Origin of the sequence: Asticcacaulis aquaticus (assembly GCF_028550415.1) — a bacterium.
GTDB lineage: Bacteria > Pseudomonadota > Alphaproteobacteria > Caulobacterales > Caulobacteraceae > Asticcacaulis > Asticcacaulis aquaticus.
In genome coordinates this window covers 55809-111193 of record NZ_JAQQKX010000008.1, presented here as the reverse complement: position 1 = coordinate 111193, position 55385 = coordinate 55809, and the positions used below count along the sequence as shown (strand labels likewise).

At 61.9% G+C, this 55385-nt stretch carries 58 protein-coding genes and 1 riboswitch (2 of these 59 cut by a window edge); of the genes, 31 read left to right on the top strand and 27 right to left on the bottom strand.

Translation table 11 applies throughout. From position 1 onward, the window contains the following. From proC to PQU92_RS11155, 3 genes are all read right to left on the bottom strand, one after another. Window positions 1-708 carry the 5' portion of a pyrroline-5-carboxylate reductase gene (gene proC, locus PQU92_RS11165; protein ID WP_272748301.1) on the bottom strand. It extends 93 nt beyond the left edge of the window, so the window shows 708 of its 801 coding nt (coding positions 1-708); it begins with the start codon at window positions 706-708; its stop codon lies off the left edge, out of view. Window positions 709-892: 184 nt separating this feature from the next. Further along, window positions 893-1426, bottom strand: coding sequence for a type III secretion system chaperone family protein (locus PQU92_RS11160; protein WP_272748300.1), 534 nt, complete (start codon window positions 1424-1426; stop codon window positions 893-895). A gap of 1 nt (window position 1427) precedes the next feature. Then, window positions 1428-1652 carry an accessory factor UbiK family protein gene (locus tag PQU92_RS11155; RefSeq protein ID WP_272748299.1) on the bottom strand — a complete coding sequence of 75 codons (225 nt, stop codon included), beginning with the start codon at window positions 1650-1652 and terminating at the stop codon, window positions 1428-1430. A 142-nt stretch (window positions 1653-1794) separates the two neighbouring features. Here PQU92_RS11155 and lgt point away from each other — a divergent pair, with 142 nt between their 5' ends. The 8 genes from lgt to PQU92_RS11115 all read left to right on the top strand — a co-directional run bounded on the left by lgt (window position 1795) and on the right by PQU92_RS11115 (window position 10556). Beyond that, the gene (gene lgt, locus PQU92_RS11150; RefSeq protein WP_272748298.1) at window positions 1795-2712 is read left to right on the top strand and encodes a prolipoprotein diacylglyceryl transferase; all 918 of its coding nucleotides are present in this window, start codon (window positions 1795-1797) and stop codon (window positions 2710-2712) included. After that, a complete protein-coding gene (locus PQU92_RS11145; RefSeq protein ID WP_272748297.1) occupies window positions 2699-3784 on the top strand; it encodes a class I SAM-dependent methyltransferase in 1086 nt (361 codons plus the stop codon). Before lgt ends, PQU92_RS11145 begins: the two co-directional genes overlap by 14 nt. Before the next feature lie 160 nt (window positions 3785-3944). Further along, complete coding sequence (pgeF, locus tag PQU92_RS11140) at window positions 3945-4724, top strand: peptidoglycan editing factor PgeF (RefSeq protein WP_272748296.1); 780 nt, start codon at window positions 3945-3947, stop codon at window positions 4722-4724. Window positions 4725-4847: 123 nt separating this feature from the next. Then, window positions 4848-5783 carry a ribose-phosphate pyrophosphokinase gene (locus PQU92_RS11135; protein WP_272748295.1) on the top strand — a complete coding sequence of 312 codons (936 nt, stop codon included), beginning with the start codon at window positions 4848-4850 and terminating at the stop codon, window positions 5781-5783. Window positions 5784-6259: 476 nt separating this feature from the next. Then, on the top strand, window positions 6260-7549 hold the full coding sequence (locus tag PQU92_RS11130; protein ID WP_272748294.1) for a hypothetical protein: 1290 nt from the start codon (window positions 6260-6262) through the stop codon (window positions 7547-7549). Between the two features lie 299 nt (window positions 7550-7848). Beyond that, window positions 7849-8442 (top strand): 50S ribosomal protein L25/general stress protein Ctc, encoded by a 594-nt coding sequence (locus tag PQU92_RS11125; RefSeq protein WP_272748293.1) that lies wholly within the window; start codon window positions 7849-7851, stop codon window positions 8440-8442. Between the two features lie 200 nt (window positions 8443-8642). Further along, on the top strand, window positions 8643-9251 hold the full coding sequence (pth, locus tag PQU92_RS11120) for an aminoacyl-tRNA hydrolase (RefSeq protein WP_272748292.1): 609 nt from the start codon (window positions 8643-8645) through the stop codon (window positions 9249-9251). A 9-nt stretch (window positions 9252-9260) separates the two neighbouring features. After that, window positions 9261-10556, top strand: a complete 1296-nt coding sequence (locus tag PQU92_RS11115; RefSeq protein ID WP_272748291.1) for a glycosyltransferase — start codon at window positions 9261-9263, stop codon at window positions 10554-10556. On the opposite strand, the gene PQU92_RS11110 is transcribed toward PQU92_RS11115, so the two are convergent. Beyond that, window positions 10553-12124, bottom strand: coding sequence for a serine hydrolase (locus PQU92_RS11110; protein WP_272748290.1), 1572 nt, complete (start codon window positions 12122-12124; stop codon window positions 10553-10555). The two genes, PQU92_RS11115 and PQU92_RS11110, sit on opposite strands and share 4 nt — an antisense overlap. An 80-nt stretch (window positions 12125-12204) precedes the next feature. Continuing rightward, window positions 12205-12663: a hypothetical protein gene (locus PQU92_RS11105; protein WP_272748289.1), complete on the bottom strand. Its 459-nt coding sequence runs from the start codon at window positions 12661-12663 to the stop codon at window positions 12205-12207. A gap of 121 nt (window positions 12664-12784) precedes the next feature. Here PQU92_RS11105 and ychF point away from each other — a divergent pair, with 121 nt between their 5' ends. Further along, window positions 12785-13897: a redox-regulated ATPase YchF gene (gene ychF, locus PQU92_RS11100; RefSeq protein ID WP_272748288.1), complete on the top strand. Its 1113-nt coding sequence runs from the start codon at window positions 12785-12787 to the stop codon at window positions 13895-13897. A gap of 111 nt (window positions 13898-14008) precedes the next feature. Here the strand turns inward: ychF and PQU92_RS11095 are convergent, their stop codons facing one another. The 5 genes from PQU92_RS11095 to petA all read right to left on the bottom strand — a co-directional run bounded on the left by PQU92_RS11095 (window position 14009) and on the right by petA (window position 18217). After that, entirely contained in the window at window positions 14009-14464 is a 456-nt protein-coding gene (locus PQU92_RS11095; RefSeq protein ID WP_272748287.1) for a hypothetical protein, read from the bottom strand. A 96-nt stretch (window positions 14465-14560) separates the two neighbouring features. Then, window positions 14561-15238 (bottom strand): HD domain-containing protein, encoded by a 678-nt coding sequence (locus PQU92_RS11090; protein ID WP_272748286.1) that lies wholly within the window; start codon window positions 15236-15238, stop codon window positions 14561-14563. 257 nt (window positions 15239-15495) lie between these two features. Beyond that, on the bottom strand, window positions 15496-16365 hold the full coding sequence (locus PQU92_RS11085) for a cytochrome c1 (protein ID WP_272748285.1): 870 nt from the start codon (window positions 16363-16365) through the stop codon (window positions 15496-15498). A gap of 5 nt (window positions 16366-16370) precedes the next feature. Beyond that, window positions 16371-17660, bottom strand: a complete 1290-nt coding sequence (locus tag PQU92_RS11080) for a cytochrome b (protein WP_272748284.1) — start codon at window positions 17658-17660, stop codon at window positions 16371-16373. A gap of 11 nt (window positions 17661-17671) precedes the next feature. Then, window positions 17672-18217 (bottom strand): ubiquinol-cytochrome c reductase iron-sulfur subunit, encoded by a 546-nt coding sequence (petA, locus tag PQU92_RS11075; protein WP_272748283.1) that lies wholly within the window; start codon window positions 18215-18217, stop codon window positions 17672-17674. 259 nt (window positions 18218-18476) lie between these two features. Between petA and PQU92_RS11070 the strand changes: the two genes are divergently transcribed. Then, window positions 18477-18971, top strand: coding sequence for a tRNA (cytidine(34)-2'-O)-methyltransferase (locus PQU92_RS11070; RefSeq protein WP_272748282.1), 495 nt, complete (start codon window positions 18477-18479; stop codon window positions 18969-18971). Between the two features lie 9 nt (window positions 18972-18980). Then, on the top strand, window positions 18981-19871 hold the full coding sequence (hemF, locus tag PQU92_RS11065; protein ID WP_272748281.1) for an oxygen-dependent coproporphyrinogen oxidase: 891 nt from the start codon (window positions 18981-18983) through the stop codon (window positions 19869-19871). Here hemF and PQU92_RS11060 read toward each other — a convergent pair. From PQU92_RS11060 to PQU92_RS11035, 6 genes are all read right to left on the bottom strand, one after another. Beyond that, window positions 19868-20278 (bottom strand): VOC family protein, encoded by a 411-nt coding sequence (locus tag PQU92_RS11060; protein ID WP_272748280.1) that lies wholly within the window; start codon window positions 20276-20278, stop codon window positions 19868-19870. The genes hemF and PQU92_RS11060 overlap by 4 nt on opposite strands. Before the next feature lie 372 nt (window positions 20279-20650). After that, window positions 20651-21361 (bottom strand): type 1 glutamine amidotransferase, encoded by a 711-nt coding sequence (locus PQU92_RS11055; RefSeq protein WP_272748279.1) that lies wholly within the window; start codon window positions 21359-21361, stop codon window positions 20651-20653. A gap of 30 nt (window positions 21362-21391) precedes the next feature. Next, entirely contained in the window at window positions 21392-22591 is a 1200-nt protein-coding gene (locus PQU92_RS11050; protein ID WP_272748278.1) for a CCA tRNA nucleotidyltransferase, read from the bottom strand. Between the two features lie 167 nt (window positions 22592-22758). Beyond that, window positions 22759-23277, bottom strand: a complete 519-nt coding sequence (locus tag PQU92_RS11045) for a DUF1285 domain-containing protein (RefSeq protein ID WP_272748277.1) — start codon at window positions 23275-23277, stop codon at window positions 22759-22761. After that, on the bottom strand, window positions 23274-23807 hold the full coding sequence (locus PQU92_RS11040; RefSeq protein ID WP_272748276.1) for a GNAT family N-acetyltransferase: 534 nt from the start codon (window positions 23805-23807) through the stop codon (window positions 23274-23276). The genes PQU92_RS11045 and PQU92_RS11040 overlap by 4 nt, the downstream gene beginning before the upstream one ends. 143 nt (window positions 23808-23950) lie before the next feature. Then, the gene (locus PQU92_RS11035) at window positions 23951-24697 is read right to left on the bottom strand and encodes an enoyl-CoA hydratase-related protein (protein ID WP_272748275.1); all 747 of its coding nucleotides are present in this window, start codon (window positions 24695-24697) and stop codon (window positions 23951-23953) included. Between the two features lie 221 nt (window positions 24698-24918). Between PQU92_RS11035 and PQU92_RS11030 the strand changes: the two genes are divergently transcribed. After that, window positions 24919-26304 carry a hypothetical protein gene (locus PQU92_RS11030; protein WP_272748274.1) on the top strand — a complete coding sequence of 462 codons (1386 nt, stop codon included), beginning with the start codon at window positions 24919-24921 and terminating at the stop codon, window positions 26302-26304. Window positions 26305-26480: 176 nt separating this feature from the next. On the opposite strand, the gene PQU92_RS11025 is transcribed toward PQU92_RS11030, so the two are convergent. Together PQU92_RS11025 and PQU92_RS11020 are read right to left on the bottom strand one after the other, a co-directional pair. Then, on the bottom strand, window positions 26481-27806 hold the full coding sequence (locus PQU92_RS11025) for a dihydroorotase (RefSeq protein WP_272748273.1): 1326 nt from the start codon (window positions 27804-27806) through the stop codon (window positions 26481-26483). Between the two features lie 133 nt (window positions 27807-27939). Further along, window positions 27940-28902: a glycosyltransferase family 9 protein gene (locus PQU92_RS11020; RefSeq protein WP_272748272.1), complete on the bottom strand. Its 963-nt coding sequence runs from the start codon at window positions 28900-28902 to the stop codon at window positions 27940-27942. A 36-nt stretch (window positions 28903-28938) separates the two neighbouring features. Here PQU92_RS11020 and ygfZ point away from each other — a divergent pair, with 36 nt between their 5' ends. The 6 genes from ygfZ (at window position 28939) to PQU92_RS10990 (ending at window position 34727) form a co-directional block, all read left to right on the top strand. Further along, a complete protein-coding gene (ygfZ, locus tag PQU92_RS11015) occupies window positions 28939-29763 on the top strand; it encodes a CAF17-like 4Fe-4S cluster assembly/insertion protein YgfZ (RefSeq protein ID WP_272748271.1) in 825 nt (274 codons plus the stop codon). Between the two features lie 24 nt (window positions 29764-29787). After that, window positions 29788-30312, top strand: coding sequence for a DUF805 domain-containing protein (locus tag PQU92_RS11010; protein ID WP_272748270.1), 525 nt, complete (start codon window positions 29788-29790; stop codon window positions 30310-30312). A gap of 100 nt (window positions 30313-30412) precedes the next feature. Beyond that, complete coding sequence (locus PQU92_RS11005; RefSeq protein ID WP_272748269.1) at window positions 30413-31189, top strand: DUF805 domain-containing protein; 777 nt, start codon at window positions 30413-30415, stop codon at window positions 31187-31189. 31 nt (window positions 31190-31220) lie between these two features. Then, entirely contained in the window at window positions 31221-31835 is a 615-nt protein-coding gene (rnhB, locus tag PQU92_RS11000) for a ribonuclease HII (RefSeq protein ID WP_272748378.1), read from the top strand. A gap of 168 nt (window positions 31836-32003) precedes the next feature. Further along, window positions 32004-33119: a site-specific DNA-methyltransferase gene (locus tag PQU92_RS10995; protein ID WP_272748268.1), complete on the top strand. Its 1116-nt coding sequence runs from the start codon at window positions 32004-32006 to the stop codon at window positions 33117-33119. Between the two features lie 195 nt (window positions 33120-33314). After that, the gene (locus tag PQU92_RS10990; RefSeq protein WP_272748267.1) at window positions 33315-34727 is read left to right on the top strand and encodes a hypothetical protein; all 1413 of its coding nucleotides are present in this window, start codon (window positions 33315-33317) and stop codon (window positions 34725-34727) included. A gap of 109 nt (window positions 34728-34836) precedes the next feature. Here the strand turns inward: PQU92_RS10990 and PQU92_RS10985 are convergent, their stop codons facing one another. Then, entirely contained in the window at window positions 34837-35181 is a 345-nt protein-coding gene (locus PQU92_RS10985; RefSeq protein WP_272748266.1) for a hypothetical protein, read from the bottom strand. 7 nt (window positions 35182-35188) lie between these two features. Further along, the gene (mutY, locus tag PQU92_RS10980) at window positions 35189-36280 is read right to left on the bottom strand and encodes an A/G-specific adenine glycosylase (protein WP_272748265.1); all 1092 of its coding nucleotides are present in this window, start codon (window positions 36278-36280) and stop codon (window positions 35189-35191) included. Between mutY and PQU92_RS10975 the strand changes: the two genes are divergently transcribed. From PQU92_RS10975 to PQU92_RS10965, 3 genes are all read left to right on the top strand, one after another. Beyond that, on the top strand, window positions 36281-36838 hold the full coding sequence (locus PQU92_RS10975) for a DUF721 domain-containing protein (RefSeq protein WP_272748264.1): 558 nt from the start codon (window positions 36281-36283) through the stop codon (window positions 36836-36838). It abuts the gene before it with no gap. Window positions 36839-36931: 93 nt separating this feature from the next. Beyond that, a complete protein-coding gene (locus tag PQU92_RS10970) occupies window positions 36932-37573 on the top strand; it encodes a DsbA family protein (RefSeq protein ID WP_272748263.1) in 642 nt (213 codons plus the stop codon). Window positions 37574-37577: 4 nt separating this feature from the next. After that, on the top strand, window positions 37578-38285 hold the full coding sequence (locus tag PQU92_RS10965) for a thioredoxin domain-containing protein (protein WP_272748262.1): 708 nt from the start codon (window positions 37578-37580) through the stop codon (window positions 38283-38285). Between the two features lie 198 nt (window positions 38286-38483). On the opposite strand, the gene PQU92_RS10960 is transcribed toward PQU92_RS10965, so the two are convergent. Next, entirely contained in the window at window positions 38484-39413 is a 930-nt protein-coding gene (locus PQU92_RS10960; RefSeq protein ID WP_272748261.1) for a TraB/GumN family protein, read from the bottom strand. Between the two features lie 155 nt (window positions 39414-39568). Between PQU92_RS10960 and smc the strand changes: the two genes are divergently transcribed. The 6 genes from smc to PQU92_RS10930 all read left to right on the top strand — a co-directional run bounded on the left by smc (window position 39569) and on the right by PQU92_RS10930 (window position 46023). Further along, window positions 39569-43036, top strand: coding sequence for a chromosome segregation protein SMC (smc, locus tag PQU92_RS10955; RefSeq protein WP_272748260.1), 3468 nt, complete (start codon window positions 39569-39571; stop codon window positions 43034-43036). A gap of 236 nt (window positions 43037-43272) precedes the next feature. Beyond that, on the top strand, window positions 43273-43566 hold the full coding sequence (locus tag PQU92_RS10950; protein WP_272748259.1) for an AtpZ/AtpI family protein: 294 nt from the start codon (window positions 43273-43275) through the stop codon (window positions 43564-43566). A 72-nt stretch (window positions 43567-43638) separates the two neighbouring features. Continuing rightward, window positions 43639-44400, top strand: coding sequence for a F0F1 ATP synthase subunit A (locus tag PQU92_RS10945; RefSeq protein WP_272748258.1), 762 nt, complete (start codon window positions 43639-43641; stop codon window positions 44398-44400). Window positions 44401-44451: 51 nt separating this feature from the next. Then, on the top strand, window positions 44452-44676 hold the full coding sequence (locus tag PQU92_RS10940; RefSeq protein ID WP_013478623.1) for a F0F1 ATP synthase subunit C: 225 nt from the start codon (window positions 44452-44454) through the stop codon (window positions 44674-44676). 179 nt (window positions 44677-44855) lie between these two features. Further along, window positions 44856-45506: a F0F1 ATP synthase subunit B family protein gene (locus tag PQU92_RS10935; RefSeq protein ID WP_272748257.1), complete on the top strand. Its 651-nt coding sequence runs from the start codon at window positions 44856-44858 to the stop codon at window positions 45504-45506. Window positions 45507-45516: 10 nt separating this feature from the next. Further along, complete coding sequence (locus PQU92_RS10930; protein ID WP_272748256.1) at window positions 45517-46023, top strand: F0F1 ATP synthase subunit B family protein; 507 nt, start codon at window positions 45517-45519, stop codon at window positions 46021-46023. A 295-nt stretch (window positions 46024-46318) separates the two neighbouring features. Here PQU92_RS10930 and PQU92_RS10925 read toward each other — a convergent pair whose 3' ends face one another. The 4 genes from PQU92_RS10925 to gcvT form a co-directional block, all read right to left on the bottom strand. After that, window positions 46319-46807, bottom strand: coding sequence for a hypothetical protein (locus PQU92_RS10925; RefSeq protein WP_272748255.1), 489 nt, complete (start codon window positions 46805-46807; stop codon window positions 46319-46321). A 260-nt stretch (window positions 46808-47067) separates the two neighbouring features. After that, a complete protein-coding gene (gcvP, locus tag PQU92_RS10920) occupies window positions 47068-49905 on the bottom strand; it encodes an aminomethyl-transferring glycine dehydrogenase (protein ID WP_272748254.1) in 2838 nt (945 codons plus the stop codon). A 140-nt stretch (window positions 49906-50045) separates the two neighbouring features. Continuing rightward, a complete protein-coding gene (gene gcvH / locus PQU92_RS10915) occupies window positions 50046-50414 on the bottom strand; it encodes a glycine cleavage system protein GcvH (protein WP_272748253.1) in 369 nt (122 codons plus the stop codon). A 9-nt stretch (window positions 50415-50423) separates the two neighbouring features. Further along, window positions 50424-51536 carry a glycine cleavage system aminomethyltransferase GcvT gene (gene gcvT / locus PQU92_RS10910; RefSeq protein WP_272748252.1) on the bottom strand — a complete coding sequence of 371 codons (1113 nt, stop codon included), beginning with the start codon at window positions 51534-51536 and terminating at the stop codon, window positions 50424-50426. Between the two features lie 169 nt (window positions 51537-51705). After that, window positions 51706-51796: riboswitch (glycine riboswitch) on the bottom strand. Between the two features lie 120 nt (window positions 51797-51916). On the opposite strand from gcvT, the gene PQU92_RS10905 reads away from it, so the two are divergent. From PQU92_RS10905 to PQU92_RS10895, 3 genes are read left to right on the top strand one after another with little or no spacing between them, the layout of a single operon-like run. Beyond that, window positions 51917-52579 (top strand): hypothetical protein, encoded by a 663-nt coding sequence (locus tag PQU92_RS10905; protein WP_272748251.1) that lies wholly within the window; start codon window positions 51917-51919, stop codon window positions 52577-52579. Window positions 52580-52581: 2 nt separating this feature from the next. Continuing rightward, the gene (locus tag PQU92_RS10900; RefSeq protein WP_272748250.1) at window positions 52582-53157 is read left to right on the top strand and encodes a DUF488 domain-containing protein; all 576 of its coding nucleotides are present in this window, start codon (window positions 52582-52584) and stop codon (window positions 53155-53157) included. Continuing rightward, window positions 53157-53600 (top strand): DUF488 domain-containing protein, encoded by a 444-nt coding sequence (locus PQU92_RS10895; RefSeq protein ID WP_272748249.1) that lies wholly within the window; start codon window positions 53157-53159, stop codon window positions 53598-53600. Before PQU92_RS10900 ends, PQU92_RS10895 begins: the two co-directional genes overlap by 1 nt. On the opposite strand, the gene PQU92_RS10890 is transcribed toward PQU92_RS10895, so the two are convergent. Next, entirely contained in the window at window positions 53597-54361 is a 765-nt protein-coding gene (locus PQU92_RS10890) for an NYN domain-containing protein (protein WP_272748248.1), read from the bottom strand. The genes PQU92_RS10895 and PQU92_RS10890 overlap by 4 nt on opposite strands. A gap of 113 nt (window positions 54362-54474) precedes the next feature. Further along, a complete protein-coding gene (locus PQU92_RS10885) occupies window positions 54475-55140 on the bottom strand; it encodes a Tat pathway signal sequence domain protein (RefSeq protein WP_272748247.1) in 666 nt (221 codons plus the stop codon). A 183-nt stretch (window positions 55141-55323) separates the two neighbouring features. Between PQU92_RS10885 and ispH the strand changes: the two genes are divergently transcribed. Further along, window positions 55324-55385 carry the 5' end (the start) of a 4-hydroxy-3-methylbut-2-enyl diphosphate reductase gene (gene ispH, locus PQU92_RS10880; RefSeq protein WP_272748246.1) on the top strand. Its footprint extends 892 nt past the window's final position, so the window shows 62 of its 954 coding nt (coding positions 1-62); the start codon lies at window positions 55324-55326; its stop codon lies beyond the right edge, outside the window.

The window sequence follows — 55385 nt, the reverse complement described above, 5'->3', positions numbered from 1 at the left end:
CGCTGCCTCGGTCGTGCCGCCGGGCGAGGCCACCTTCCGGATCAGGTCTTCGGGTTCTTCGCCGGTCGCATCAAGCAGATTGACCGCCGAAATCAGCGTCGCCCGCGCCAGAGTCTTCGCATCGGCAGGCGTCAGACCCGTCGCCAGGCCCGCGCTTTCCAGCGCCGAGGCAAAGGCATAGACATAGGCCGGGCCTGAGCCCGACACCGCCGTCGCCGCATCGATCAGCCCTTCGTGATCGAGCACCACCGTCGAGGCCATGGGCGCAAACAGGTCGGACGCCGCTTGCAGCGCCTTGCCGTCGCCTGAGAACAGGCTGGCCACGCCCTTGCCGGTGGCCACGCCCGTCGTCGGCATGACCCGCGCCACGCTCAGGGGCGCAAAGACAGCGGACAGGTCGTCCGTGCGCACCCCGGCCATGACCGACACCAGGGTCGCGCCTGTATTCAGATTACCGCTGAGAATTTGCGCCGCGCCACGCCAGCTTTGCGGCTTGACCGCTAGAATGACGGTCCACGCCTCGGACCACACCTCGGGACCCGGATTAAGCCGCGCGCCGAGACCGGCATACTTTTGCGCTTCTTCGCCCGGTGTCAGATCCAGGATGATCACATCCTGCGGCGCGACGTGTCCCGCCACACGCATCCCCTTGAGGATCGCCGAGCCCAGCGCCCCCGCACCGACCAGAAGAATGGGTTTCGCCAGCATGGGTATCTCCTCGAACATCCTCCCCTGCGTTAGTGGGGGAGGTGGCTGCGAATGAAATGAGCAGACGGAGGGGGCATCTTTCTTTGCGTGGCTTGCCCCACTCACCGCCCTTAGAAGCGTGCTAACGCTTCGCTTTTTGAGCACAATATGGTCCCCCCTCCCCGGTTCGCAGGGAGGGATTTAATCAGGCCTCGCCGACCGTCTCGAACAGACAGGCCGCCATGGCATCAGACGGTGTTTTAGCGCCGCGCAGCATGAAATCAAAGGCCGGATAGAAGCGATCGACGGCTTCGGCCGCCGAATTGATCATATGGGCGGTCTGAATCTGCCCGGGGCGCTCCATCGGCGTCGACACCAGGGTGTGCCGAAAGACGATATCGGCGACCGGCTGACCGTCGTCGGTATTGAGCAGTTCGTCCTGATAGACCTCGAAATGACCGAACCAGACGCGCTGATTGACCAGCGACAGCAACTCGTAAATGCCCGGCACCTTCGGCGGATCGAAGCGGATGTCGAGCGCCGTGCACAGTTGCAGGCAATCGCCTTCCGGCCGCCACGAAAACCACATGTCGTAGGTCTTCCAGTCGCCGGCCAGCGCAAACACCACCTCACCGTCCGGCGTGCGTTCGAAGGTCAGGCCTTCGTCACCCAAAATGGTCTCGACCATGTCTAGCGGGTCGGACATGTGGTCGCTGAAATCAGCGTGCGGCAAGTCCATCTTACTGATTGCCGCCTTTCAATGCGGCAATTTCGGCCCGCAGTTCGGCGATCTCGGCCTTCAGCGCGTCCAGTTCGTCGCGACGCACGAGGTCCATATCGGCGACAAAACGGTCGCCCTGCGCGCGGAACGCGGCCTTGGCTTCATCACCGGCGGCCTGAGCGAGCGACATGGCGCTGGTCGACAGCTTGGCGAATTCGTCGAGGAACGGATTTTTCGACTGCATGGGAAGAACCCCTGTCTTAATAAGGATGTCACAGCCGCGTCCTATAGACCCTGTGACCGATGAAATAAAGTTTTTCACGATTCTTGCGGCCCTTCGATGATTCCTTTAGGTCTGGACCGAGAGTTCACAGGTTTATACGCGCATGACTTTGCCTGATATCAATCCCGTCATCTTCCAGATCGGGCCCGTGGCGCTGCGCTGGTACGCGCTGGCCTATGTGGCGGGGATCGCGCTCGGCTGGTACTATCTAACTAAGTTGATTAAGCGCGAAACCCTGTGGCCCGGCAACCGTGCGCCGGTGACGAACGAGAACCTCGAAGACCTGATTATCTGGATGGCGCTGGGGGTCATTCTGGGCGGGCGGATCGGCTATGTGCTGTTCTACGATCTGGCGCCGATCCTGCGTAATCCCCTACAATTCTTCAAGGTCTGGGAAGGCGGCATGTCCTTCCACGGCGGCTTTATCGGGGTTTGTATCGCGGGTGTGCTTTATGCCCGAAAGCATAAGATCAGCCCGTGGACGCTGGGCGACATGCTGTCGATCGCCGCACCGATCGGCCTGTTTTTCGGCCGCCTCGCCAACTTCGTGAATGGTGAACTGTGGGGCCGGACGACCGACGTACCGTGGGGCATGGTCTTCTGTAACAAATATACCGCCGTCGATGCCTATGGCCGCTGCTACGCCGGCTATCTGCCGCGCCACCCCAGCCAGCTTTATGAGGCCGCGCTCGAAGGCCTGCTGCTGTTCGGGGTCATCTTCGCCCTGACGCACGTCTATAAGAAGCTGAAACAGCCCGGCCTGATCATGGGCACGTTCATCGCCGGGTATGGCCTCAGCCGCATCGTGGTCGAGACCGTGCGTAATCCCGACGCCCAGATGTACGAATGGCTGAAAGGCCCGATCACCATGGGCATGATCCTGTCCCTGCCGATGGTCATTGCCGGCGGCTGGTTCATCTGGCGGGCGCTCAAGGGCAAGACCCAGCCGACCGGCGTGTGGGTCGAACCGGAACCCGTTGCTGAAAAGCCGGAAACGAAAGCGCCCGATGGACTTGCCTAAGGTGGTGGGGCTTAAAGATAGACTGATCGAGCAGATCCGGCTCGACGGCCCGCTGACCATTCCCGACTATATGTGGGCCTGTCTGTTCGATCCGCAGGCCGGCTACTATTCGACGCGTCCGGCGCTGGGCGAAGGCGGCGATTTCATCACCGCGCCGATGGTGTCGCAGATGTTCGGTGAACTCATCGGCCTGTGGGTCATGCAGGTCTGGCAGGACATGGGCGCGCCCGCGAAAGTTCGTGTGGTCGAAATCGGCCCCGGCGACGGCACGCTGATGAGCGATCTTTTGCGCAGTTTCCGTTTGATGCCTGCCTTTCAGGCCGCCGCCGAGATTGCCTTGGTCGAACCGTCCCTACCCTTGCGCGCCGTGCAGTCACAGAAGCTGGGCGACATCCTCTATCATGACCATCTGCACGACCTGCCGACCGACGCGCCGTTGATCGTCGTCGCCAATGAGGTGCTGGATTGCCTGCCCGCGCGGCAGTTTCAACTGACCGACGATGGCTGGTTCGAGCGCTGCGTCGGCCTGCACGACGGTAATCTGATCATCGGCCTTGTCCCCGCGCCGGAGGATTTCAAAGCCCCGTTTGCGGCCGAGATCGGTCAGGTGTGTGAAGTCTCGCCCGCGCAGAACCGCTTCGTCGAATCTCTGGGCGCGCTCCTTCAGGAAGCCTCCGGCGCAGCCTTGCTGATCGATTATGGCCGCGACCGTCCGGAACCCGGCGATACGCTTCAGGCGCTGCATAAACACGAAAAGACCGACCCGCTGGCCAAGCCCGGTGCGCACGACCTGACGCAGTGGGCGGATTTCCCGGCGCTGGCGGTGACGGCGCTGAATATGGGCTTGACGGTGAGCCAGATCACGCCGCAGGGCGTTTTCCTGCAACGACTGGGGATTATCGAGCGCTTCGAGGCCCTGCGCGCAAAGAACCCGGCGCAGACGGACAAGCTGGCCCGTCAGGTCCACCGGTTGATTGCGGCGGATGAAATGGGTGACTTGTTCAAGGTGATGGCGATGTCGTCACCGGATTTGGTCCTGCCCGGACTTGAAGCGATTCAACTGAGCGAATAGATTTTGCCCCCTCCGTCAGCTACGCTGACACCTCCCCCGCTATCGCAGGGGAGGATGAAAACGCACCCATTCTTTACCTCCCCAGCTTGCTGGGGAGGGGGACCGCACGAATTTGCGAAGCAAAGAGATGCGGTGGTGGGGGCCTAACCAACGAGTTCCTATGTCCCTCCCCCCGCGCCTTCTGCACCCTCTGCTTGACCTGCCCACGATCCAGCACGGCTTCTTCACCCGGCACGGCGGGGTGTCGCCCTTCCCCTACGAGTCGCTGAACGTCGGGCAGGGCTCGAAAGACACGCGCGAGAACATCTTCGAGAACCGCCGTCGCGTCGCCGCGGCCTTCGACCAACCCGAAGACCGTCTGCTCAATTGCTATCAGGTCCATTCGAAGATCGCCGTCACCGTCGACGGACCGTGGCCCGACGATACACGCCCCGAAGCCGACGGCCTGGTTACCACCACACCCGGCCTCGTCATCGGCGCCCTGTCCGCCGATTGCGCACCGCTGCTATGGGCCGATCCGGTCAATAGTGTCATCGGTGCCTGCCACGCGGGCTGGAAAGGCGCACTCGGCGGCATGATCGAAGCCGAATTTGACGCCCTGCTCGCCAGGGGCGCAGACCCCAGACACCTGCGCGTCGTCGTCGGCCCGTGCATCGCGCAGGCCTCTTACGAAGTTTCCGCCGACTACGAAGAGACCTTCCGCGCGCAGGACCCCGACAGCACCGCCTTCTTCATTGCCGGCAAGACCGCCGACAAACGCTGGTTCGACCTGCCCGGCTTTTGCCTGATGCGACTGAAGCGCCTTGGCCTGACGCAGATCGCGGCGACCGGCCACGACACCTGCGCCGAAGAGGCCCTGTTCCATTCCAACCGCCGCGGATTCCTGCGGCAGGAACCGGATTACGGTCGCCTTATCAGCGCCATCATGTTGCGCCCATAACGCCGTCCGGCCTTTTTTACGAATTTACGACGAATCGGGGTTGCCCCTGAGGCCGCACCTGTTAAAAGCGCCGCAAATTAAGACGCCTCATGTCTTTTCCCCTGCCGCCCACACAGGTTCCCCATGAAATTGCTGTCCGCAAACTCCAATCGCCTTCTCGCTCAGGCCATTGGCAATTATCTCGACGTGCCCCTGACCAAAGCCCGCATCGAGCGCTTTGCCGACAAGGAAATCTTCGTCACCATCGACGAAAACGTGCGCGGCGAGGACGTCTTCGTCATTCAGTCGACCAGCTATCCCGCCAACGACAACCTGATGGAACTGCTGATCTGCATCGACGCGCTCACCCGCGCCTCGGCCAAGCGCATCACCGCCGTCATCCCCTATTTCGGCTATGCCCGTCAGGACCGCAAGACCGGCGGCCGCACCCCGATCTCGGCCAAGCTGGTCGCCAACCTGATCACCCGCGCCGGCGCCCACCGCGTCCTGACCATGGACCTGCATGCCGGTCAGATTCAGGGCTTCTTCGACATCCCGACCGACAATCTGGTCGCCATCCCGTTTATGGCCCGCGATATCAAGGACCATTACGACAATGCGCGTCAGATCATGGTCGTGTCGCCCGACGTCGGCGGCGTGGTTCGCGCCCGGGCCCTGGCCGACCGCCTCGGCGGCGACCTGGCTATCGTCGACAAGCGCCGCCCGCGCGCCGGTGAATCCGAAGTGATGAACATCATCGGCGACGTCACCGACCGCGACTGCATCCTGTTCGACGATATCGTCGATTCCGGCGGCACGCTGGTCAACGCCGCCAAGGCCCTGATCGATCGCGGCGCGAAGTCAGTGTCGGCCTATATCAGCCACGGCGTCCTCTCGGGCGAAGCCATCAACCGCGTGGCAGGCTCGGTGCTCAAGGAACTGGTCATCACCGACTCGATCGAGGTGCCGGAAAACATCCGCAACCACCCCAAGATTCGCATCGTCGGCGTCGCGCCCCTGATCGGCGAAGCGATCCGCCGCATCGCCAATGAAGAGTCCGTATCCAAACTTTTCGATTAGCGGCGGATCGCTTTCTCAAACGTTTTGGCCGCCGCATCGCCAACGAAGAGTCCGTGTCGAAGCTGTTCGATTGATGTGAAGCGCCTTTGAGCGCGCAATCATTGACCTATGAAGACGCCCTGAAAAGGGCGTCTTTTTTATTTGTTTTTAAGGTTAATTTAACCCTCTTCGGCAGGCTAAAACGCCGCCCGATATCACGAAGATGTTATTTCCACATTCCCCCGACTCACGCAGCCTCCTCATGAAAAAAGCCATATTTTTGGCGCTTTTATGGGGATTTCTAGCGTAAGGTGAATTTGGACAAACGGCCTTGTGAAGGTCCGGTTTGCGGTTATCATGCCCTCCGGACGGGGTTTGGTTCACACCATTGCCATACGATATTTTTATGGATGCCTTATGCGCTTTCAGAGCGCGGCCTCCACATCCCATTGCGACGCGACCATATAAGCTTCGACAGCTTGAGGAGTACACAGAGTATGACCGCTAAACCGAAAGCCGCCCTCAAGCCGTGGCTGATGACCTTTACCGCCTCGATCATGGCCCTGAGTCTGGCCGCCTGTCAGACCGAAGCGCCCCCACCGCCGCCCGCTCCGCCACCGCCCGCCCCCGCCGGCCCGCCGGTCTCGCTGGCTCCGGGCATCTCCGATGCGGCCTCGATCTATGTCGCCTATATCGACAGCGCGCGCAAAATGGGTACGGATTTCGCCGACGGCGCCATGGTTCAGACCAAGCTGCAACAGGGGGCCTCTTATGAGCCCAAGCAACTGGGTCGTGGCGCCATCGCCTATGCCGCCATCGTCGCCATGCAGGAACCGGCCTTCCGCTCGCAGTTGCGCGGCTATGCCGCCGATGAGACCGCCCGCCGCGATCTGGTCAACAAGATCCTCGCCAATCCGGCCTACGCCGCCACCATTCCCGGCGCCAATATCGCTGCCCGCCGCGTGATCCTCGCCCTCTCGTCCGATGGCGAAATGCTCTATGCCCGCGGCTCGGCCGTGAAGCAGAACGCCTATACGATCCAGAAGCAGGCCTGGTCGAAGGGCGTCGTCACCGATCCCGCCGCCCGCCTGACCGCGACCAAGATGTCGTCCACGACGACGCGCGGCGTGGTCAGCGACGAAAGCTCGCGTCTTCTGGTCGCGGCCCTGACCGGTGAAGGCCTGATCACCAAGGCCTCGACCGGCGGTGCGACCGGCGAAACCGCCATCGGGGTCAATGTCGTCCCGTCCAGCGACGCCAGCTCTGCGCAGGGGGCGTCATCGGGTGCGGGCCTGACGCTCGACGAAAAGGCGATCATGCCCGCCAATTTCGATCGTGAAACCCTGTTCAACCAGCCCTATACGCCCGGCGTCAACCGCGCTTTGGCCATCGCCGCCATCTCGATCCTCGGCGAAGGCACCGGCGCCAACGAAGAGGCCGTCACCGCCATGCTGAACGACGGCGCCAGCCCGCGCTGCCTCGGCGAATCGAAACTGATGCTGAACCAGTGTCTGGCGGCGTCGCGCTTCCATTTCGACGACGTCTTCTGCATCGGTCAGCATATTCTGATGGATACCGGCAACTGCATCGGCGAACTGTCGTCCAATGCGCTGGACCTTACGCCCAAGCGTCAGGTGGCCTATAATGCCGACGGTACCGAGCAGATGAAGTACGTCAATGCCAAGCCGTACATCACGCCGCCCCCGGTCAAGAAGACCTCGGCCAAGGCCAGCACGAAAACCGCCACCAAGACTCCGGCCAAGGCCCCCGCCAAGAAAAAGAGCTAAGCGCCCCCTCGGGGCTCACATCTCAGTAAAGCTTGAAAATCCCTCAGGACGGCCCATGAAACGCCCTGAGGGATTTTTTGGCTTTTTGGCCCGAATGATGCCAAATGACGGCGAAAAAACCGCGAAATTCCCCGTTTTCGACGGTTGCCTATTCAGGCTTTAGCGTGTATCTACGCGCCTCTTGAGATTTTCGGGGTTACCCACGCCGCGATAATTGCGTTTGCCCGCACCTCCAATCCCGGAGGATCACAGGGCGGGGCATGTGTTTCGCGGCGCTATATTGTTTGAGGAACTGGCTGATGGCCGAGATCGTTTTAGACGTTGAAGTTCGTGAGCGCACCGGTACCGGTGGCGCGCGTGCTGCCCGCAATGAAGGCAAGGTGCCCGGCATCCTGTACGGCGGCGACAAGGCCCCCGTGCCGATCGCCGTTAGCCTGAACGCGTTCAAGAAGGCCCTCTATACGGGCAAGCTGGCCGGTCACCTGGTCACGCTGAAGTACGGCGAAGAGACCCAGAAGGTCATCGCCAAGGCCATCGACTTCCACCCGGTCACCGACGTGCCTCTGCACTTCGACCTGTACCGCGTCGATGAGCACCAGTCGATCAAGATCAACGTGCCGGTCCACTTCAAGAACCACGAAGCCTCGCCGGGCCTCAAGAAGGGCGGCGCCCTGACGGTTGCCTTCCACGAGCTGGAAATCTCGGTGCCCGCCGACCACATCCCGGAAGACGTCGTGATCGACCTGTCGGGTCTGGAAATCGGTGCCTCGGTCCACGTCGGCGACCTGAGCCTGCCGTCGGACGTCACCGCCGTTCAGGGCAAGGACGTCGTGATCGCTTCGATCACCGCCTCGGGCGCCAGCCAGAGCGAAGAAGCTTCGGCCGAAGCCTAATCGGTTCTTTGCGAATGCAAAAAGCCCTGTCCTTTCCGTAAGGACAGGGCTTTTTTCTGTGCGAATTTATGGATTTCTGCCGCTCATACCCCGTTTTCACATGTCCGTTCGGCCATTTTTTTGATTAGATCGCGCCTCATGCTCTGATTCCCGCCTTAATTCGGGTACAGGCAGGATCTCTGATTTTCACGGAGCCACCAGTGTTTCTCGTCGTCGGTCTCGGCAATCCGGGCGCACAATATGCGAAGAACCGCCACAATATCGGCTTCATGTTCATCGACCGTCTGGTCGAATCGGGTGCGTTCGGCCCCACGCGCAAGAAATTCCAGGCCGAGGTGTCCGAAGGCACGGTCGACACACCCAAGGGCCCGGTCAAGATCTTAACCATGAAGCCTCAGACCTTCATGAACCTGTCGGGCAATTCGGTCCTCGAAGCGGCGTCCTTCTATAAGGTCAAGCCCGACCATATCCTTGTTTTTCATGATGAACTGGACCTTGCGCCCGGACGATTCCGCCTTAAAATGGGTGGTGGTCATGCGGGGCATAATGGTTTACGATCCATTATGGGGCATTTGGGACCCAACTTCATTCGCGGGCGAATGGGGATTGGCCATCCGGGGCAAAAAGAATTGGTACATAGTTGGGTGCTTTCCGATTTTTATAAGGCCGAAGACTGGGTCGATCGCCTGTGCGATGCCTGCGTCAAGGCTCTGCCGCTTGCGCTGATGGGCGAAGCCGAGAAATATATGACCGAAGTCATGCGCCTCAGCCCGGCGCCGAAGTTCGATCCCAAGAAGATTGCCGAGTAGGTATTGACGATGCCGGTTGCGCCTAAAATCGTATTGTCGACCTTCGGTTCCCTTGGGGACCTGCACCCGTTCATGGCCCTGGCTCTGGCGCTGACCCAGCGCGGCGCGGACGTCGTTCTGGTCTCGCACCCCGACTACCGCGACAAGGTCGAAGCCGCCGGAATCCGGTTCAGCGCCTGCGGCCCCAGCATGGATACCTACCGCGAGAATCTGGGCAAGGACCCGGCGGAAATCATCCGCCACTTCTCGCAGGATCACGGCTTCATGCTCAAGCATCTGGTCGCGCCCTATATCGAGCAGGGCCTGAGCGAACTGCGCCCGCTGGTCAACGGTGCCGATCTGGTGGTGTCGTCGTCCTATGCCTATACGGCGCATCTGGCGGCGCTGCTGGAGCAGTGCCCGTTCGCAACGGTCGCCCTGCAACCCGCCGTCATGTTGTCGATCTACGACCCGCCCAAGCTCAAGGCCGCACCGCTGATGCTGTCGCCGCGCACGGAGTTGGGTCGCCAATATAATCGCGCCATCTTCTGGCTGGGCGAAAAGAAGCTGTGGGGTTCGCTGGCCCCTATCCGCGCCATCTACACGAAATACGGCGTCGATATGGACGTCAATCTGGGCGGTGTCCATTCCGACCGTCTGACGCTGGGCCTCTATTCGCCGCTGATGGGCGATGTCGCGCCGGACTTCCCGCCGCACAGCGAGATCGTCGGCTTCCCCTTCTACGATTCGGAGGACGGCCGCCGCAGCGAACTGCCGCCGCAACTGGAGGCCTTCCTGAGCGCCGGTGACGCGCCGCTGGTCTTCAGCCTCGGCTCGACCGCCGTTTACGATGGTGAGGCCTATTATCGCGACGCCGCCAAGGCCGCCCGGACCCTGGGTCAGCGCGCCGTCCTGCTGGTCGGTGGCCAAAGCCCGCTGCTCAACGACGATTTCGGCCCGGACATCCTCTGCGTACCTTATGCCCCGCATTCGCTGCTCATGCCGCGCGCGAAGATCAATGTCCATCACGGCGGCATCGGTTCCTCGGCCCAGGCCCTGCGCGCCGGGCGGCCGCAGATCATCACCCCGGTCTTCGGCGATCAGTTCGACAATGCCCGCCGCATCGAACGTCTGGGGGCCGGTCTCGATATCACCTTCGACAAGTGGACCAAGGCCTCGGCGACGCGCCTGCTCGACCGCCTGCTGACCGAACCGTCCTTTGCCCAAAAGGCCGCCGAGGCTGCGACGGTGGTGGCGAAGGAAGACGGTGCCGCCCGCGCCGCCGAACGCATCCTGGCCAGCGTACGGGTGCCCGTCGCGTCTTAAACCTTCTTCATATCCAGATCCTGATAGTCGAAGCTGAAATCAGCCAGCGGCGACCATGCCTTAGCCTTGAAACCCAGCACCTTGCCGTCCTTCACCTCGAAGGTGACGACCGCGTCTTCGCCCCAGTCCTTGGGGAACCGCGTCAGGAATGTATCCGGTCCGAAAACCTGCATGGCCCCTTTCAGCCGTTCGGTGCGCGTAAAATCGATCATCAGGTGCGCGGTCTTGCCCTTACCCATCACCGAGATCGCCACATCGCCGTACCACGGATCGCGATAGGTCCCGGCATAGGCGGCGAGCGGCAGGGACGGCCCACCGGCCTCCACCTTCGGCGTATCGGCGATAGCCTTTTCATCCCGCTTTTTCAGCCCGTTCTCCGCCGAAGTCATCCAGTCGAACCCCGGCTTACCGATCAGATAGTCCAGCAGCGCGTTGCGGAGGGTGCCGCTGATGCCGTCTTCGGTATTGGTATAGACGGCCACCGCGATCCCCTTTTCCGGCAGCAGGGCGTGTTGCGTCACCTGCCCCACCAGCCCGCCGGAATGCGAAACCAGCCTCAAACCCCGATAATCCTGCACGAACCAGCCGAGGCCATAGGTGCGGAACATCGCCGCCGAAGGCGTTTCCGGCGTCGGCCCCGCCCCCGATCCGGCGATATTGGCAGGCCTCCACATTTCATTCGCCGACGCCTCCGACCACAGGCGCTCACCGTTTGGCATCTTACCCTTGTTCAGCTGGGTATGCAGCCACGGCAGGATGTCCGTCACACTGGTCACCAGCCCGGCGGCTGGCGCAAATCCGGACGTCTCTTCCGGCAACACCACGCTCACCTTACCGATCCCGCGCAGCGGTGGCCCCAGCCGCGCATGACGCCCGACCATATTGGTAGATTTGACATTGGGCCAGCCGATCACGGCGTCTTTCATGCCCAGCGGCTTGAGAAGGCGCTGCGTGACAAACGCCTCGTAGCTCTGCCCCGACACGCGCTCGATGACGATGCCGGCGATGGTGAACATCACGTTGTTATAAGCAAAACCCGACCGGAACCCGTAGGCGGGCTTGAGGAACTGCACGCCTTTCAACTGGTCGGCGCGGCTGTGGTCCGAGGCCGGAAACAGCATCAAATCCCCCTGCCCCAGCCCCAGACCGGCGCGATGGCTGACCAGATCGCGCACCGTCACCAGCGGCGTCAGGCGCGCGTCGTACATTTTGAATTCGGGAATATAGGTGACGACCGGCTCATCCCAACCGATCTTTTTTTCCTCGACCAGAAGCGCCAGCGCCGCCGTGGTAAAGGCCTTGGTGTTGGACGCCACGCCAAATTGCGTATGGACATCGACTTTTTCCGGCTTGCCAAGCGTACGGATGCCATAGCCTTTGACATAGTCGGGCTTACCGGGGCGGATGATCGCCACCGCTGCGCCCGGGACACCGAATTTGGCCAAAAACGGCTCGACGATGGCGTCGATCCTGGCGCTGTCATCCTCCTGCGACCACGCCGGGGTCGTGGCCAGGGCCGCCGCCCCGCCGGTGAGCGCAAAAAAGGAACGACGGTTAAAGCGGGTCATGGGCAGCCTCAGGCGGTTACATTTGCGACCAGCCTATCCATCTCCGCGACGATTGCCAATGCCCAGATCAAAGATGATGCTTAGCGATGATACAAAGAATCCAGTTGCCATTCGCACGCGGCATTGAGGCTGTAGCGCAGCTCGATTTCCGAAGCGACGGACCCGTTGCTCACGCGCACGATGCCTTCGGCCTTGCCGAAATTATAGGAAAGCGATTTCGACACGCTGATGCCGTTGAACAGGCGGTTCATCAGCCCCGGCTGCGCCTGACAGACGAAGATGTCGCAGTAATAGTCACCGTTCTTGTCGGCGAACTGCTTTTGCAGATCCGTATAGGCTACCGACACCCGTTCCGGCCCGATCGACACCCTGTCGCGGTTGAAGATCAGCAACAGGGTGTCGCTATCCTGCGCCTTGATGGCCTTAAACGTCTGCTTGACGGTCTGGTTAAACGCCTTGTCGTGAGTGCCGCCGCAATAGGCATTGGCCGATGCAGCGGTAACGGCGGTGAGCAGGAGCGCGGTCAGTATCTGTTTCATGCCCCGAGCCTACCGCGCCGCCGTCGAAGAACCACGTTACAAAGGCCGTAAATCTCTGGTGTCATGCGCCAAAATCGGCTAGGCACACGGCCAATTATCCGTTTTACCCCTTGGAATCCCAATGGCCCTCAAAGTCGCAATCGTCGGTCTGCCTAACGTCGGCAAATCCACCCTGTTCAACGCCCTGACCCAGACCGCTTCGGCGCAGGCGGCCAACTACCCGTTCTGTACCATCGAGCCCAATACCGGCGACGTCGCCGTGCCGGAACCGCGCCTCGACGTGCTGGCGAAAATCGTCGGCTCCAAGGAAATCATCCCCGCCCGCATCAACTTCGTCGATGTCGCCGGTCTGGTTCGCGGCGCGTCGAAGGGTGAAGGCCTCGGCAACCAGTTCCTCGCCAATATCCGCGACTGCGACGCCATCGCCTTCGTCGCGCGTTGCTTTGTCGACAGCGACATCACCCACGTCGAAGGCCGCATCGACCCGCTGTCGGACCTTGAAATCATCGAGACCGAACTGATGCTGGCCGACCTCGAATCGCTGGAAAAGCGTCTGCCGCAACTGGAAAAGCGCGCCAAGTCCGGCGGCGACAAGGACGCCGCCATCACGGTGTCGCTGATCAATGCCGCTCTGGCCGAACTGCGCGAAGGCCGCTCGGCGCGCGTCGCCTACGAGAAGGGCAAGATCAGCAAGGAAGACACCAAGGCGTGGGAGATGCTGCAACTCCTGACGTCGAAGCCGGCGCTCTATGTCTGCAACGTCGAAGAAGCCGCCGCCGACAAGGGCAACGAATTGTCCGATCTGGTCGCCAAACGCGCCGCCGCCGATCACGCCAAGTCGGTGGTCATTTCGGCCCAGATCGAATCTGAAATCGCCTTGCTCGATCCGGAAGAGCGCAAGGAATTCCTTGAAACCCTCGGTCTCGAAGAGCCCGGTCTCAACCGCCTGATCCGCGAAGCCTATGCGCTGCTGGGTCTGCAATCCTACTTCACCGTCGGCCCCAAGGAAGCCCGCGCCTGGACGATCCATGTCGGCGACACCGCGCCTCAGGCCGCCGGGGTCATCCACACCGATTTCGAGAAGGGCTTCATCCGCGCCGAAACCATCGCCTATGACGACTACGTCAGGTTCAACGGCGAAGTCGGCGCCAAGGAAAACGGCAAGTTCCGTCAGGAAGGCAAGGAATACATCGTCAAGGACGGCGATGTGATGAACTTCCGCTTCAACGTCTAAAGCGATATTCGGAAAAGTGTGCAGCGGTTTTCCGCCCAATATCGCGACTTAAAAGAGGCAGGGGCGCGGCCCCTGCACCCATAACTTGGAGCGGATGGTCGGGGCGATGCTCTATGGTTCAAGATTCGGCGCGCCCTTGGCCATCGCGCGCGGCGGCCGCTTGCCATCCGGCCACGTAAAGCAGGTTTCGGCATAGGCCAGAAGTACGGGGATCGGCAAGGCGTTCAGTTCGAACTGACCGGTCACCGTCCCGGCCGGTCGCTCGTACCACAGTTGCAGATCGAAGCTCATCACACTGGCATCCATGCGCAGCTGATCGACCTCGCGCAAAGCGATATTGATGTCGTTGGCGCTCATGCCGGTGCGCTTTCCGGCCTCGCCGGTCTCACGATAGAGCCGCGTCAGTTCCTCGTCCTTGCTGTCGAGCGCCATGCTCAGCGCCTGACACTGCCTGATCTTCACCGGGTCTTTCGAGAGCACCGGTTCCGGAAACGGTCCCGCCGCACCCGCCACCAGGGCTATCGATAAAAATGCGCTCAGGGCCGCGAAAAATCTGAAAGGTCGCATGAAGGCCTCCACAGCCCGCAAGCTAACGCTCCACGCAAACCCCGGCAGCCCCTGAACAGGGGGTATGCCTGTCAGGTTACGGTTTTTGTAACCGGCTCAGATTTCTTCGTGGAGATATTCGACGAAGGCCGTCATACGCGCATGGCGCAGATCGGCCATATCCTTACCCGCTGCCGTCTTGAAACCGGATTTCAGCTTGAGCAGCTTGATCTCGAAATGATCGAGCGCGAAGCTGAGGTCGTCCAGTTCGCGATCCTCGGCCTTGGGGTCGGTCGGGTCGTAGAGGGCACTGTTCATCCGCCCCGCCGTGTAGAAGCAGCGGGCCACGCCGACGAAGCCGATGGCATCGAGGCGGTCGGCGTCTTGCACGATCTTGGCTTCTATGCTTTCCGGCACGATGCCCGCCGAAAAGGCGTGGGCGTGGATGGCGTGGGCAACGGCGTCCGCGCGCGAAACGTCCCAGCCCATACCGGTAAGCAGCGTTTTCGCCCGCTCGGCCGACAGGCGCGAGGCCTCCTTGCGCAGGGGCGAGTTCTTTTCGACCGCCACGACATCGTGCAGTAACACCGCCGCCGCTATGACTTCGGCGTCGCCGCCTTCCTGCGCCTGCAGAGCCATGGCGACCTTGAACACCCGCTGGAGGTGCGATACGTCGTGCGACCCGTCGTCGGTCGCCGGCAGATGCGGCAACAGGGCCTCAGCCAGCCCGTCGAAAGGAGCGAAGGCCCGGGCCTGACGCGCGAACGCGGCTAAGGAAGGTGAATCGTACGCCATGGGCACGTTTATAGGAAATTTATGACCATCCATAAAGCCTGAATCGTATACCCGCGCACTTTCAACCTAAATGCGAAAAACCCCCTGAGCGAACTCAGGGGGTTTTGAACTCAGGTCGAGGGACGTCATGACGTGGCGAAACGAAGTTCGACGAAGTCAAAATGACTGGCTTTCGAGAACCGAAGCGCAGCGTACTTAAGTACGTGAGCATCGGATCGCAGAAATACGGCACTTTGCAGCCCGTCAGGGCGTTCCGACTAGTGTTTGCCGTGCCAAACCTTGCGGTAGGCCGCATAGGTCAGGCCCGCAAACAGCAGGAGATAGATCAGCACCGCCACACCGGTCTTCTTGCGAAGCGTGGCATGCGGGTCGCCAGCCCATTCCAGGAAGGCGGCCACGTCGGCGGCCATCTGATGCGTCGTCGCCTTGGTGCCGTCGTCATAGGTGACGAGGTCGTCCTTCAGCGGCGGGGCCATGGCCAGAACACCCCCGACCGGCACGTGGTGCGGATCGCCCGACCACTGGGTCGCGAGCGCGCCCGCCATATAGGGGTTGTAGTGCTGGCCTTCGGCGACGTGCAGGCCTTTCGGCGGGTTCTTGAAGCCGGTCAGCAGCGAATAGATGTAGCGGGCGCCGCCGTGACGGGCCTTGGTGATCACCGACAGGTCGGGCGGCAGGGCCCCACCGTTCGAAGCGCGCGCGGCGTATTCGTTGGCGAACTTCTTCGGGAAGTGGTCCGAGGTCGAGGCCGGACGGGTGATGGCGTCACCCGTATCGGTATCGATGTCCGGCACTTCGAATTCCGACGCGATCTGCTTCACATAGGGGTTGTCGTTCGGGTTCTTGTACTTCTCGTCGTAGAAGGGACCGCCCTTCTGGCCGAGGTTACGGAACGACAGCAGGGTCGCCGAGTGGCAGTTCGAGCAGACTTCGCGGAAGACCTTGTAACCGCGCTGGAGCTGGCCCTGATCGAAGGTGCCGAATGGCCCTTCGAAGGAAAAGCCTTCCTTGGGGGCGTGCGGATGAGCCGCGCCGCCCGACGCCATAGCCGGGGCCGAGACCGCGAGGGTCGCGGCGACCGCCGCCAGACCGAGGGCCTTGAGGGTTTTCGTCATAAAAGCAGACATCTGACTCAGCCCTTCTTCTTGGCGTGGTCGGCGAGGATGGCCTCGCTGATGGAAGCCGGAACCGGCAGGGGATCCTCCTTCAGGCCGATCCACGGCATGATGATCAGGAAGAACGCGAAGTAGTACAGGGTCAGGCCGCGCGTCAGCCAGACATAGTTCAGACCGATAGGCGTACCGCTGGCGCTGGTGCCGATCGAGAAGACCATGTCGTCCGGCAGTTGCCCGCCACACCAGCCGAGGCCGAGGCAGACGACAACGAAGATCACGAAGAACCAGCGCATGACCGGACGGTAGCGCATCGAGCGCACCTTCGACGTATCGAGCCACGGCAGGACGAAGATCACCGCAATGGCACCGAACATGGCGACGACGCCCAAGAACTTGTCCGGCACGGCACGCAGGATGGCGTAGAAGGGCAGCATGTACCATTCGGGCACGATGTGCGCCGGGGTGACCAGCGGGTTGGCCGGGATATAGTTGTCGGCGTGACCCAAGGCGTTCGGCATGAAGAAGACGAAGACCGAGAACAGCATCAGGAAAAGGATGATGCCGAGGCCGTCCTTAACCGTCGCATACGGCGTGAAGGGGACGGTGTCCTCCTTCGACTTGATCTCGACGCCTGCCGGGTTGTTCTGACCCGTGACGTGCAGCGCCCAGATGTGCAGGATGACCACACCGGCGATAACGAACGGCAGCAGATAGTGCAGCGAGAAGAAGCGGTTCAGCGTCGGCTGGTCGACGGCGAAGCCGCCCTGCAGCCAGGTCAGGATCGGGCCGCCGATGACGGGGATGGCGCCGATCAGGTTGGTGATGACGACCGCGCCGTGGAAGGACATCTGACCCCAGGGCAGGACGTAGCCCATGAAGGCGGTGGCGATCATCAGGAAGAAGATAATGCAGCCCAGGATCCACAGGACTTCGCGCGGGGCCTTGTACGACCCGTAGTAGAGACCGCGGAACATGTGGACAAAGACGGCGAAGAAGAACATCGACGCGCCGTTGGCGTGGACGTAACGGATCAGCCAGCCGTAGTTGACGTCGCGCATGATGCGCTCTACCGAATTGAAGGCCATGTCGACGTGCGGCACATAGTGCATGACCAGAATAATACCGGTGATGATCTGAATCATCAGGCAAACGGACAGGATGCCGCCGAAGGTCCACCAGTAGTTCAGGTTGCGCGGCGTCGGGTAATCGACAAACGAATCGTAAGCCAGACGAACGATCGGAAGGCGCTGATCCAGCCACTTCTCGACGCCGGTCTTCGGCTCATAGGTTGAAGGATGGTCGCTCATAAGTTTCCCCCTTACCCGATCTTCACTTTGGTGTCGGACAGGTATTCATATTCCGGCACGGCGAGGTTCAGCGGCGCGGGGCCCTTGCGGATGCGGCCCGACGTGTCGTAGTGCGACCCGTGACACGGGCAGAACCAGCCGCCGAAATCACCGGCGCCGAAGGTCGGCACGCAGCCGAGGTGCGTACAGGAGCCGACGAGGATCAGATACTGTTCCTTGCCCTTCTTGACGCGGTCGGCATCGGCCTGCGGGTCCTTGAGCTCCGACAGTTTGACGTCTTCGGCTTCCTTGATTTCCTTGGGCGTGCGGTAGCGCACGAACAAGGGCTTGCCGCGCCACTTGATGACGACCTGCATGCCTTCGGACACCTTGCCGAGATCGAACTCGGCCGAGGCCATGGCCAGGGTATCGGCGGCGGGGTTCATCTGCGACACCAGAGGTGCGGCGATGACGCCGACCGCGCCGACGGCAGCCGCACCGGCGGCAATGTAAATGAAATCGCGGCGGTTCGGGTCTTCGCCCACAACCGTGCCATGATCCTTCTCAGGTTCGCTCACCTTAGCACCTCTTCTCTTGCGCGCGCGCGCCACCCTGTCGGACAGGACCGGATGTTAACCTCAATGCAGACAGGTCCGAATCACGCGGCCGGTCCTTAATTTTATTTTCTGCTCATACCCTTTGGCGTCGAATGCGGTTTGCGTTCCCGAATCCCCGCGCTAAAGGCATGCGCGACTCCATGCTGCACGGAGTCCTTTTCGTCTATAACCACAATTGAGGGATGGATACAAACCCGCCCCTACAAAATATGGCAATAAAATGCGTTTAGCCCTTTTTCAACCGGATATCCCGCAAAATCTCGGCAGCGCCATCCGATTATCGGCCTGTCTGGGGGTCACCCTCGACATCATCGAGCCATGCGGTTTTCCGTTGAGCGACAAAGCGGTGAAACGCGCTGCCATGGATTACGGCGACCATGCCCGCGTCCTACGCCACGATTCCTGGCAAAAATTCCTCGCCTGGCGCGACGAAACGTCACAGGGGTCAGTCGCATCGGGGGGACGCATCATCCTGTTCACGACAAAATCCGCGCAACCCTATTGCGACTTTGCCTTTGCGCCCGACGACATCCTACTGATGGGCCGCGAAAGCGCCGGGGTGCCGGATGAGGTCCATGCCTGTGCCGATGCGCGGTTATTTATCCCCATGCAACCGGGCATGCGGTCGATCAATGTGATCAATTCCGCCGCCATGGCGCTGGGCGAAGCGCTTCGCCAGACCGGCGGGTTTGCTGTAACGGCTCCGGTGGCGTAAGAGGCCCTCATGACCTTATCTTCCCCTGCCCTCTCCGCCGACATCCTTACCCAACGCCAGCAGGCCGCCGCCGCGTGGTTCCGGCGCTTGCGCGATTCGATCTGCGCCGCGTTCGAGGCGCTGGAGGACGAAGCGCCGGCAGCCTTGTACGGTGACGCACCGGGCCGCTTCGAGCGTAAGCCGTGGGTTCGCGCCGAGGGCGGCGGCGGCGAGATGTCGATGATGCACGGGCGCCTGTTCGAAAAAGTTGGGGTTCATATCTCGACCGTGCATGGGACGTTCAGCCCCGACTTCGCGAAGACCGTACCGGGGGCCGCTGATGACCCGCGCTTCTTCGCCTGCGGCATCAGCCTGATCTCTCACATGACCAATCCGCACGTCCCCGCCGTGCATATGAACACGCGCTTCATCACGACGACGCAGAGCTGGTTCGGCGGCGGGGCGGACCTGACGCCGCTTCTGGCCGCCGACCGGTCGCAGGACGCGCCGCAGGCTCAGGCCTTTCATGGCGCGTTCAGGGCGACCTGCGACCGCTTCGATCCGGCCTATTTCGATAAGTTCAAGACGTGGTGCGACGAATACTTCTTCCTGCCGCACCGGAACGAACCGCGCGGCATCGGCGGCATCTTCTACGATCACCTGAACTCCGGCACGCATGACGCCGATTTCGCGTTTACGCAAGCCGTGGGTGAAACCTTCCTCGATATCTATCCGCGTCTGGTGCGCGAACGGGTGCACATGCCGTGGACCGAGGCCGAGCGCGACGAACAGCTCATCCAGCGCGGACGCTATGTCGAGTTCAACCTGCTCTACGACCGCGGCACCATGTTCGGCCTGAAGACCGGCGGCAATGTCGAGGCCATCCTGTCGTCCATGCCGCCTCTGGTGAAATGGCCCTAACGACCGGCAGGCTTGATCACCACCGCCTCCGCCGAGCGCGTCGAGGGTCCGTGGAAGGTCGCTTCGATATTGTTGCCATCGGGGTCATAGACGAACGCGCCGTAATAGCCGGGATGATAGGGCCGCTCACCCGGCGCACCGCTGTCGCGGCCGCCAGCCGCCAGAGCAGCGTCGTAGAAGGCCTGAACTGCTGCCTGATCCCTCGCCTGAAACGACAGATGGATGTGCGATAACGGTTCACCCTGCGAGATATATAACTCGTCGGCCTGAAGATGGCGGGCGCTTTCGTTGATGCGCACATCGGGCTTCACGGCGGCGATGGCGGCCTTATAGAAGCGCTTGCTGGCGTCGAGGTCTTTGACGACCAGATGCACGTGATCGATCAGCCGTCCGGTGTGGTATTCCATGCGAGGTCTCCTTCTAACGCGAAGACCCTAAGCACGACCGTGCAAAAAATCGGCAGGATATTTGCCGTCAAGGCCCGACGCGCACAAAGAAACTTATCACGACCAAAGCGGCAATGAGGGATACCACGCCCCTCGCCCTTAAAAGCCATTTCAGTATTGGGCTCATATCCGGCTCGATGGCGGCGTAGCGAAAGCCTCGCCAATCGTAAGGCTTTGAAGGCACAGGGCTATTACACTCATCGAACCTTTTTTGTCGTCTCGCGTGAGTGTAAGCCTCGTAATGACGCCAAGCCGCAGAGTCGACAAGACTATTGATAACCAGCGCGCCTCCCAGCAAGGCGAAGCGCCACGCATAAAACACCACTAATGACGTCACGCCGCCAGAAACTTCGATATAGCCCCCAGCACCTGATCGCGGCTGGAGGTCGATTTGAGGCTTTCCAGCGCCTGATCGACCAGATGCTCGCTGATGCGCGTCCCGCGGCGGCTCAGGAGCAGGTCCCCGGCAAAGTCCTGACAGAATTCCGGGTGGCACTGGAAGGAGATCGCCTTGCGGTCGGTGTAGTAGAGCGCGCCGTGCGGCGTGAAGTCGGACCCGGCCAGTACGATGGCGTTCTCGGGCTTTTTGACCACCTGATCCTGATGGGTGACGGCCACGTGCAGGGCCGGCAGGTCGGTTTCGGCCAGTTCGCGCCACAGGGCGTTGTCGTGGATGGTGTATTCGTGCAGGCCCACGCCCCAGCCCTTTTCGGACTTTTCGACGTGGCCGCCCCAGGCCTGCGCCATGACCTGATGGCCGAAGCAGATGCCGACCACCGGCACCGCGACATCGACGCCCCTGAGCCAGTCGATCAGCGACGTAATCCACGGATGGTCTTCGTACACGCCCGCCGGGGAGCCGGTGATCACCACGCCGGTGATCCGGTCCGCCGGATCGGGCAGTTCGCCTTCGAGGGTGCGGAAGACCCTGAACTGTCGCTCGGGCGCCGCCAGATGCTGCGCGAACATGTCGGCATAGGTGCCGTAGGTGTCGCTGAGATTATCGGGCGGGACGCCGGTTTCCAGAATGGCGATGTAGGACATGACAGCACGCGGGAACGATTTACGGGTTGCTTATATTTTTGTCCGTTCGCGGATTTCGTCAATGGCGGCGTCAATCACGTTTTGCGAGAAATCGTGTGCGATCCAGTCGGCCTCGATGCGCTTTATCGCCTGCCCCAGTTCGGGACCGGGAGTAAGACCGGCGGCGATCAGTTGCGCCGATTTCAGCGGAAAGACAGGCAGATCGAGCGCCGTGATCAGCGTTTCAATGGCTTGCCATTCCGCCTGCGCCAGACCCGACAACGCCGAGTGAAGGATCAGGGCATCGCACAGTACCGCCTTGCCGTCGCGATAGGCCATGCGGCGCCAGCTGGTTTCACCGGTGTTAATATCGGCCTGAGGCAGCCGCCGTGCAGCATCGCGCAAACGACCGGCCACGCGATTGGACAAGCGCAATCGCGACGACAGGCATTCCAGCGCCTCAGGCTGCAAACCATCGGGATGCAGCAAGGCCAGAAGACGACGCTCGATATCGGAGGTCAGGCGGCACATGGCGCGCAACGGGGTAGCTTGTGCGGAAATGCTTGGCAGGACATGCGCCATCACGCCGCTGTCGATCATGGCGGCAATGACGACGGTCGGGTCGTCCACCGCCAGCAGCTTGAACAGTTCCTGACTGATCCGTTCACCCGACAGTGTGTCAATCCCGCTTTTCAGCCGCGCGCAGGCCGCGAACGACTCCGCGTCCATCGACTGGCCGTGGCTGGCAGTAAAGCGAAAGAAACGCAGGATACGCAGATAGTCCTCGCGGATACGCGTTTCGGCGTCGCCGATGAAGCGCACCCGGCCGTCGCGCGCGTCATCGAACCCCTCTCCGGTCGGGTCGAACACCGCGCCGCGGATATCGGCATAGAGGGCATTGAGATAGAAATCGCGTCTTTGGGCATCCTTCGCCCAGTCGGTGGTGAAGCTGACCACCGCGCGGCGGCCATCGGTCTCGACGTCCTCGCGCAGGGAGGTAATCTCGAACGGCTCCCCGTCAATGATGGCCGAAATAGTACCGAACGCCTTGCCGGTGGGTACATGGCGGATATGCGCGGCGGACAGGGCGGCCTCGGTCTGGTCTGGCGTCAGCTGCGTCGACAGGTCGAGGTCGGTCGGCGCGCGGCCCATGACGACATTGCGCACGCAGCCTCCGACGAAACGCACACACCCTGCGCCGCCGCGCGCTTCCAGAGCGGCGAAGACCTGCCGGACAGCGGGACGGAGCATAACGGGGGGGAGCGTGATGTGGGTCAATGTAGGTGCAATCCCCTCTCCCTTGAGGGAGAGGGTTAGGGTGAGGGGGAAATGTTAGCCGCAATCCCGGTGCAGGCAGTTCCCCCTCACCCGGCCTTCGGCCACCCTCTCCCTCAAGGGAGAGGGGATTCAATGACACCTTATCCAGAAATTACGGGAACATCAAATGTCTGATCGCCAAGCGTGACCCGCACCCGATCATCGCCCCCAATCTCCGCCGTCTCGAACAGGCGATAGGTGCAGGCTCGCGTCAGACGCCCCCACAGATCGCCACGCACCTTCAAGCGCGGCAGGTACGCCTCCCCGGCCCGGTCGAGGATCAGCGGATGGTCGTCACCCAGGTTCACCCGCTCGTCTTGATCCGTCACGAACACCGGCCCTTCGAAATCGACGATTCGCAACGGCAGGTCTTCGACGGTGATTTTCAGCTTCTCGACCGGCGTGACGAGGAAGTAGTCATCGCCCTCGCGCCGCAGCAACTTCGCGAACAGCCGCACCAGAGGCAGACGCGTCATGGGACGGCCCTCGTGCAGCCACATGCCGTCCCTGCCGATGAGGATATCCATCTCGCCGCACAGAGTCGGGTTCCAGCGCTCGACCGGATAGGTTTTATCGGGAAAACGCGCGGCTTCGCTGAGAAAGCCCTCGCCCGAGGTCATTTATCGACAGCGCCCGTCAGGGGCTCGCCCTTATAGGCGTCGTTATAGCGAATCATCAGCCGGCGGTAATCGACCGGCCCCGGCAGGGTCAGGCCCTCGGCGCGCACAAAGCCGAACTTTTCGAAATAGGCGGGCGTGCCGACCAGCAGGATGCCTGTCACCCCTCTGGCGAAAGCGGCCCGAATCGCCACCTCGATCAGGGCGCGGCCAATGCCGTGGTTCTGATATTCGGGATCGACAGCGATGGGCCCCAGAAAGGCGAGTTCGCCGACGGGCTCATGGGCCTCGTCATAGACCCTGACCGGCCACAGCCTGACCGACCCGGTAAGGCCCTCGTCTCCGGCCTTGCCCCGCGAAATCTGCCGCATGACGAAGCTGAGGCCGTCGATCGGCGCATTGCCTTCGCGCAGGCGTTCGGCGGTCTTGACGTAACGTCCGGGCCCGAAAACGCGATTGACCAGCGCTTCGGCGGCTTCACTTTCGGAAGCGCTCTCGACCGTAATCAAACGCTCAAAAGGGTAGGTATCCACGGCTCAGCAACACCCGAAACACTATGACAACAATACGCTTATACGCCAGCCAGCGCGGGCCGGAATAAATACAAAGCCTTGAGACGTCAAATAAATTTAGGGCAAATATTGTAACAGCCCCGCTCCCCGGCCCGCGCCTTATATCACGCCTTGAGGAAGGCAGCAAACGCCTGAGCCGCTTCGGCACTGTTGAGACGAGCGCGGAAAATCCCGCCCTCGCGCACGATATGCGCCCACAGGCCGTCGGGGTCGCGCATCAATCCCTTCGCCTGTTTCAGCGCGTCCGGCGACAGGGCGGCCAGCCGTTCGGCGGCCAGTTGCGCCCGGTTGAGCAGGTCGTCGCGCGGCGTCACGGCGTTGCACAGGCCCAGACCGAGTGCCTCCGCCGCCCCGAGCGGCTGCCCGAAAGCCAGCCATTCGAAGGCGCGCGCATGGCCGATACGGGCGGGCAAAAGCTGGCTGGACCCGCCTTCCGGCGTCAGGCCCAGCTTCAGGAACGGCAGGCTGAGACGCGCCTCGTCCGACAGATAGACTAGGTCGCCGTGCAGCAGCATGGTGGTGCCGACGCCGACCGCCTGCCCCTGAACGGCAAAGACCAGAGGCCGCGCGCAATAGGTCAGGGCCTTGAGGAAGCGAAACACCGGCAGGTCCTCTACCGATCCCTCAGACTGCGCCAGCGTCACGAAATCGGCGATATCGTTGCCGGCGCAGAAATCGTCGCCCACCGCGTCGATCAGCACGACCCGGTGGTCGGCGGTCTCGCCCGCGGCCGTCAGGGCGTCGGCCAGGGTCGCGTACATCACCTGGGTCAGGGCGTTCTTCTTGTGCGGGCGGCTGAGTGTCAGCCGCAACACGCCGTTGGCCGCGGAAATAAGCACCGGTTCAGTCATGGATCGTCCCTGCCTTCATATATTTGCCGAATATGTCGCATAGATTCCGCAAGGGCAGGCAAGCGAAGCGGCGTAAAAATTTACGCCCCCATTGCCTTCAATGCGCCACATCCTGTAGAGACACTCGTAACTAAAAAGAGCGGCCTCCACCCAACGTCCAAGGGCCCGAAAAACGGCGCGACACCCGTTCCACAGGTACATCTTCAAGGAAAAAACACCTGATGTCTCTTTCTTCTTTCTTCAAGGGCGTGGCCTTTCTGGCCGCCTTCAGCCTGAGCGCGGGCGCGGCGATGGCCCAGGAGGCCCCCAAGCTCAATGAAAAGCAGCGCGCCAAGGGCATTGCCGATGCCCCGGCCATGATCAAGGGCGCGGGCGTCCCCTGCGATCCGGCCGACGCCTACTATATCGGCGAGTCGACCACCAAGACCGCCGATGGCAAGACCGTCAAGATTCAGGTCGTCGAAGTGACCTGCAAGGCGGGTGGCGGCTACATCCTCGACAAGAACCCGTCCTCGGGTGTGGTCGAGCAGCGTAACTGTACGCAGGCCTTTTCGCAGAACGCCGCCAATACCAAGCAGATCAAATGCGTCCTGCCCGGCAACAAGGAACACTATGCCTGGCTGACGCCGCTGGTGAAGCCGTACGATGCCACCTGTACCGTCGAGAAGGCCCGCTGGCTGGGTCAGATCGCCGAGCAGAAGACCAACCGTTACGAATACGGCTGCCAGGGTTCGGCGGGCGGATTGATCGACGTCCCCTATGCCCCGAACACCAATGCGCCGAACTTCATCAACTGCCTGATTGCCAAGGGCAATTCAGCCTGTAGCTACACCACGGCCGAACAGGCCACTCAGCGCCTTCAGCCGATCGCCAAGCAGGCCAAGGCCAGCTGCGTTGTCGAAAAGGCCCGCTGGCTGGCCCGCGATACCGACAAGAACGCCGACTATTACGAAATCGGCTGTGCCGGTCAGCCCGGCTTCATCGTCCAGACCTCGCCAGCGCTCGTCTATCAGGCAACCTTCGACTGCAGCCAGGCCAAGGCCATCGGCGGCTGCCAGTACACCGACGCGTCGCAGGCTCAGGCCGGTGCCCGTGAGGCCTATGCGAACCGTCTGAAAGTCACCGGTCTGCCCTGCACGGTCAGCGACTACACCGTGCTCGGCGTCGAAAACGCCGGTCTCAAGCGCGAACTGGTCGAATACAAGTGCCCGGAACAGAAGTGGGGCCTCGCCGTTTTCCTGCCGCCCGCGGGCTCGGCCGCCAAGGCCGAGGTGATGGACTGCTTCACCATGGTCGCCCGCCGCCAGACCTGCGGCTACGTGCCGAAGAGCGCGCTGGATCAGCAGATGGACGTCCTGATCAAGGGGGCCAAGAAGGACTGCGACGTTCAGCAGGTCAACTATCTGGGCCGCGGCGACGCCGACAGCGTCCTCGTCGAAATCGCCTGCACCAACAAACGCGGCTATGTCGGCGCGGTATCCAAGTCCCGTGCGGGCTTCGATGACGTCGTCGCTTGTACCATCGCCAAGAACCGCAAATACCCGATCCAGTGCGAAATCCCCGGCAACGGCACCTACGTCCCGCCCGCCGGTGCGACCAACGACTAAGGTCGGATCGACCGGAACTGAAAAAGCCCGCCGGACCACCGGCGGGCTTTTTTTATTTAGAAATTCGCTCCGGATCCTAAACTTTCAGCCTTGAGTCGAGTAGCAGGAGGCTAGCGACGCAGGTACGCTTGTACCTGCTAGCGACGCCGACGCCCTAATCGGCCAAGGATGGAAGTTTACAGGGTTTCCATGAAACGGCAGGCCTCACCCTGCGACGGCAGGACGATTTCGTCATCGCGCATGACGATCTTGCCGCGCACGATGGTCGCCTTGGGCCATCCTTGGGCCTCGAAGCCATCGAACGGCGTCCAGCCGCAGCGTGAGCGCATCTGGTCGTGGGTGATGACGCGCTTGTGGTTCAGATCGACTAGGGTGATGTCGGCATCATAGCCCTCGGCCATACGCCCCTTGCCGGCCAGACCGAAGACGCGCTGCGCCCCGGCCGAGGTCAGGTCGACCAGACGCTCCAGCGACAGCTTGCCATTGGCCACGTGGGTCAGCATGACCGGCAGAAGGGTCTGCACCCCCGGCATGCCCGACGGCGACGCGGGATAGAGTTTCGCCTTTTCCTCGATGGTATGCGGGGCGTGGTCCGACCCCAGCACGTCGGCAATGCCGCCATTGATGCCGTGCCACAAGCCGTCGACATGGTACTGATCGCGGATCGGCGGGTTCATCTGGGCATAGCCCTTGAGACGCTGATAGGCCTCGGGTGCCACCAGAGTCAGGTGCTGCGGCGTGATCTCGACGGTCGCGATGTCCTTGTTCTGCGCCAGAAAATCGATCTCTTCGGCGGTCGTGACGTGCAGGACGTGGATGCGTTTGCCGCATTCGCGCGCCAGCTTGACGAGGCGGTGGGTCGACTGGATCGCCGATTGCGCGTCACGCACAAAGTCGTGGCTGGTCCAGTCGCCTTCGCGGGCCAGGGCCCGGCGTTCGGCCAGACGGTATTCGTCCTCGCTGTGGAAGGTGGCGCGGCGCTTGACGTTTTTCAGGACGTTGAACACGCCCTCGTCGTCGGCGATCAAAAGCGTGCCGGTCGAGGCGCCCATAAAGACCTTGACGCCGCAGCACCCCGGCAGACGCTCCAGCTCGCCCAGTTGCGTGACGTTTTCGTGCGTGCCGCCGACATAGAAGGCGTGGTCGCAGTGCATGCGGTGCCCGGCCCGCTTCAGCTTGTCCTCGAAGGTCGCCACATCGATCGTGTTGGGATTGGTGTTGGGCATTTCGAACACGGCGACAACGCCGCCCAGAATCGCCGCCTGAGAGCCGGTTTCGAGGTCTTCCTTCCATTCGAGACCCGGTTCGCGGAAGTGGACCTGCGTGTCGATGACGCCTGGCATGGCCAGCAGGCCCGTTGCGTCGAACACTTCGCCGGCGTCGGCCTGAGACAGGTCGCCGAAGGCCGCGAACTTGCCGTTGCGGATGCCGATATCGCCGGTGCCGCGTCCGGCATGGTTGATAATGTCGGCGTTGCGGATGATCAGGTCGTAGGTAGGCATGGTAAAACTCCATTCCTCCCCTCTCCCTGAGGGAGAGGGTGGCGCGAAGCGCCGGGTGAGGGGGAAAAGGTCGAAACCGAGGCTTTGTCGGCAGTTCCCCCTCACCCTAACCCTCTCCCTCAGGGAGAGGGGATTAAGCTGGAGTCAATACCGTTCGGACCGCCTCATATACCCTGTTGAGCGACAGGTCGAGCATATGACACATGGCCTGATCAAGATTCGGGTCCATGGCGCGAATTTCTTCGAACCGACGCGGGGTGCGCAGGACGTGGACGTTGCGGCCCAACGGCGCTTCGACCGCATCGTCCGACGGGCCATAGAGCCCGAAACTCGGGACATTGGCGGCGGCGGCCAGATGCAGCCAGATATCGTCGTTGCCGACAAACGCATGACAATGCCGCAGGCAAGCATAGGCCGTCAGCGGATCGAGCTTGCCGGTCAACTCAATAACCCGGGCCTTGGGCGCGGCCATGCGCAGGGCCGTGGCGGCTTCGCGGTCGCCTTCGCCGCCCAGGATCAGCAGCCGCGCGCCTTTCAGCGGCCCCTCTTCGTTCATCAGGCGCGAGGCCAGAACCGAAAAGCGCTCCGCCGGCCATTGCGCCCCCTGCCACGGCGCGCCCGGCGCTATGGCCAGCAGCGGCGTCTGCTCATCGCCGTCGAGGAACATGGCCGCTCCGGCGGCGCGGGCGTCGGACACCTGAAGCCACGGTAGTTCGGGCACTTCGAGTTTTAATAGCCGCGAGGCCAGAACCACCGGATGCTCGTCTTCGTGATAGGGCGAGGCGATGGCACGCGTTTTGGCCAGCAGGAACCGCGACCACAGGCTTGGCCCGGTATCGAGCAGCAGGCCCCACGCCCGCTTGCGCAAGTGCCACCACAGTTTCGCACCGGCCCACGAGGCGACCTCGCCATCGAAGGGCAACACCGTCTCGATCTGAGGATAGTCAGCGAACAAGGGCGCGGACTCGCTACGCGTCACCAGCGTCACCGCGGCGTTCGGCACTTCTTGCAGCAGGCGTGACAGCACCCCACCTAAGGCGAGCGCCTTTTTCGGTGCGTCCAGCGCAATAACCAGAATCGGAAAAGGTCGGCTCATGTTACATACAGTATCCCGAATCTGATTGACCGCCAAATGACTGAACAGCCAGCCCCGCTTATCGCCCTGCCCCATCGCGCTCTGATCGGCCTCACCGGCCCGGACTGGGGCGTTTTTCTGGGCGGTCAGACGACGATCAATGCCGAAGCCATCTTCGCCGACGTCGCCAACGGCACGCATAAGCCCTTATATTATGGCGCGTTTCTCACGCCGCAAGGCAAGCTGTCGGCGGATTTTTTCCTGCACATACGCGGGGCGGAAGAGGTGTGGATCGAAGTGGCCGCTGATCTGCGCGACGACCTGTTCAACCGCCTCAACATGTTCAAGCTGCGCGCCAAGGTCGTCTTGTCGAAGCCCGAAGTAAAGGTGTTCGCCTCGATCGGAGCCGGTGATTTGCCCGATCCGCGCCAGGCGGGCCTGTTCCGGCACTATGGCGACGACACCGCGACCGGTGACATCGCGGACTATATCGACTTCCGACTGACGGCCGGCCTGGCCGATCCGGGGTTCGATTTCCCGAAGGACTATCTCTACCCCATCGATATCAATCTCGATCTGATCGACGCCATCGACTTCAAAAAGGGCTGCTTCGTCGGTCAGGAGACGACCTCACGCATGAAGCGGCGCGGCAAGATCAAGAACCGCCTGATCCCTTTGACCCACACGAGCACCTTTGCGTTCGGGGCCGAGGTCCTGCTGGGCGACAAACGCGCGGGCGAGGTGCTAGCCTCGCGCAACGGGCGCTCGCTGGCCCTGATGCGGCTCGACCGGCTCGATGGCGCGCCCTTGACAGTGGACGAGGAACCGGTCGAACTGTCGGCACCGGCGTGGCTCAGGCCGCATCTGGTGTGGACCGAGTAAAAGCGCTCACGGATCGGGGGATCGATGAAAGCCTTGTTGCTGAAACCCTTACGCCACTATGGCCGCTTTCGCGGGCGATCGGGCCGCGCCGAGTTCTGGGCCTTCGTCGGCACACAGGTCCTGATCTATGCGGTGCTTATCAGTCTTCTCAGCGATTTCGGGGCACGGTTCAAAAGCGGCGAAGTCTTTTCCCACCCGATCCTGTGGGGCCTGTGGCTTTTGCTGCTGACGCCGAACCTGGCCCTCAGCGTGCGGCGCTTGCACGACCTCGATCTGAGCGGCCTGTGGGTTGCGGCGCCGTGGGTCGTGTCGAGTATCGGTGTGGCGGCGTTCAACCTTTTCTTTCGCCCCAAGGGCCCCAACCCCGCTGAGACGCCGCCGTTCGACCTGCTCGGCATCTATACCCTGCTGTCGGTCATGATCGAGGTCATGGCCGGGCTGGTCATGTACGTCGTCCTCCCCTTCATGGCGGCGCAGGTCGTCATGCTGCTGGTCGCCGCCTTGCCCGGCCAATCCGGCCCCAACCGGTATGGCGGGCCGCCGCGTTGATATATCCCTTCGCATAACGCCGTTAACCACGTGTCTTAGCGTCAAATTCAAGGATTTCGCCTAGGGGTAAGGAAAGACCTCCCAGCCACAGGCCGTTCCCATGAACCTGATGTTGCGTCCTTTTGCCCGTTATGCGGACTTCAACGGCCGTGCGCGCCGCGCCGAATTCTGGCTGTTCGGCATCACCCAGATGCTGGTCTATCTGCTGTTCGGCCTGATCCTTTTCATGTCGGTGACCTCCGGCAAGCCCGCCACCGTCGTGCTCGGCTCGCTGATCGCCTTTGGCGGCATGGTGCTGTTCATGGTGGGTTGCATCATCCCCAACTACGCGGTGACCGTCCGCCGCCTGCACGACACTGGCCGCAGCGGCTGGTGGATTCTGCTGTACCTGCCGGGCATTCTCGGCAGCTTCAGCACCTGGGCCGCGGCCATCGCCTATATGCAATCCAGCCGCACCGGCGCACCGGACCCCACGGTTTTCGCGCACGCCCTGCAAGGCTCGATCCTGACGATGGTCGGCTGGGTCGGGCAACTGGTCATGCTGGTCTTCATGCTGTGGCCCGGCACACGGGGCGCCAACCGCTTCGGCAGCGACCCCAAGAATTCCGGCCCCGACATCAGCGTCTTCAACGACGAACGCAACGCCGCCAATACGGCCCGCATCGACGACGCCATTGCCAAAGCCAAGGCCGAAGCCGACGCCGCGCGCCCGCCGCACAAGCCGATCTTCGACTTCGGTCCCGGCTCGTCTGGCCCGATGATCAACACCTATGGCCGCGACCCTGCCCCGGAGCCCGCCAAGCCCGCCCCCGCGCCCTGGCAGACCCCGGCCTACGACCCCGGCGTGCGCCCGTCGAAACCCTTCGGCAAACGTTGAGGCGACATCGGAATCCGTGTATGCCAAAGACATGCCGGATTTCAGCTACGAATCGAACATAGACGGCCTCGTCTGCGGGGTGGACGAAGCCGGGCGCGGCCCCTGCGCCGGCCCTCTGTGCGTGGCCGCCGTCATCCTCGACCCGGCACACATCCCGGCAGGCATCGCCGACTCAAAGAAACTGACCGAAAAGCTGCGCTTCGAGATCGAGCCCGAGATCAAGGCCGCCGCTATCGCCTGGTCGGTGATCGAGATTTCCGCCGCCGAGATCGACGCCCTCAATATCCTCAAGGCGACCCTGATGGGCATGGCACAGGCCGTCGAGGCGCTGGGCGATTTGCCGGTCCACGCCCTGATCGACGGCAACCGCTGCCCGCCGCTGTCCATACCCGCCACCGCCGTCGTCAAGGGCGACGACAAGTGCCTGTCGATTGCTGCGGCTTCGATCCTTGCCAAGACGGCGCGCGATCGCATCATGATCGGGATGGACGGCCTCTATCCGGAGTATGGCTTCAAGGGCCACAAGGGCTATCAGGCCAAAAGCCATATCGAGGCGCTGCGCGTCCACGGCCCCTCGCCGATCCACCGCCTGAGCTGGGCCACCGTCAAGGCCGTACTCAATGGCCCGGAAATCGCGGCGCAATAGAACAAAACGAATCCAAATCTGAGTCCCAAAAGACTCACCGTAAAAAAACGCGCGCGAAGGATTCCTTGCGATTCGAAACTTAAGGAATTGTTTACCGCAAAGGATTCTAACCTGAAGGCTTAAGACCGCAGGCCCAGAAGGGCGGCGGCCAAAGTCCAAGGGGTTTTTATGACACGCCACATGCCGCAGAAAGCCATAGCGCAAAACACTGCCCTCGAACTCGACACCATCCATCTGGGCGAGTGCGTGGATGTCCTCAAATCCCTGCCCGACAAATCGGTCGATCTGGTCTTCGCGGACCCGCCCTATAACCTCCAACTCGGCGGCGATCTGCTGCGTCCGGACAATTCCAAGGTCGACGCCGTCGACGACGCCTGGGATCAGTTCGCCAGCTTCGAAGCCTATGATCGTTTCACGCGTGAGTGGATGCGCGAATGCCAGCGCGTCCTCAAGGATGACGGCGCCATCTGGGTCATCGGCTCATACCACAACGTGTTCCGCCTCGGCGTTGCCTTGCAGGACCTCGGCTTCTGGGTGATGAACGACGTCATCTGGCGCAAGGCCAACCCCATGCCCAACTTCAAGGGCACGCGCTTCACCAACGCCCACGAAACCCTGATCTGGGCGACGAAGAACAAGGGTCAGAAGCGCTATACCTTTAATTACGACGCCCTTAAGGCCTTCAACGAAGACACCCAGATGCGCTCCGACTGGGCCATCCCGCTGTGTACCGGCGAAGAGCGCCTCAAGGACGAGGCCGGCAACAAGGTCCACCCGACCCAGAAGCCCGAAAGCCTGCTCTATCGCGTCCTGCTGGCCTGTTCCAAGCCCGGGCACATCGTGCTCGACCCCTTCTTCGGCACCGGCACCACGGGTGCGGCCGCCAAGCGTCTGGGCCGCCACTTCATCGGTATCGAACGCGATCCGACCTACGCCAAAGCCGCGATGGAACGCATCGAAAAGGTCATCCGCGTCAGCGAATCCGATCTGGCCGTCATGGGCTCCAAGAAGGCAGAACCCCGCGTCCCCTTCGGCGCTCTGGTCGAGGCCGGCCTGCTGCAACCCGGCGACACGCTCTATTGCCCCAAGGGCCTCAAGACCGCCCGCGTCCGCGCCGACGGTTCTCTGGTCCACGGCGAGCTTTCGGGTTCGATCCACAAGCTGGGGGCCATGCTGGAACAGGCCCCGGCCTGCAATGGCTGGACCTACTGGCGCTTCAAATCCGACGCAGGCTTCAAGCCGATCGACGACCTGCGCTCACGCATCCGCCAGCAGGGTCACTAGGGCGCGGCCCTAGAACCCTAACGTACCGCGGCAGGCGGCATCGTCCAAAATGATAACCGAATGAGGCCCGGTGGAAACAGCGGGCCTTGTTCCATGCGACGAAAGTCGTACCCCCAAACGATGGCGCTTGATTTCAGGCCTAACCGCGTGTTTAAACTGTCCCCAAAATATCACCTATAAATCTGGGGAACGTCCATGAAAATGCCCATCCTGCGCCTAGCGGCGCTGGTCCTTACGCTCTTTGCCGGAACGGCGATCCTTTCGCCCGCTCAGGCGCAGGACCGCAAGGCCATGCTGGCCGCCGAAGCCGCCGCCGAAAACGTCAAGGCCGTCAGCAAGCTGGTCGAACAATACGGCCTGCCCTGCGAAGTCACCGAAGCCTCGAAGCCGACGGTCGCCGACGCCACCGTCGATGGCAAGAAGGCCGCCATCGAAATCTTCGAAGTCGTCTGCAAGGACCAGCGCGGCTATATCCTGTACAAGGCCAAGAACGCGCCGTTCGGCAATCCGCAAGGCTGCCTCGAAGCCGCGGCAGTTGCCAAGACCGCCCCCGGCAGCCCGACCTGCAAGCTGAAAGGCAATCGCGCGGCTCACTACTGGCTGGGCGACACGGCGAAGTCCAAGATCCCCAGCTGCGCGCTTTCCGGTGCCCGCTTCATCCGCGCCGACCAGAAGGCCAATACCGAGCTTTATGAGATCGGCTGTAAAAATACCGCCGGTGGCATCTTCGTTGTCCCGACCCATAAGGCCACGGATAAGACCGTCGCCTTCTACAACTGTCTGAAAACCGCCGAAACCGCTCTGAAGTGCGAACTGACCACCCCGGAAGTCGCCCCCCAGACCCTGGCGGCCCTGCTCAAGAAAAACGCACCCGACTGCGTGCTGACCAATGCCCGTTTCGGCGGCGCGACCAAGGATTCCGAATATTACGAAGTCGGCTGTAAGGACAAGGCGGGCTTCGTGCTCGTTACCGACACCGCTGGTGAATTCAAGGGCGCCGTCGGCTGCGACAAGGCCGCGGCGATCGGCGGCTGCAAGTTCACCGACAATGCCGCCCTGGCTGCCGCCGGCAAGGCCAAGGCTGAAGAAGCCAAGGCCAAGTACAAGGACGCCTATGCCGCCGCCCTGACCGCCGGTGGAGTCACCTGCACCATCGAGGACTTCCGCCGCATCGGTCACGACAACGACTCCAAGCGTGATCTAGCCGAATTCAAGTGCGCCGAAGCCCCCAACGGCCTGATCGCCCTGATCCCCGACGCCGGAACGACCGGCAAGCTCGACACCTTCGACTGCTTCGCCGCCGCCACGCAAAAGACCGATTGCACCTACGTCACCAAGGACCAGCTCAAGGCTAACCTGCAAAAGCTGACCGTCGGCCATAAGTCGATCAAGGCCGACTGCGTTATCGGCGAGGCCCGCTACGCCTTCGAAAACAACGGTCAGGTGGTGATGGAAATCGCCTGCGTCAACAAGCGCGGCTATATCGCGGTCCTCAACAAGGCCCGCACCGCCCTGAACCCGGCCGTCCCGTGCCACATCGCCGCCACCAATCCCGGCGTGCCGGAAAAGTGCACGATCGCGGGTAATGGCTCCAATAAGGAAGGTTAAGGGGCTCGCCCCTTAACCCGAAACGTACCGCGGATGCGGGTTCGGCCATTGCGGTTTGAACCTGTCAGCGGATTATACTGATTAGCCCTGCCCTCACCGGCAGGGCTTTTTATTCGAGCGTGTAGCTGAAACCAAATTGTGCCTTTTTACCTACAACGCTTTCCCCGAATTTCGACTGCGTGTCATATCGCCAAGTCTGGAGATATTTCAGCACATTCCTGACATAAGCCTTGTCCGGATAATCTTCGTTCAGGTTATGACAATCCGTCAGATAACCTTCGGCGTTGATTGTGCAGATCACCACAAAGCGTTTGCCGCTGGCTTCCAGATCAATGTGCATAGTCTGACCTTCCAGCAAGTCCGGCGGTGACAGTTGCTCGATAAGAATCAAATCCTCTGTCTTGACGATATCCGGTGATACCGGCAGAGCAGCCGCCAGCCATGCCAATAGCATAAGCATTTCACTTAAACCCCATCTTCAAAGCCTTGCCGAATACCGTCGGCAAGGCTTTTTTGTCGGCCCAAGGTAGGAGTTGATATTGGTTGTGCTGCCGCAGAAAGTCACTCATTTCGACTGCGTTTAATTCAATCCGCCAGACCTGCTGCTTCAGCGCAAAATGCGTAAACACGTGATCGTACGTGCCGATATTCACCCATACCCCCTCTCCCCGTTTACGGGGAGAAGGGAAACTGATCATATCGTCCTCCCAAACCTCGCCCCGCCACTCCAGATGCGGCAAACCCAGCATCCCGCCCAGCAAACCCTTGTCCGGGCGGCGCTCGACGATAAAGCCCGCGTCCGAGACAATCAGAAACGCCACCCCGTAGCGCACAGGCTTAGGGGCCTTGGCCGTCTTTACCGGATAGACCTCCGGATTACCTTCGGCAAAACCCGCGCAGGCTTCACGCAACGGGCACAGCATACATAGCGGCGATTTCGGACGACACACAGCATTGGCTAAATCCATCAGCGCCTGCGGCCAGTCGCGCGCGCGATCATCCCGCACCCAGCGTCCGGCCAGATCACGCAGGACCGGTTTCGCCGCGGGCATCGGGGTTTTGACGGCATATAACCGGCTCATCACACGCTCGATATTGCCATCTACGACATTGGCTGCTTTCGAGAAGGCAAAGCTCATCACCGCCGCCGCCGTATAGGGCCCGAAACTCGGCAAGGTCAGCAAGGCCGTCTCATTCGCCGGAAACACGCCGCCATATTCGCTGACCACCTCCCGTGCGCATTTGAGCAGGTTGCGCGCCCGCGAATAGTAACCAAGCCCCGCCCACTCCGCCATGACGCGCTCATTAGGGGCCGCCGCCAGATCGCGCACCGTCGGCCACAGGGCCATGAATTTTTCGAAATAGGGCAAGGCGTGCGGCACGGTCGTCTGCTGCAACATGACCTCGGACACCCAGATGCGATAGGGATCGCCCTCACCGCCAAGACCCGGACTCTGCCGCCACGGCAGAATCCGCGCATTCGCATCGTACCAATCCAGCATAGACGCCCGCAAAGGCGAGACATCAAGCGCCGTGTCAGTTATAGTCAGCATATGAAAGACAACCTGCCATCCCTCGACGAAGCGGTACGCATCCTGCGCACGACGCGTACGCGCCGGGCGCCGAAACCGCCGCCGCCCGTCAACCGACAGATAGCGCCCCTTTTGAAAACGCTCAATGAGCGATTTGAGGCCTACGATACCGGGGCCGGGCGTCTGAAAAACCGCTGGGCGGAGATCGTCGGCGATACGGTGGCGCGGATCACCGAGCCTCTCAAGGTCGTGCGCGGCAAGCCGGGCAGCAAGACGCCCGGAACCCTTGAACTGCGTGTCGAAGGGGCCTATGCCGCCGTCATCCAGCACCAGAACCGCGTCATTATCGACCGCGTCAACCTGTTCCTTGGGGCGGGCACGGTCGAGCGCCTGCGCCTCGTTCAGGGGCCGATCCAGCGCGCCGCGAAGGCCGCGCCGCCCCCGCCCAAACGCCCGCTGAGCGCCATAGAAGACCTCGGCCTGCAGGAGAGCCTTAAAGACGTCACCGACGACCGGCTCAAACGCGAACTGCTCAAGCTGGGCCGGGCTGTTTTACTCAAGGACAAGAACACAAAGTGACATCTTGCCAAAGACCCTGATCTGGCCTTAGGAAAGAGCCATCACGAACTCGTCGTCCGAGTTCTCACCCCGATATGTCACGAGGCCGCTTCCATGCACCCGACCCGTAAATCTTTCGTCCGGAACACCCTGCTTGCCGCGGCGGCCCTCGCCGCGCTCGCCCTCACGGGGTGCGGCGGCACGGGCGGCAGCGCCGCCAGCGACGAAGACATGACGCTGGGCAAGGCTGATGCCCCGATCACCCTGATCGAATATGCCTCGGTGACCTGCGTCCACTGCGCCGACTTCAACGAGAAGGTGTTTCCGACGGTGAAGAAGGACTATATCGACACCGGCAAGGTCCACTATATCTACCGCGAATTCATCACCGGCCCGGCGGACGTCTCGGCGGCGGGCATTCTGGTCGCGCGCTGCGCCGGCAAGGACAAGTATTTCTCGGTCATCGACGCCATTATGCGCTCGCAGAAGGAAATCTTCACGACGGGCGACGGCAAGGGCGTGCTGAAACGCGTCGCCAGCTCCGCCGGCATGTCCGACGAACAGTTCCAGACCTGTGTCAGCGATGCCAAGGGCCTCGACCGCATCAACAAGAACATCGAAAAGTACGTCAAGGAAGACGACATCACCGGCACCCCGACCCTGATCATCAATGGTGAAAAGTTCACCGGCGACTACACCAAGGTCGAGGAATTCACTGCCGCCCTCAACAACGCCAAGCCCGTCGAAAAGAAGTAAGCCCATGACCGCCACCTCCCCTGTCCGGACGTTCATCGACATGGCCGTCAAGGCGCCGTTCTGGCAGCAGGCGGTGGCGGTCTTCGCCGTGGCCGTGGTCGCAACCACCGCCTTTACCCTGACGGCGGACGCGCAGACAAAAGCCCCGGCCAAGCCGGTGCCCCTGCTTCAGGACGCCAGCAAGGGTCCGGCCAATGCCAAGGTGGTGGTCACCGAATATGCTTCGGTCACCTGCACCCACTGCGCCGCCTGGTACGCCAGTAACTGGGCGAAGTTCGAACGCGACTACGTCAAGACCGGCAAGGTGAAATACGTCTATCGCGAAGTGGCAACCAATCCGGCGCCCATGGCATTTGGCGTCTATATGCTGGGCCACTGCGCCGCCAACAAGGCGAACTGGCTGGGCCAGAAGGGCGGCAAGAAGGCCTATTTCACGGTCATCGACGGCTTCCTGGCGGCGCAATCCAAGGTCTATGAAACCGGCGACGTCCTGCCCGTGCTGAAAGACCTGTCGAAAAAGAGCGGCCTGAGCGAAGGCGAGATGGACGCCTGCGTGAAGAACGAGGCCCTTTACAAGGCCGTCGCCACGCGCATGGAAGCCAATATGACCAAGGACGATGTCGAATCGACCCCGACCTTCTTCGTCAACGGCAAGCGCGTCCCGAGCGACTACGCGTCCATCGAAGCCGCCATAAAGGCCGCGTCGAAATAATGCCTTTTCATACCTCCCCAACTTGTTGGGGAGCCGGGCGGCCGGTGCCGGGGACCGCACGAGCCGACGAAGTCGGTGAGATGTGGTGGTGGGGGTTTTGGCTTTCTTCCGACAGTGACCGTCGAATTTCCGCAAGATGCCCCACCACCACGCCTTTCAAGCGCGGCCCCCTCCCCGGCATAGCCACGGAGGTATGATTTAGCGCGGTTCGCGCACGGTAAAGCCGCGACGGCGTAACTCGCCTATCAGCCGGTCATCCCCCGTCAGGGCGTGCATCGGCAGGATCAGCACGCTGCGCCGCGCTCCGGTCATGGCCTTTTCGATCGTCCCCACCGTATCGGCGACCGAGCGCGCGGTCAGATCGTCGCCCAGAGCGTCGAGACAATCGCCTTTGGGATACTGGTTCAGAATGGGCTTCAGGCGCGCCACATCGCCACCGACCCAGGCGCTGGTCGCGATGGGCACGTTTTTCGTCTGATAGTCTATGGTATCGAGCGAGGCCGTCAGGCAGCGCCGGGCTTCCGCCGCATCGATGCCGTTGACCTGCGACAGCAGAGGCTTGATCTCATAGGTCGCCACGCGCCGCACCTTGACCTTGTGCTTTTTGGCCGTTTTCGTCAGCTGATTGATGACCGACGACGACGAATAGTCGTATTTCTTGCTCACGGCCATCGACAGGCGCAGCCCGGCCCACAGGGGCTTGTCCTTTTCGATATCGGCGGTCTTGATGCCATGGCGGCGCGCGGTCTCGACGAAGCGCGCATATTCGGCCGCCGACACCACGTCCTTCAGCCGCGTCTTGCCCGGCAGGTCCTTGTCCTTCATGACGCTATAGACGACCGATATCCCGCCGACCGCCGCCGGAGGCAGGTACAGGGTTTCGGCATCGCTCAGGATGCGGTCGATGCGCGCGCTGTCCCACGCGGCCTTGCCCTGTATGGTCGTCGTGCCGATGATCCAGACGATCTTGTCGCCCTTCGTCACCCGCCACAGAGCCGGACCGGGCAGGTCTTTGGTCACCGCCACCTCGGTCAAACCCCAGTCTTCCGGGTTGGCCGTGCCCGCCGTTTGCGCACAGGCCGGAACCGCCGCCAGCAGCGACAGGCTGATGATAACCGTTTTAAGCATGAAAGCCCCCCTCTTTGCCGTGGTGATGTAACCCGGCGTGATGGCCGTATTTGGGCAGGATCGAGGCAAGCCACCTTATCCACAGGACGACTTGCCTTATCCGCGCCAAAGGCCTTACAAGCAAGGGTTCAACGCTTTTCACCCTCAGGTCCTCCTTGCAGTTTCAACGGCTGAAACTTTCGGGCTTCAAGTCCTTCGTCGATGCGACCGAATTCCGCATCGAGCCCGGCCTGACGGGGATCGTCGGGCCGAACGGCTGCGGCAAGTCGAACCTGCTGGAGGCCCTGCGCTGGGTCATGGGCGCGACGTCAGCCAAGGCGATGCGCGGCGCGGGCATGGAAGACGTGATCTTCGCCGGATCGGACAAGCGCCCCTCGCGCAACTGGGCCGAGGTGACGCTGACCATCGATAATGCCGCGCGTCTGGCGCCGCAGCCCTTTACCGATCAGCCGGTGCTCGACATCGCCCGACGCATCGACCGCGGTCAGGGCTCGACCTACCGCGTCAATGGCAAGGAGGTGCGCGCTCGCGACGTGCAACTTCTGTTCGCCGACGCCTCGACCGGGGCCAATTCCCCGGCGCTGGTCCGTCAGGGACAGATTTCGGAACTGATCGCCGCCAAGCCGCAGAATCGCCGTCGCGTCCTCGAAGAAGCCGCCGGGGTATCGGGCCTGCACACCCGGCGGCACGAGGCCGAACTGCGCCTGCGCGCTGCTGAGGCCAATATGGCGCGGCTGGACGACATTTCACGCGAACTGGACAGCGCCCTATCGCGCCTGAAACGCGAGGCGCGTCAGGCCGACAAGTACAAGAAAATTTCCGCCGAGATTCGCGCCCTGCAAAAGGCCATCCTGCACGCCAGATGGCTGGAGGCCGTGGCCGTGTTTCAGGCCGCAACCGGCGATATGCAGACCCTGTCGCGCCGCGTCGAGGATACCGCGCGCGCCGCTGCCGCCGCGCAGACCGAGGCCCTGACCGCTGCCGAAAATATCCCGGGCTTACGCGACGAAGAGGCCGTGGCAGCGACCGTCAATCACCGCCTGACGATCGAGAAGGAACGCCTCGACCTCGAAGAAAAGCAGGCCCTGGCCGAGATCGAGCGGTTGAAAGCCGACCTGCGCCGTCAGCAGGCCGACCACGCGCGCGAACTGGAACTGGCCCGCGACGGCGCGTCGCAGATCGAGCGCCTGACCGAAATGCTGGAGCGCGTCCGGGCCGAGATCAAGGACGCCCCCTCGCGTGAACCGGAACTGAAGGCCGCCGTCCTGATGTCGGAAAGCGAGCGTGTCGAGGCCGATCAGCGCATCGAAGAACTGGCTGCCGAACTGGCCGCCCTGACCGAACGGCAACGGCTGGAGGCGACGCGGCTGAAAGAGGCGCAGACGCGATTCGAGCGACTGCTGGCTCAGACAAATCAGGCCGAACGCGAAAAACAGGCGCTTGGGGCCTTCGACCACGCGGCGCTGAAAACCGCGCGCGAAGCGGCAACGGCCTTACAGACGGCGCTTGACGAGGCGCGCGCCGCCGCCGAATCGCTCGAAGGCGAGCGTGTCGGCCACGTCAATGCCGAGGCGCAGGCACGCAAGACCGTGCGCGATATCGAGGACCGTTTGGGGCGGCTGACCGCCGAATCGCGCGGTCTGGCGCAGGTACTGAACGCCAATAGCGGCAAGGCGAAGAGTCCGGTGCTCGATGCCGTCCGCGCCGATAAGGGCTATGAACTGGCGCTCGCCGCCGCCTTAGGCGATGACCTGAACCTCAGCTTGAGCAAACGCGGCGCGCTGGATGCGCTGGCCTTCTGGACCGAGGATTTCGAATCGACGACCGCTATCGACGGTTTGGCCGCGTTAGGGGTCAAACCGCTGGCCGAGGTGGTGAAAGCCCCGCCCGCCCTCGCCTTACGTCTGCAAGCCATCGGCGTCGTGGCGCAAGGTGACGGCGACCGGCTGCAAAGCCAGTTACCTATGGGCGCGCGGCTGGTCTCGGTCGAAGGCGATCTGTGGCGCTGGGACGGGCTGATCGTCCGCGCCAAGGCCCCGAAACCCGCCGCCGTGCGACTGGCGCAACGGACGCGGTTCGAGGAACTGGAAAGCGACATCGATGCGCTCAAGCCGCAACTGACCACGACACAAACCGCCCTGACCGAAGCCGCCAATGCCTTGCGCGGGTTCGAGGACCGCCTGCGTCAGGCGCGGGTCAGATTGCCGGAACTTGAACGCGATTTGCGTACAAAAACCGGGCTGGCCGACGACCTCAGCCGCAAGCAGACCCAATACGAATCGCGTCTCGAAGCGCTCGACGGGACGATCAAACGTCTGCGTGGCGATCTCTCGGAGGCCAAGACGGCCTATGAGGCCCTCGCCGACGAACAATCGACGCCCGAAGCGCAGGACGACCTGAACGACGCGCTCATCGAGGCGCGTAACCACGCCAATGCCAAGCGTCAGGCCGTGCTGGCGGCGCGTTCGGCGCTCGACGAAGACAGCCGCAACCGGCAACAACGCGAAGCCCGCGAGCGCAACCTTGGTCGCGACCTGACCGACTGGACGCGGCGACACGGCGAATCGGGCGGCCGCGTCGACAAGCTGACCCGCGAACAGGAAGCGACGGTCGCCGCACTGGCAAAGGCCGAGGCCGCACCGGAAACCTTTGAGGCCAAACGCCTGACCCTGCTCGATTCGCTGACGCTGGCCGAAACGCGTCTGTCGGCAGCGCGCGACGCCTTGGCGCTTGCCGAAACCACCAAACGCGAGGCGGATGCGGCGGAAAAGGCTCGCGAACACGAGGCGTCGGAGGCCCGCGAACACCGTGCCGGTGCCCTGGCCCGTCTTGAAGCCGCCACCGCCAAGAAGGACGAAATCGAAGCGCAGATTCTTGACCAGACGCAGGACACACCCGACGCGCTGGGCCGCCGCCTGAAGGAAGAGGCCATCGCCACCCCCGCCGATGCCGCCGGTGCCGAGGCGCTGCTGTCGGGGCTTGAGCGCGAGCGCGATCAACTGGGCGCCGTCAACCTGCGCGCCGAGGAAGAAGCGACCGAGTATCAGGACCGTCTGGAAAACATCAGCCGCGAACGCCTCGACCTGACCACCGCCATCGCCCGCCTGCGCGAGGGGATCGACGAACTCAATGCCGAGGGTCGCGAACGGTTGCTGGCGGCGTTCGCGGTGATCAACGAACACTTCAAGACCCTGTTCGTCGCTCTGTTCGGCGGCGGTTCGGCGGAATTAAGATTGGTCGAATCGGACGATCCGCTGGAAGCGGGGCTCGAAATCTATGCCTGTCCGCCGGGCAAGCGCCTGTCAACCATGAGCCTTATGTCGGGTGGCGAGCAGGCCCTGACCGCCACGGCGTTGATTTTCGGGGTCTTTCTGGCCAATCCGGCCCCGGTCTGCGTGCTGGACGAGGTCGATGCGCCGCTCGATGACGCGAATGTCGACCGCTATTGCCGCCTTCTGGCCGAAATGCGCACGCGGACCAATACGCGCTTCATCGCCATCACCCACAATCCGGTGACCATGGCGCGGATGGACCGCCTGTTTGGCGTCACCATGGCCGAGCGCGGCGTCTCGCAACTGGTCAGCGTCGATCTGACGGCGGCGGAAGCTCTGATCACGGTATAACTTTTGCTGGTCGCGATATTGTAGCCGAAAACCGGCAACCACTTTTCGGCATATCGCTCTACAAAAAGGCGATTTTCCGATATAGGGATGCTGCACCGCATAATAAGGCGCAATTAGATCAACTTTCTGTCATCGGATTGCTTGACCTTTCGGGTCTGTCCGATTAGGTTCCGCGCCGTCCGGAGGGGGCTGCGCGTGTCTTGAAAACAGGCGTGCATCTCCTGAAAGGTCCGAACATGACTGACGAACCCGACAACGAGACTTCGACCAAGCTTGACGATCTGGACAAGCGCCTTGACGCCATCGAGCGGAAAAAGCGCCGGAAAGACACCGATCACGGCGAAAGCGAAGCGGGCGCCGGCAAGGGCTATCAGGCTCTGGGCGAACTTCTCGGCGGGATTTTCATCGGTCTGGGGGCGGGCTGGCTGAGCGACGAGTACCTGCATACGCGCCCGTTCGGCATGGCTGTCGGCGTGATTTTAGGACTCATCGCCGGGGTTTACGCGGTTGCGCGCAGCGCACGACGCTAAAATCCGGCGGGACCAAAAGAATTCTTTCGCCGGTTTCCCGGCACCGCAGATTTAATTGATGAGGTAGGGCTTATGGCCGATCCGTTGCACCAGTTCCAGATCCAGAAGGTCGTCGACCTGCCGGTTATTGACGTCGCTGGTGTGCCCGTCGATCTCTCGATCACCAATTCGGTCCTCGCCATGCTGATCGGCGTCGGCGCCGTCATCGTGTTCTTCAGCCTGACGACCGCCCGCGCCTCGATCATTCCGGGCCGCTTTCAGGTCATGGCCGAGGGCCTGTTCGGCCTGATCGACGATCTGGCCGAATCGATCATCGGTCACGATGGCCGCGCCTTTTTTCCCTTCGTCTTTACGCTCTTCCTGTTCATCCTGAGCTGTAACCTTGTCGGCATGACGACCTACTTCACCGCGACCTCGCAACTGGCGGTCACGGCGATGCTGGCCATCCTGACCATCGGCACGGTGATCGTGGTCGGTATCCTGCGCAACGGTCTGGGCTTCTTCAAGCTGTTCTGCCCGTCGGGCGTGCCGCTTCTGATCCTGCCGATCCTCATCCCTATCGAAATCATCTCCTTCCTGATGCGCCCCATCACCCTGACGCTGCGTTTGTTCGGCAACATGGTCGGCGGCCACATCGTGATGAAGGTGTTCGCGGGCTTCATCGTCGCACTGGCTTCGGCGGGCGTGGCGGGGTATCTGGGCGGCTTCGTGTCGCTCACCGCGGTCGTCGCCCTGACGGCGCTGGAGTTCCTGGTGGCCTATCTGCAAGCCTTCGTGTTCGCGGTTCTGGCCTGTGTCTACCTCAACGACGTGGTGAACCTGCATCACCACTAAGTACATCTTTTACTTAAGTTTCTCTCTTTCTTCCTACGGAGTTTAAAGTCTATGGACGCTTCTGCTTACAAGTTCCTCGGCGCGGGTCTGGCCATGCTGGGTATGATCGGTGCCGGTATCGGCCTGGGTCTGCTGTTCGGCAACTTCTTCCAGGGCGCGCTGCGCAACCCGTCGGCTGCCAAGTCGCAACAGACCAACCTGTTCATCGGCATGGCGCTGACCGAAGCCCTCGGCATTCTGGCGTTCGTTATCGCCATCATGATCCTGAACGGCTAATAAGCTTCGCTTAGACGCGCATCTGATCCGAAAACCGCTGACACTTTTCGGGATGCGCTCTGCGGACTTATAGAACTACTCAACGACGGATCAGGCTTGGAAAACGAGTCTGATCCGCCCGTTTGTTATAGACCATGCCTTCCTGTGGCCCCGGCCATATGGAGCAAAAGGATCAAACCATGAGCGTTACCTCAAGCCCGGAGGCCACGGCCGCAACCGACACCAGCGCAGACGCGCCGGTGACCACGGTGGCGACGCTTGAGCCTGTCGCGGAAGCGCAAGCCTCCGCCGAGGCGGCCCACGGCGACACCCACACCACCACCGCCCATGCCGAAGAGCATGCCTCGGGTGGCCTGCCGCAGTTCCAGACGGAACACTGGGCCGGTCAGATGGTGTGGCTGGTCATCATCTTCCTCGTTCTGTTCGTCCTGATCGCCAAGGTGTTCGCCCCCCGTCTGCGCAAGGTCATCGACACGCGCGGCGCGACGATCGCCGAAGATCTGGCCAATGCCCGCGCCATCCGCGACGAGGCCGAGGCTCAGGCCAAGGACGCTGCGGCTGAAACCGCCGCCGCTCACGTCGCCGCGCGCAAGCTGGCCGCCGACGCCAAGGCCAAGGCCGCTGCCGAACAGGCCGCGGCTCAGGCCAAGGAAGACGCCCGCCTGAACGCGGTTCTGGCCGAATCGGAAGCCTCGATCCGCGCCAAGCGCGACGAAGCCCTGTCGCACGTCACCGAAATCGCCACCGACACCGCGTCGGCCCTGATCGAAAAGCTGACCGGCAAGGCCCCGACCAAGACGGCCCTCACCGCCGCTCTGAAGAAAGCGTAAGGAGACCTAGATGGAACACGCAGAACCGTCCTTCTGGGCCAATCCCGAAACCTGGGTCCGCATCGGCCTTGGGTGCTTCTTCCTGCTGCTGATCGTCATGAAGGTGCCGCAAAAGCTGTGGGCGTCGCTGGCCGATACCGGCAACGCCGTCCGCGCGGAACTGGACGAAGCCGTCCGCATCCGTCAGGAAGCTCAGGCCCTGCTCAACCAGATCAAGGCCGAGCGCCTTGCTGCCGAGCAGAAGGCCAAGGACCTGATTGTCTTTGCCGAGGAAGAGGCCCAGCGCCTTGCCACCGAAGCCAAAGCCAATCTCGACGAGTCGATCAAGCGCCGTCAGGCTCAGGCCGAAGCCAAGATCGCTCAGGCCGAAGCCAAGGCGGCCGCAGAAGTGAAAGCCGCGGCTGCCGATCTGGCCGCCGGTCTGGCTGAAACGATCCTGCTGGATCGCGTGGCCGGTCTGAAAGCCGATCCGCTGGTCGATCAGGCCATCGCTCAGGTGGGTTCGCGCCTGTCGTAAGCGATTAAGCAAGCTAATGAAAAAGCCCCGTGGTTCCGCCACGGGGCTTTTTTACATTCAATCATACCTCCCTACTTTGCGGGGAGGAGGGAAAGGTGGGGTGCCTTGCAGAGGTTGAACGGCTAAGTAAGTAAGAACCCCCACCACCACATCTCGCTGACCTTCGGTCATCTCGTGCGGTCCCATCGCTTGGTGAAAGCTATACTTTCACCGGCGCTATAGCCCGACAAGTCAGGGAGATATGAAGCAAGCACTGCCCACAAACTAAAAACCCTCCGATCATCTGACCGAAGGGTTATTTTGCGCTTTGGGTATGGAAGATGTTTTTCTTCGACTTCCGCAGAAACCGTCGACGGAAGCCGCCGAGCATCCGACCCGGCGCCTTGAGCACCAGCTTCTCGGTCTTCAGCATCTGATGCCAGACGATCGAGACGACCTTGGCGCGCGGCCGCAGCAGACGCCGCAGGGGGCCAAGCCATTTCGGGTGCTTGCGCTGGACCTTGATGAACTGACGCTTGGCCCAGTAGGAGTTCTTGAGCACGATGATCAGACCGGCGATCGACACCGGCATCCCCAACGGACCCGGCAGCGGCGCAATCAGGATACCGAGCAGAACCAGCAACGACCCAAGACTGATCAAGCCCGCACGCCAGAGACGGCTCATACTGCGATGGACAGGGTTTTTCTTCTTACGGAGCTTCACGACCCTCACCGCGCGCGACACCGAGACCTTCTTTTCAGAAGGTTTCAAAATGCCGGCAAAGAAGCCCGAAAGGCGGCTCATGGTGGATCCTCAAGTAGGTTCGTACGATCTAACCGGATCGACGGCCCAAATCTGTCAGTTGAAATCGGATAACACGGTAAGGTTTACTATTTGGTCGGCATTCAGGGTAAACGCCCGCTCACACCGGCGATATAGGAATCGCAGGCCTGTTTATAAAGGGGTGATGCAACCGAATTACGGCGGTGTTGCCTTATTGCCGATCACGGTGTGTAAAAAAGCCCCGCAGACCGTTATCTGCGGGGCTTTTGCACGTTTACGGCCTACTCAGCCGCTTCGTCCATGTAGCTTTCCATCGGCGGACACGAGCAAACCAGATTGCGGTCGCCATAGACGTTGTCGATGCGGCCCACCGGCGACCAGTATTTGTTGGCCATCGACGCCTTGGTCGGGAAACACCCTTCCTGACGGCTGTAGGCGCGATCCCAGTCGCCCGCCAGATCGAACACGGTGTGCGGCGCGTGGCGCAGCGGGCTCGTCTCATGCGTGAAGCGGCCCGAGGCCACGTCGTCGATCTCGCGCTTGATATCGATCATGGCGTCGCAGAAGCGGTCCAGTTCAGTCTTGGCTTCCGATTCGGTCGGCTCGATCATCAGGGTGCCCGCAACGGGGAAGCTCATGGTGGGCGCGTGGAAACCGTGATCGATCAGGCGCTTGGCGATATCGTCGACCGTCACGCCGGTCGCGTCCTTGATCGGGCGGACGTCGATAATACATTCGTGCGCCACGCGGCCATTCTCGCCGCGATAGAGGACCGGATAGTGGCCCTCAAGGCGTTCGGCGATGTAGTTGGCGTTGAGAATAGCGACTTCGGTCGCCTGACGCAGGCCTTCGTCGCCCATCAGCAGCATATAGGCGAACGAGATCGGTAGGATCGAGGCAGACCCATAGTGCGCCGCCGAGACCGCGCCCGCCTCGCCCGTCTGCGGATCGGACGGCAGGAACGGCGTCAGGTGCGATTTGACTCCGATGGGGCCCATGCCGGGGCCGCCGCCGCCATGCGGAATGCAGAAGGTCTTGTGCAGGTTGAAGTGGCTGACGTCCGAACCGTAGTGGCCGGGCCGCGACAGACCGACCTGCGCATTGAGGTTGGCGCCGTCGAGATAGACCTGCCCGCCGGCTTCGTGGACCAGGTCGCAGATATCGGTGATGTGCTCTTCGAACACGCCGTGGGTCGACGGATAGGTGATCATGATGCAGGCGAGGTTCGCCGCGTGCTGCGCCACCTTGACCTTGAAGTCCTCGAAATCGACATTGCCGTCGCTGTCGCAGGCGACGACGACGGTCTTCATGCCGACCATCTGGGCCGAGGCCGGGTTGGTGCCGTGCGCCGAGGCCGGGATCAGGCAGATATCGCGCTGCGTATCGCCGCGCGACAGGTGGTAGCCACGGATGGCCAGCAGGCCGGCATATTCGCCCTGCGCGCCGGAATTGGGCTGCAACGACACCGAATCGTAGCCCGAAATGGCGCACAGATAGGCTTCAAGCTGATCGAACATGGCCTTGTAGCCCTGCGCCTGATCAACCGGGGCATAGGGGTGCAGGTTGGAAAACTCCGGCCAGGTGATCGGGATCATCTCGGTCGTGGCGTTGAGCTTCATCGTGCACGAGCCGAGCGGGATCATGGTGCGGTCGAGCGCCAGATCCTTGTCCGACAGGCGGCGCATATAGCGCAGCATCTCGGTTTCCGAGCGATGCAGATGGAAGACCGGATGGGTCAGGATGTCGTCGTGACGCAGCAGGCTGTCTGGCAGGGCGACGCCCTCACCCGTTGCGCCTTCGGTTTTGCCATCAGCGAAGACGGCCACGATGCGCTCAAGAACGGCGGCGGTGATGCTTTCATCCAGCGACACGCCCACATGCTGGTCGTCGATGCGGCGCAGATTGAACCCGGCTTCGACGGCGCGAGCGTGCAGGGCGGCCACGTCGGCGGCCTTGACGGTGATGGTGTCGAAAGCGGCCTTGGTCACGACGTCATAGCCCAGACCGCGCAGACGCTGAGCCAAGGTATCGGCGTGGCCGTGGATGGTCCGGGCAATGGCTTTCAACCCGTCCGGGCCGTGATAAACCGCGTACATCGAGGCGATAACCGCCAGCAGGACCTGTGCCGTACAGATGTTCGAGGTCGCCTTTTCGCGACGGATGTGCTGCTCGCGCGTTTGCAGCGCCAGACGGTAGGCGGGCTCGCCGCGGCTATCGACCGAGACCCCGACCAGACGCCCCGGCATGGAGCGTTTCAGGGCGTCCCTGACGACCATATAGGCCGCGTGCGGACCACCGTAGCCCATCGGCACGCCGTAGCGCTGCATGGAGCCGATGGCGATCTCGGCGCCCAGGTCTCCGGGCGAGGTCAGCAGCGTCAGAGCCAGCGGATCGGCGGCCATGGAGACGATCGCGCCCTTGGTTTTGAAATCGGCGATCACGGCGCGGAAATCGCGCACCTCGCCCGATGTGCCGGGATATTGCAGCAGCAGACCGAAAAACTCACCTTCCGCCGTCGCTGGATCGCCGACCACGACCTCCCAGTTGAGCGGCTCGGCGCGAGTGCGGATGACGGCGATGGTCTGCGGATGCGTGTCGGCATCGACGAAGAAGCGGTCGGCCTTGACGCGCGACGACCGGCGGGCCAGCGCCATGGCTTCGGCGGCGGCGGTCGCTTCATCGAGCAGCGAGGCATTGGCCACATCAAGCCCGGTCAGGTCGCACAGCAGCGTCTGATAGTTCAACAGCGCCTCAAGACGCCCCTGGCTGATTTCCGGCTGATACGGCGTATAGGCCGTATACCAGGCGGGATTTTCAAGGATATTCCGCTGAATAACCCCCGGCAACAGCGTCCCGTAATAGCCCTGCCCGATCAGCGAGACCAGCGGCGTGTTCTGATCGGCGATCTCGCGCAGTTTCGCCAGCACCTCGACCTCGGTCAGGCCCGCACCGATGCCGATGGGCGTGCGCTCGCGGATGGCGACAGGGATGGTCTGGTCGATCAGTTCGTCGATATCGCTCACCTTGAGGGTGTCGAGCATGGCGGCGATTTCGCCTTCAGACGGGCCGATGTGGCGGCGAACGAAAGGACCGGGTGTGGATTGATTGGAACGGGACATATTTACGCTCTATACCCCCTCTCCCTTGAGGGAGAGGGTCGGGGTGAGGGGGAAATGTTTCAACATAGTGAGGGTGTGACACAAGTTCCCCCTCACCCGGCCTTTCAGGCCACCCTCTCCCTCAAGGGAGAGGGAAAGAATTACAACGTTGCCAAAAACGCTTCGTAGGCCTCGCGGTCCATCAGCGCATCCAGTTGCGACGGATCGCTGAGCTTGATCTTGGCGAACCAGCCCCCGGCTTCCGGCACGGCATTGACGGTTTCCGGTGCGTTCGACAGGTCCGGATTGCCTTCGACGACTTCGCCATCGACCGGCGCATAGACGTCCGAGGCGGCCTTGACCGACTCGACCACGGCGAAGCTGTCGCCCTTTTTCAGCACGGTCCCGGCGGCAGGGACGTCAACGAAGACCACATCGCCCAGCGCGTCGGCGGCATAGGCCGAAATACCGACGAAGGCCGTGCCGTCGCCCTGATCCTTGACCCACTCGTGTTCCTTGGTGAATTTCATGACGACCTCTTAAATCTTGGGTTTGCGATGGTAGCCGTTCGCGACGAACGGGATGGAGACGATTTCGGCCGCATAGGCCTTGCCGCGCACTTCCAGCTTGAGCTTGGTGCCGACGGCGGATTGGGTGGCCGGGACATAGCCCATGGCAATGGAGTAACCGAGCGACGGCGACGGGACGCCGGAGGTGACGATGCCGATGTCCGCACCATCATCCCCCAGAATCTTTGCACCGTCGCGGGCGGGTGGACCTTCGAGAACACGCAGGGCGACGCGGGTGCGCTGCGGATTGTCGCGCTCGGACCGGATGCGATCTATGCCGCGGATATCGCCGCGCTCCAGACGCGACTTCGACATACCGAAGCTAAGGCCCGATTCGACCACGCCATAGGTCTCGTCCATCTCATGTCCGTAGAGCGGCATCCCGGCCTCCAGGCGCAGGCTGTCACGCGCCCCCAGACCGATGGGCTTTACCTCGCTGAACGTCAGCAGCAGGTCCCACAGTTCACCGGCGCGGGCATTGGGGATGCTGATCTCGAAACCGTCTTCGCCGGTATAGCCGGAGCGCGAGATAAACACGGTCTCACCGAGCAACTCAAACGTGCCGCAGTCCATGAAGTACATCTCACAGGCAGGCGCACAGACCTGCGCCATGACGATCTTGGCCTTGGGCCCTTGCAAGGCCAGCAGCGCGCGGTCGCCCAGGATATCGAATGACGTGTCGTCTTTCAGGTTGTCACCGATGATGGCGAAGTCCTGATCCTTGCACGCGGCATTGACCACCAGCATGAAGCCCTCAGGCGCCGGACGCGACACCATCCAGTCGTCGAGGATGCCGCCCTGCTCATTGAGCAGCAGCGAATATTTCTGCTTACCGGGCTTGAGCGCGGCGAAATCGGTCGGCGTCAGGGCCTCCAGAGTCGCCACCGCGCCCGCACCGGTCAGGCGCGCCTGCCCCATGTGCGAGACGTCGAACAGACCGGCCTCAGCGCGGGTCCATTTGTGCTCGGCCATGACGCCTTCGTACTGGACCGGCATGTTATAACCGGCAAACGGGACCATGCGCGCGCCCAAGGCGACGTGACGGTCTTCGAGCGGGGTGGATTTCAACGCGACGTCGGACATGAGGGCCTCGGCAAAATGACGGACACGGGGATACGCAGAAGGTTCGATAACATCCTGCCCCCGCTGTCTTCTTTTGACCTGAGAGATTTAGGCGCGGCCTAGTAGACCACGCTTTGCTCCGTCGGTAGGCGCTCATCTTATAAAGACGACGCCACTTTCCAGCGTTTTAGTTCGGCTTGCGGTCCGTGGGCCTGAGCGTTTCCGGGGCGGTTGCGCCTTCGGCGGCATGAGCGAGTCATGCACTCTCCCGCAAGGTTCTTCGCTTGTGCGATAGACCACATAAAGAGTCAAGGCAGGAGTTAAGTCGCAAACACAGTCAAAAATTGCAATTCGACACATTTCCCGTATTCTGAGCATCTACCGAGAGGCGGGGGCCGATCATGCAAGTACTGCTGACAGACATTACGGAAATGAAGCTGGGTCATTTTTGCGTCGCTGGCTGGGATATCTACTCTAAACGCATGGTGCGTCCCTTGCCGGGTCAACTGCACTGGTCGCCCTATTTGCTCAAAAGGCACGGCTTTCACCCTGGTCACACCTACTATTTCGCGCCTGAAGGTCCGGCACTGGCCACAGATTTTCCGCATAAGAGCGAGGACACTCCCGTTCATGCGTTCAAAATCAAACGCTTGTCGGCCCAACCGATCGATTGGTCGGTCAATGCGCCACCGGCGGCCTCGACCTTAGCTCAGGCCTTTGCGCATCACTCAAAGATCAGTTCCGTATGGCACGGCGAAGCCCATGCTTTCGTGCCGCATGACCATCAGGCCCCCTCTCTGAGCGGCCTTGCGATCACCCCGACACACCTGACCTTCTACGAAGAGTCCGAACGACTGAAAGCCCGGCTCGACGACGGCGAGCGTGTTTACAGCCTGCCGGTCAGCAGTCACGCTTTGCGCGAGGTGTGGAGGAATCGCGGAGTCGATGCTATAAATACCTTGTGGCCGAACGCCCCTCGCCTGCATCTGCGGCTTGGGCTGGCCCGCGCCTTTAAAGACCATCCCGACAAGTGCTTCGTCATGCTGAATGGAGTTTATGCGTAAAAATGAACCTGTTCTCCATCGGCCATTCCAATCATGAGATCGGGCGGTTCATCGACCTGCTGAAACAGGCCGACGTCACCGCCATCGCCGATGTGCGCACCCAGCCCTGGTCGCGTCATGCGGCCGACTATAATTCTGATACGCTCAAGGCTCGACTCAAGGCCGAGGGTATCGCCTATGTCTATCTCGGCAAGGAACTGGGCGGACGCCCCGAACGCCGCCTGATGTGCGAGGGTGTCGCCGATTACGAAGCCATGGCCCGCGAGGAGTCGTTCCATTCCGGCCTGACGCGTCTGGTCGGTGGCGCCCAGACCTATCGCGTCGCCATGATGTGTTCGGAGCAGCATCCGCTCGACTGCCATCGCTGCCTGCTGGTCGGGCGCGCCTTGCTACGAGAAGACGTGGACACACAGCACATCCTGCCCGACGGCGCGCAGATCACCCAGACCGAGGTCGAGACGCAACTGCTGCTGATGGCCAACAAGACGCAGGACGACCTGTTTGCCGACGCCGATACCCTGCTGGCCCATGCCTATGCACAGCGCGCCCGCAAGGTCGCCTTTTCGGAAGCCGCCTGATGGGTGTTCCGCTCTATACGATCGGCTTTACCCAGACCACCGCCGCGCATTTCTTCACGCGACTGAAAACCGCCGGGGTGACCAAAGTCATCGACATCCGACTGCACAACAGTTCGCAACTGGCCGGTTTCGCCAAGTCGGAGGATCTGGCCTGGTTCCTGAAATCGCTGGGCGGCATAGATTATGCGCACCATCCGCTTCTGGCTCCCACCGATGACATTCTGAAAGCCTTCAAGAAAGAAAAAGGCGACTGGGGGCAGTTTCAGTCGCGTTTCCTGAATCTCATGACCGAACGTAAGGTCGAAACGCGTTTCAAGGCCGAAGATTTCGACGGTGCCTGTCTGCTCTGTTCAGAAGCGACCCCGCATCATTGCCATCGCCGCCTGTTGAGCGAATATCTCAACGACAAGTGGGGGCAGACGTTGAAAGTGACGCACCTTTAGCCGTTATTCACGACGACCTTCAGATGACCCTTTTCGCGCAGTTCGGGCGGGTCGTAGGCTTCGGGACGCTCGATCAGCTTGTGCGGCCCGAAGAAGCGCGTGCGGTGCTTCGTCATCTGCGGCAGCAGCGATGCCTCTAAATGTTCGCGCTCGATTTCCATCACGCGGTCGACAAACGGCACAATGTGTTTGTTCGGATAGCGGCCCGGCGGGCAGACCAGCACCAGTTGCTTCTTCGGGAATCGTTCCTTGAAATAGCGCGCCGTCGCCGCATGGTCGCCGTCGGCGGTGACGAGGTAACAGACGTCGAATAGGTTATCTTCGGCATCGGCGGCAATCGACAGCGCCAGATTGACGTCGCCCTGCTTCTCGATGGCCAGATGCCACTGATGGCCGCAGGCGTTGCAGCCGTCGATGGCCGAGACGAAATGCCCGATGCGACACGTCACGCCGCGCGCCTTGAGGGCGTTCATATAGTCTTCGTGGCGTTTCAGCTTGGATTTCGACTGCGGGCGGAAGGCCGAGCACCAGACGACGCGCTTGACCACCTCGGATTTCGGGGCCAGCGCAACGGCGAGCGCCTTAAGGTCCAGCCATTTCAGATAGGGCCGCTTATAGGCGTCGACCGAGTGATAGAGGTTGAAGCCGTCGTAATAGATGGCGGCGCGCTTGCGGAAGAACGGTAGGCTGAAACCGTTCAGGACGCCATTTGGGCCACCGGATGCCGCGCCACTTTTCTTAGCTTTTTCAGCGTTTGACATCGGCCCCAATAACGCAAGCGTTAACCCTCATTAACACTTAAGCGCATGTGGAGCCGTTTGTCAGTATCTTTCCGGTGACAGTTGAAAATTCCCGCACCGGCGTGACGCCAAACCTATTGAGCCTTGACCTTGGCGAAGCGGAAGCGCTTGCCCTGACGGTTGAACTCGACCATCTGCGGCGTGACGTCGAAACCGATCAGGACTTCGAAATTGTCGCCGGCAATGCTGGCGGCGGCGCGCGGAATGACGATATTTTCGATGCGGGTCGCTACATCGACCGACGACTTGCCATTGAAATTCACCGGCAGATCGAAATATTCCTTGGCCAGCACGGTTTCGTCGCGGTCAGTCACCGCGACCCAGTAACGATAGGTGTTCGAATCGGCGCCCGCCTTCGGGCCTTTGCCCAGCGAGAAGCCGACGATCATCTCGATCTCGATCGGCTCGCCGCCCTTATAGGCGCAATCCGACGCCACGCCATTGATCTGACCCGTCCACTTGGCCTCGGCGGAGGCTTCCTTGCCGCCCTCGAAATCCTGATAGCGGGCGGCGTCGTACAGCACCTTGACGAAGGGACACGGACCGTCGGCGCGGCGCTTGGCCAGACGCAGATCCTTCTGGCCCCATTCCTCGTCCTTCTTGGCGCGATCCTCGGCGCTATCTTCGGACTGCTCGCGGTCGCGGTCGCGGTTCTGGGCCGCGGCGATGCCCGGCAGGACGGCGGCAGACACGACGGCTAGGGACAGACCAAACACCAGCGCACGCATTTTCGAAGACATGAAGGCCCCTGTAGATAGGCAAGGATAGAGACACGCGACGACGCGTCCCCACTTAGTAGCGCCTCGCCCGGATTTTTCAAAGGGTTTAAATAGCCATCAAGGCCAGATCAAGGCGAAGCCGTGTTGTGCATGATGCACGCTTAGAACTGGAAAACGCCACGGAATGAGCCTATGTATCGGCGCATGAGCCGACCTGCCCTCACCTTGCATCTCGCCACGCCGCGCGGCTTCTGCGCCGGCGTCGA

Excerpts from the sequence above, each read along its gene's own strand:
- PQU92_RS11160 (WP_272748300.1), bottom strand. The coding sequence starts at position 1,426 with ATGGACTTGCCGCACGCTGATTTCAGCGACCACATGTCCGACCCGCTA.
- PQU92_RS11155 (WP_272748299.1), bottom strand. The coding sequence starts at position 1,652 with ATGCAGTCGAAAAATCCGTTCCTCGACGAATTCGCCAAGCTGTCGACC.
- lgt (WP_272748298.1), top strand. The coding sequence starts at position 1,795 with ATGACTTTGCCTGATATCAATCCCGTCATCTTCCAGATCGGGCCCGTG.
- PQU92_RS11145 (WP_272748297.1), top strand. The coding sequence starts at position 2,699 with ATGGACTTGCCTAAGGTGGTGGGGCTTAAAGATAGACTGATCGAGCAG.
- pgeF (WP_272748296.1), top strand. The coding sequence starts at position 3,945 with ATGTCCCTCCCCCCGCGCCTTCTGCACCCTCTGCTTGACCTGCCCACG.
- PQU92_RS11135 (WP_272748295.1), top strand. The coding sequence starts at position 4,848 with ATGAAATTGCTGTCCGCAAACTCCAATCGCCTTCTCGCTCAGGCCATT.
- PQU92_RS11130 (WP_272748294.1), top strand. The coding sequence starts at position 6,260 with ATGACCGCTAAACCGAAAGCCGCCCTCAAGCCGTGGCTGATGACCTTT.
- PQU92_RS11125 (WP_272748293.1), top strand. The coding sequence starts at position 7,849 with ATGGCCGAGATCGTTTTAGACGTTGAAGTTCGTGAGCGCACCGGTACC.
- PQU92_RS11115 (WP_272748291.1), top strand. The coding sequence starts at position 9,261 with ATGCCGGTTGCGCCTAAAATCGTATTGTCGACCTTCGGTTCCCTTGGG.
- PQU92_RS11110 (WP_272748290.1), bottom strand. The coding sequence starts at position 12,124 with ATGACCCGCTTTAACCGTCGTTCCTTTTTTGCGCTCACCGGCGGGGCG.
- PQU92_RS11105 (WP_272748289.1), bottom strand. The coding sequence starts at position 12,663 with ATGAAACAGATACTGACCGCGCTCCTGCTCACCGCCGTTACCGCTGCA.
- ychF (WP_272748288.1), top strand. The coding sequence starts at position 12,785 with ATGGCCCTCAAAGTCGCAATCGTCGGTCTGCCTAACGTCGGCAAATCC.
- PQU92_RS11095 (WP_272748287.1), bottom strand. The coding sequence starts at position 14,464 with ATGCGACCTTTCAGATTTTTCGCGGCCCTGAGCGCATTTTTATCGATA.
- PQU92_RS11090 (WP_272748286.1), bottom strand. The coding sequence starts at position 15,238 with ATGGCGTACGATTCACCTTCCTTAGCCGCGTTCGCGCGTCAGGCCCGG.
- PQU92_RS11085 (WP_272748285.1), bottom strand. The coding sequence starts at position 16,365 with ATGTCTGCTTTTATGACGAAAACCCTCAAGGCCCTCGGTCTGGCGGCG.
- PQU92_RS11080 (WP_272748284.1), bottom strand. The coding sequence starts at position 17,660 with ATGAGCGACCATCCTTCAACCTATGAGCCGAAGACCGGCGTCGAGAAG.
- PQU92_RS11070 (WP_272748282.1), top strand. The coding sequence starts at position 18,477 with ATGCGTTTAGCCCTTTTTCAACCGGATATCCCGCAAAATCTCGGCAGC.
- hemF (WP_272748281.1), top strand. The coding sequence starts at position 18,981 with ATGACCTTATCTTCCCCTGCCCTCTCCGCCGACATCCTTACCCAACGC.
- PQU92_RS11060 (WP_272748280.1), bottom strand. The coding sequence starts at position 20,278 with ATGGAATACCACACCGGACGGCTGATCGATCACGTGCATCTGGTCGTC.
- PQU92_RS11055 (WP_272748279.1), bottom strand. The coding sequence starts at position 21,361 with ATGTCCTACATCGCCATTCTGGAAACCGGCGTCCCGCCCGATAATCTC.
- PQU92_RS11050 (WP_272748278.1), bottom strand. The coding sequence starts at position 22,591 with ATGCTCCGTCCCGCTGTCCGGCAGGTCTTCGCCGCTCTGGAAGCGCGC.
- PQU92_RS11045 (WP_272748277.1), bottom strand. The coding sequence starts at position 23,277 with ATGACCTCGGGCGAGGGCTTTCTCAGCGAAGCCGCGCGTTTTCCCGAT.
- PQU92_RS11035 (WP_272748275.1), bottom strand. The coding sequence starts at position 24,697 with ATGACTGAACCGGTGCTTATTTCCGCGGCCAACGGCGTGTTGCGGCTG.
- PQU92_RS11030 (WP_272748274.1), top strand. The coding sequence starts at position 24,919 with ATGTCTCTTTCTTCTTTCTTCAAGGGCGTGGCCTTTCTGGCCGCCTTC.
- PQU92_RS11025 (WP_272748273.1), bottom strand. The coding sequence starts at position 27,806 with ATGCCTACCTACGACCTGATCATCCGCAACGCCGACATTATCAACCAT.
- PQU92_RS11020 (WP_272748272.1), bottom strand. The coding sequence starts at position 28,902 with ATGAGCCGACCTTTTCCGATTCTGGTTATTGCGCTGGACGCACCGAAA.
- ygfZ (WP_272748271.1), top strand. The coding sequence starts at position 28,939 with ATGACTGAACAGCCAGCCCCGCTTATCGCCCTGCCCCATCGCGCTCTG.
- PQU92_RS11010 (WP_272748270.1), top strand. The coding sequence starts at position 29,788 with ATGAAAGCCTTGTTGCTGAAACCCTTACGCCACTATGGCCGCTTTCGC.
- PQU92_RS11005 (WP_272748269.1), top strand. The coding sequence starts at position 30,413 with ATGAACCTGATGTTGCGTCCTTTTGCCCGTTATGCGGACTTCAACGGC.
- rnhB (WP_272748378.1), top strand. The coding sequence starts at position 31,221 with ATGCCGGATTTCAGCTACGAATCGAACATAGACGGCCTCGTCTGCGGG.
- PQU92_RS10995 (WP_272748268.1), top strand. The coding sequence starts at position 32,004 with ATGACACGCCACATGCCGCAGAAAGCCATAGCGCAAAACACTGCCCTC.
- PQU92_RS10990 (WP_272748267.1), top strand. The coding sequence starts at position 33,315 with ATGAAAATGCCCATCCTGCGCCTAGCGGCGCTGGTCCTTACGCTCTTT.
- PQU92_RS10985 (WP_272748266.1), bottom strand. The coding sequence starts at position 35,181 with ATGCTATTGGCATGGCTGGCGGCTGCTCTGCCGGTATCACCGGATATC.
- mutY (WP_272748265.1), bottom strand. The coding sequence starts at position 36,280 with ATGCTGACTATAACTGACACGGCGCTTGATGTCTCGCCTTTGCGGGCG.
- PQU92_RS10975 (WP_272748264.1), top strand. The coding sequence starts at position 36,281 with ATGAAAGACAACCTGCCATCCCTCGACGAAGCGGTACGCATCCTGCGC.
- PQU92_RS10970 (WP_272748263.1), top strand. The coding sequence starts at position 36,932 with ATGCACCCGACCCGTAAATCTTTCGTCCGGAACACCCTGCTTGCCGCG.
- PQU92_RS10965 (WP_272748262.1), top strand. The coding sequence starts at position 37,578 with ATGACCGCCACCTCCCCTGTCCGGACGTTCATCGACATGGCCGTCAAG.
- PQU92_RS10960 (WP_272748261.1), bottom strand. The coding sequence starts at position 39,413 with ATGCTTAAAACGGTTATCATCAGCCTGTCGCTGCTGGCGGCGGTTCCG.
- PQU92_RS10950 (WP_272748259.1), top strand. The coding sequence starts at position 43,273 with ATGACTGACGAACCCGACAACGAGACTTCGACCAAGCTTGACGATCTG.
- PQU92_RS10945 (WP_272748258.1), top strand. The coding sequence starts at position 43,639 with ATGGCCGATCCGTTGCACCAGTTCCAGATCCAGAAGGTCGTCGACCTG.
- PQU92_RS10940 (WP_013478623.1), top strand. The coding sequence starts at position 44,452 with ATGGACGCTTCTGCTTACAAGTTCCTCGGCGCGGGTCTGGCCATGCTG.
- PQU92_RS10935 (WP_272748257.1), top strand. The coding sequence starts at position 44,856 with ATGAGCGTTACCTCAAGCCCGGAGGCCACGGCCGCAACCGACACCAGC.
- PQU92_RS10930 (WP_272748256.1), top strand. The coding sequence starts at position 45,517 with ATGGAACACGCAGAACCGTCCTTCTGGGCCAATCCCGAAACCTGGGTC.
- PQU92_RS10925 (WP_272748255.1), bottom strand. The coding sequence starts at position 46,807 with ATGAGCCGCCTTTCGGGCTTCTTTGCCGGCATTTTGAAACCTTCTGAA.
- gcvP (WP_272748254.1), bottom strand. The coding sequence starts at position 49,905 with ATGTCCCGTTCCAATCAATCCACACCCGGTCCTTTCGTTCGCCGCCAC.
- gcvH (WP_272748253.1), bottom strand. The coding sequence starts at position 50,414 with ATGAAATTCACCAAGGAACACGAGTGGGTCAAGGATCAGGGCGACGGC.
- gcvT (WP_272748252.1), bottom strand. The coding sequence starts at position 51,536 with ATGTCCGACGTCGCGTTGAAATCCACCCCGCTCGAAGACCGTCACGTC.
- PQU92_RS10905 (WP_272748251.1), top strand. The coding sequence starts at position 51,917 with ATGCAAGTACTGCTGACAGACATTACGGAAATGAAGCTGGGTCATTTT.
- PQU92_RS10900 (WP_272748250.1), top strand. The coding sequence starts at position 52,582 with ATGAACCTGTTCTCCATCGGCCATTCCAATCATGAGATCGGGCGGTTC.
- PQU92_RS10895 (WP_272748249.1), top strand. The coding sequence starts at position 53,157 with ATGGGTGTTCCGCTCTATACGATCGGCTTTACCCAGACCACCGCCGCG.
- PQU92_RS10890 (WP_272748248.1), bottom strand. The coding sequence starts at position 54,361 with ATGTCAAACGCTGAAAAAGCTAAGAAAAGTGGCGCGGCATCCGGTGGC.
- PQU92_RS10885 (WP_272748247.1), bottom strand. The coding sequence starts at position 55,140 with ATGTCTTCGAAAATGCGTGCGCTGGTGTTTGGTCTGTCCCTAGCCGTC.